The organism is Actinospongiicola halichondriae (assembly GCF_049103745.1).
In the GTDB taxonomy this organism is placed as follows: Bacteria; Actinomycetota; Acidimicrobiia; order Acidimicrobiales; family Salinilacustritrichaceae; genus Salinilacustrithrix; species Salinilacustrithrix halichondriae.
Genome location: NZ_CP171622.1, coordinates 1,845,001 through 1,901,555 on the forward strand (window position 1 = coordinate 1,845,001; position 56,555 = coordinate 1,901,555).

Consider the following 56,555-nt stretch of genomic DNA (forward strand, 5'->3'; position numbering starts at 1 on the left):
ACGGATCTCGTCCACGGGGAGCATGGTCAGTTGGAGCAGGAAGGGCTCGACATCGCGGTCGTCCACGTTCATCCAGTACTGGAAGAAGGCGTAGGGCGACGTCAGTGCGGCGTCGAGCCAGATGGCCCCACCCGCGGACTTCCCGAACTTGGCCCCGTCGGCGCGGGTCATGAGCGGCCACGTGAACGCGTGCACCGTGGCGTGCGACCGGCGGCGGACCATGTCGACGCCGGCGACGATGTTGCCCCACTGGTCGGAGCCGCCGATCTGCAGCTCGACACCGTCGGCGTCGTGCAGGTGCCAGTAGTCGTTGGCTTGCAGGAGCATGTAGCTGAACTCGGTGAACGAGATCCCGTGCTCGGACTCGACGCGGGCCTTGATCGACTCCTTGGCCAGCATCTGGTTGACGGTGACGTGCTTCCCCACGTCGCGGAGGAACTCGAGCACCCCCACGTCGGCGGTCCAGTCGCGGTTGTCGACGACGTCGGCGACCGACCCCACCACCGCCTCGACCTGGGCACGGATCCCGGCGACATTGGCCGCCAGGGTCTCGTCGTCGAGGAGGTTCCGCTCCTCCGATCGTCCGCCGGGGTCACCGACCATGCCGGTGGCGCCCCCGACGAGTGCGACCGGTTCGTGGCCGGCATCGGCGAAACGCCGCAACACGAGGAGCCCGATGAGATTGCCGACGTGGAGGCTCGGTGCCGTCGGGTCGCAGCCGTAGTAGAGGCGGAGCGGCCCGGCGTCGAGTCGTTCGGCGAGGGCGTCGAGGTCGGTGCTGTCGTGCACCAGACCCCGCGCCCGGAGGTCGTCGAGGAGCTCGCTCATGGCTGGCATTCTGGCGCGGCGACGACGCCATGGACGACCATCGCGTGGTGACCGATCTGGCTGATCCATCCGCAGACGGCTCCGGGGGCCAGCGCTCGCCCCGCCGCCGGTTCAGTCCCCGACGCTTCGGCGTCCTGGTCGTGATCCTCTCGTTCGTCGGCATCTGGGGCTACGTCATGTACCTCACGATCTTCGAGGGTCGTGCCGAACCGCGAGATCGCCTCGACGACACCGCCTGGGCGGCGACCGCCGAAGCCGTGTGCGCGAGGTCGACCCCGGTCTTCGAGGCGCTCCCCTTCGCCAGCGAGGTCGGTTCACCCGAGGAGCGCGCCGACATCCTCGATGCCGGCACCGAGGAACTCGAGACCATGATCGCCCGGCTCGAGTCGCTCGAGCCGCCCGCGACGCAGGACGAGGCCGCCGCGGTCGAGGCATGGCTCGCCGACTACCGGACGTTCGTCTCCGACCGACAGGCGTACGCGATCGCACAGCGAGATGCGTCGGACCCGCGTTACGACCAGGCCTTCAGCGTCACCGATCGCGAGGGCTACCAGATCGACGTCCTCATCGATGACTTCGCGCACGTCAATTACATGGACAGCTGCGAGACCCCCGACGACGTCGGGTAGCGGCGGTCGCCTATCGGCGACGGCGACGCTCGTGATCCGGCATCTGGGCCCATTCGGCCTCAGCGTGCATCGCTCCGTAGGCCTCGAGCCGGTCGGCGGCGAGGTCACCGGCGGCCACGGCGCCGACGACTGCGCACCCTGGCTCCTGGTCGTGTGAGCAGTCACTGAACCGACACTGGCTCGCGAGGTCGACGACGTCGGGGAACGCAGCGTCGACCGCGTCGGGATCGGCGTAGAGCCCCACGGCCCGGACGCCAGGGGTGTCGACCACCAGTCCCCCACCCTCGAGCAGGTGGAGTTCGCGTCGAGTCGTGGTGTGGCGACCCTTGGAGTCGGTCTCCCGCACGTCGCCGATCGCGGCGACCGAACCGTCGGCCAGCGCGTTGAGGAGACTGGACTTGCCGGCACCGGACTCCCCCAACAGGACCACCAACTGCCCACCGACACGGTGGCGCAACGAGTCGATCCCCGTCCCACGGTGCGACGAGACCACCACCACGTCGACGCCAGGGTTCTCGGCCGCGACCCGAGCCCGCTCGGCCTCGGGGTCGTCGTGCAGGTCGGCCTTGGTGAGGACGACGATGGGTTCCGCGTCGGCATCCCATGCCTGGATCACGGCCCGTTGGATGCGACCGGACTTCACCGGACGATCGAGACCGAGCACCACCAGGACGTGGTCGAGGTTCGCCGCCAGCACCTGCTCGCCCTCACCGACGGGATCGGCGCGACGGAGCGCGTTCCGGCGATCGAGCACCGCCGCAACCTCGTCGTCGACGGTGGTCACCCAGTCCCCCACAACCGGCGTGCCGACGCGGTCGGCGCGGGTCCGGAACGACTCGACCTCGGTCGACGATCGTGCGACCTGGACCCAGCCACGGTCCTGGCGGACGACGCGACCGGGCTGCCCGTCCGCCGCGCGGGCGAGATCCGCCCAGTCGGCGTCCCACCCGAGCACCGTCAGGTCGGTCATGCAGAGATCGAGGCGTGCAGCGCCAGTCCGTGGCGCACCATGCGGACGGTGCCCTCGTCGATGTCGTAGCCGTCGAGATCTCCGGGCGCGACCCAGCGGATCCCCTGCGACTCGTGGTTGCCCTCGGGGACGGCGCCCGGTGGAGCGACCACCAGGAACCGTGCGTCGAGATGCAGGTGAGGCCCGTCCGCAGGCGGGTCGACCTCGTGCACGTCGAGGTCGATCGCCACCGGGTGGATGCGCAGGCCGTCGATGCCCGTCTCCTCGGTGGCCTCCCGGAGCGCGACGGCAGCCAGGTTGGCATCGCCGTCGCAGTGGCCGCCGGGCTGGAGCCATCGCTGAAGCTTGGTGTGGAAGAGCAGGAGGACGTGCTCGCCGGCGGTGTCGACCACCAGGGCGGAGCCCGTGAGGTGCCCCTGCCGACACGATCGGTGGAGGGAGTCGTCGTGGGCTGCGACGAAGTCGAGGATCGCTTCGCGATGCCGCTCGGCGTCCGGATCGACGTCGGCCGAGCGGATGGCCTCGACCGCATCGGCCAGTGCGACGGACGACTCGAGATCCGGGTGGTCTGCTTCCTTCACTGCGCCGACCCTACGCCGCTCGCGGATACCCGTTTCGCCGCCCACTCGCCGGTGAGTAGACACACCGAGGTGGAGACCGCCGTCGACCTGGACTCCGAGCGCGCCGCGCTCGAGCGTTCGCGCGGCGCGGTCGAAGCCAAGCTCGAACGGCTGGCCGGGATCTCGGGCGGCGGCGCCGACGAACTGGCGGACGAGTACATCGACGCCGTCGTACGGGGCACGGTCGAGAAACTCCAGCAGGAGCTGGTCGTGTTCGGCCGTATCGACGACGACCACGTCTGGCGCGTCGGGCTCTACGGGATCGACGAGGGTGGCGAGCAACTCGTCGTCGACTGGCGTGCGCCGTTCGCCGGTGGCTTCTACCGGGCGCGGCTCGACGACCCGATGGGGCTGGAGCGACGCGTCACCTATGTGGGGTCGATCACCGACCTCTTCGTCGAGGACTTCGCCTCCGGCGAGATCCGCGGGACGTCTCCGCTGCTCGGAGAGCTCGCCCGGTCCCGTGGCACCGAGATGCGGACCGCCGTGGCGACGCTCCAGTCCGAACAGGACGAACTCGTCCGCCTGGACCCTGCGGCCCGCCTGGTGCTCCGCGGTGGACCGGGCACCGGCAAGACGGTCGTGGCGCTGCACCGGGCGGCGTGGCTGGTCTACAACGACAACCGGCTCACCGCCGGCAACATCCTGGTCGTCGGCCCCAGTGACAAGTTCCTCCGCTTCGTCTCGGCGGTGCTCCCGACCCTCGGCGAGGCCCGCATCACCCAGACGACGTTCGACCGTCTGCTCGGACCGTCGAACGCCGCCGGGAGCGACGAGCGTTGGCTCGACGTCCTCGATCGGCTCGAGCTGAGGCTGGTGTCGCCGGCGGCGATCCGGGTCGAGGGCGCGCCGATGGCTGCGGCGGACATCGCCGAACTGGCCGAGCGCATCCTTGCCAGGACCCTGCCCTGGCGCGACAAGCGCAAGGTCTTCGTCGACGTCCTGGCCAACCGCCTCGACCGCAAGCCTGCCGCCATCCGGGAGGCGATCAAGGACATCTGGCCTGCATGGACCACCACGCAGGTGTTGAAGAAGCTCCGGAGTCGGACCTTCCTCGCCGACCTGGGCACGCCGCCGGATCTGATCGAGGCCTGGCTCGCGGCCGACGTCGACGGTGCGCTGGCCGACGAGGTTCGGTCGCGCGTCGAGGGGATCCCGGTGTCGTACGGCCACGTCATCGTCGACGAGGCCCAGGACCTGACGATGCTCCAACTCCGGGCGGTGCAGCGACGGAGCACGGGGCTCACGTTCGTGGGCGACGACGCCCAGCGCTCGAACCCGCTCGGCATCGGCCTCCGGGGCATCGCCGAGCGACTGGAGGTCGACACGGCGGTGATGGCCACCGCCTACCGGATGTCGGCCGAGATCGCCGACTGGCTGAACGCCCACGCCCGGGCCAGCGGGATCGATGCCGTCGAGTTGATCGGCATCCGACCCACCGGTGTCGACGTGATCGAGGTCGACCGCCGTGACCGGTCGATCGCCGACATCGCGCGGGAGCAGGCGAGTCGACTCGAGAACACCGCCGTGATCACCGCCGACGACACCTGGATCCACAAAGGCGTCGAGTACGACGGGGTCGTGGTCGACACCGAGGGGATGACGGGGGCAGAGGTCTACCTGGCCGCCTCGCGAGCGGCGCACGAACTCGTCGTCGTGCGCTGAACCACGGCGTCAGCGTCGCGAGACGTTGGGGTCACCGTCGAGATACCAACGCCAGGGCTCATCGACCGCCACGCTGATGCCGACACGCGTGGTCTGCACGATCGATCCGACGGGCGCTTCGTCGTCGACGACGTACAGGTGCTCGTCGGCCGTCAGGTCGACCCCGTCGTGCGCTCCGTCGATGGCCATCGCCTGCGTGAGCTTTCCGGGCCCGGAGCAGAGATCGCGGTCGCGGCGAGCTGGGGCGCCACGTGACACGTACATGGCGTCCACCCCCTCGATCGGCGCGAGCGCCCGGATCAGTACCGCCACCCCGTGGCCCTCGGCGCCGCAGACGACGTTGGCGCACCAGTGGACGCCGTAGCTGAAGTACACGTAGAGGAGACCGCCCGGGCCGAACATGGTCTCGTTGCGAGGCGTGCGTCCGCGGAATGTGTGGGCCGCGGCATCCTGGTCGCCGCAGTAGGCCTCGACCTCGACGATGCGGCCGACGCGCCGGTCCCCCGGACGATCGTGGACGAGGGACATCCCGAGCAGGTCGGGTCCGACGTCCCGCGGATCGCGGGCGAAGAACGTCCGGTCGAGACGCCCGCTCACACGCCTTCGACGGCGGATCGGAACTCGTCGGGGACCCGGACCGTCTGCGTGGTCCCGGTGGTGACCGCGACGTAGGTGATCGTGGCCGAGAAGACCGGTTCGCCGTCGCGAGACCCGTCGAAGGTCACGTCGAACGACGTGTTGCCCCATCGGGACACCGACGGCTCGATGGTCACCTCGTCGCCGACGGTGGCCGACGTCGTCCAGGTGACGGTCGCGGTCTTCACCATCACGTCCCAGTCGCCCGCGCCCATCCCGGCCAGACGGAAGTACCGGTCGGCGACCTCGTCACACCAGGCCAGGTACACCGAGTTGTGCACGACACGTTGCATGTCGCACTCGTAGTACCGGACGCGGATGATCTCCCGCATCAGCCGGACAGATCCGCGATCCGCTGCTCGTCATGGGCGAGCTGTCCGCGGAACCGACCCAGCTGGTGCGTGACCGCGTCGGGACCAGCACCGCCCCGCGTGGTGCGTTGGGTCACCGGCACCCCGGGTGCGAGGAGCTTCGCCGCGTCGGGACCGAGTTGGTCGTGCGCGGTGACCAGCTCCTCGAGCGACTCCGGGCCAGCCAGCGCGTCGCGTACCAGTCCCCCGACGATGGCGTGTGCGTCGCGGAAGGGCGTACCGGCCCGTACCAGGAACTCGGCCAGGTCGGTGGCCGCTGCACCGGGCGCGTCGGCAGCCGCAGCCATCGCATCGGCGTTCACGGCCATCGTGGCGTACATCCCGGCTGTCGCCCGAAGCGCGAGGCGGACCTGGTCGACCGCGTCGAACAGCGGCTCCTTGTCCTCCTGGAGGTCGCGGTTGTAGGCGAGCGGGAGGCTCTTCAGGGTGGCCAGCAACCCGGTGAGGTTGCCGATGACCCGGCCCGCCTTGCCCCGCGCCAGTTCGGCGATGTCCGGGTTCTTCTTCTGCGGGAGCATCGACGAACCGGTCGAGTAGGCGTCGTCGAGTCGGACGAAGCCGAACTCGTCGCTGCTCCACAGGACGATCTCCTCGCCCATACGCGAGAGATGGATGCCGATCATGGTGACGGCGAAGAGCGACTCGGCAACGAAGTCACGGTCACTGACCGCGTCGAGGCTGTTGTCGAAGGCGCGGGCGAACCCGAGGTCGAGGGCGACCGATTCGGGATCGAGCGGCAGGCTGCTTCCCGCCAGTGCACCGGCGCCGAGCGGCGACACGTCGAGACGACGGTGCGCGTCGAGGAGACGGTCGACGTCGCGGGCCAACGACCAGGCATGCGCCAGGAAATGATGGCTGAGCAAGACCGGCTGTGCCCGCTGGAGATGGGTGTACCCCGGCAGGTAGGTGTCGCCGGCGGCTTCGGCTCGCTCGAGCAACACGTGCTGGAACGCCACGACGTCGAGTGCGGTCGCGACGAGTTCCCGCTTGCACCACAGGCGGAGGTCGGTCGCGACCTGGTCGTTGCGACTGCGGCCGGTGTGGATCTTCGCGCCGGCCGATCCGGCGAGTTCGGTGACCCGCCGCTCGACTGCCGTGTGGATGTCCTCGTCGGACTCGAGGAACCGGAACGTCCCGTCGACCAGTTCGGTCTCGACCGCATCGAGGGCTGCCAGCACGGCCGTGACCTCGTCGTCAGCGAGGATGCCCACGCGGCCGAGGCCGCGGACATGGGCACGGCTGCCGGCGATGTCGTCAGGGAACAGTCGCTGATCGAACCCGAGGCTGACCGTGTAGGCGAGGAGGTCCTCGGCCGGTCCGGATTCGAACCGGCCGTGCCACAGGGTCGAGCCCGACGGCTCGTCCTCGTTGCTCACGAGCGCGACCCGGGGCCCTGGCGTTGCGACCAGGTCTCGAGACCGAGTCCCCACAGCCGGACGAATCCGGCGGAGTCCTCGTGACGGAAGCTGTCCTCGGCGTCGTAGGTGGCCAGGCCGTAGTCGTAGAGGCTCGTATCGGAGCGCCGACCCTCGACCTCACACTTGTTGGGCTCGAGGTGGAGCCGGACGTCGCCGGTCACGTGCTTCTGCGACTCGGCGATGAAGGCATCGAGTGCCTCGCGCAGCGGCGAGAACCACAGGCCGTCGTAGACCAACTCGGCGTAGCGGGACTCGAGGCGGTACTTCTCACGCTGGAGGTCGCGCTCGAGGCAGATCGACTCGAGGTCGATGTGTGCCTTGATGAGCGCCAGGCTCGCTGGGCATTCGTAGGTCTCGCGGCTCTTGATGCCGACGCGCCGGTTCTCGACCATGTCGATCCGACCCCAGCCGTACGAGCCCACGATGGTGTTGACCTCGTCGATGACCTCGGCCGGCGTCTTGGCGACTCCGTCGATGCTGACGGGCATGCCTTCCTCGAACCCGATCTCGAGATCCCGCGGCTCGGTCGCCGTCTGCTTCGTGAGCAACCACACGCCCTGCGGCGGCGTGGCCCAGGGATCCTCCATCTCGCCACACTCGATCGCACGACCCATCAGGTTGTCGTCGATCGAGTACACCTTCTCCTTGGTCGCCTGGATCGGGATGTCGTGGTCGTAGGCGTAGAGGATCGACTCCTCGCGGGTCATTCCCCAGTGACGGACCGGCGCCAGGATGTCGAGATCCGGCGCGAGCGCCCTGGTCGACACCTCGAAGCGGACCTGGTCGTTGCCCTTGCCCGTGCAGCCGTGACCGACCGCGTCGGCACCGTGCTCACGAGCGGCTTCGACCAGATGCTTGACGATCACCGGCCGACTCAGGGCCGAGACCAGCGGGTAGCGGTTCTCGTACATGGCGTTGGCGCGCAACGCAGGCATGCAGAAGTCCCGGGCGAACTCCTCACGGGCATCGACGACGATCGCCTCGACGGCACCGGCCGCCAGCGCGCGCTCCTTGACGACGTTCCAGTCGTCGGAGGCCTGGCCGACGTCGACCGCCAGGGCGATGACCTCGACTCCTTCGTTCTCGATCAGCCATCGGACGGCGACCGACGTGTCGAGACCGCCGCTGTAGGCGAGGACGACTCGCTTGGCCATGGTGGGGAACTCCTTGCAATCTGGTTCTGGTGAACGAATGAGGCGCTCTGGTGACGTGTTTGTTCACCAGAACGAGGGATTGTGGTCTACAGGCCGGCCAAGTCGGAGATGCGGTGGGCGACGGACTGGCCGGTGGTGGACTCGGCGGCGACGAGCATGAGGGTGTCGTCGCCGGCGACGGTACCGAGGACCTCGGGGAGACCGGCGCGATCGAGCGCGGACCCGACGACATGAGCCGAGCCCGGCGGGGTGCGGAGCACGACGATGTTGTGCGAGTGCGAGACCTCGACCACCCACTCGGAACAGACGCGGCGAAGGTGCTCCTCGGGAGCGACCGCGTCCTTGGGCAGCGCCGGAACGGCGTAGACCGTCTCGCCGCCGGGAACCCGGACCTTGACGGCTCCGAGATCCTCGAGGTCACGCGACACGGTCGCCTGGGTGGCGACCACGCCGTCGGCGGCCAGGAGCTCGACCAGGCGTTCCTGCGTCGGGACGACGTTGTCCTCGAGGATGCGTTGGATCCGGTGTTGCCGCTGAGGCTTGGTGAGCCGACTCACAGCGAGCCGACCTCGTGCAGCCAACGGAACAACCCGATCTTGGCGTACATCCGGTTGTGCGCCTGGGCGATCATCCGCGACTGGGCGCCATCGGCCACCGATGCCGAGACCTCTTCACCACGATGGGCCGGGAGGCAGTGCATGAAGATCGCCGTTTCGGGCGCCGCGGCCATCACGTCGTCGTCGACCTGGAAGCCCTCGAACGCCTGATGCCTCGCCTGCGCCTCGGCCTCCTGCCCCATGGACGCCCACACGTCGGTGTGCACCGCATCGGAACCCTCGGCGGCCTCGGCCGCTCGATCGGAGACGAACACGTGGTCGAGGCCGGCGAGGCGGAGTCGGTCGAGGTCTTCCTCCGTCGGCCCGTACCCGTTGGGGCAACCCAAGCGCACCGACATCCCGCTCATCGCCGCGCCGAGGGCGAGGCTGCGGGCGACGTTGTTGTAGTCACCGATCCAGGTGACCGTCCGACCCGACAGGCTCCCCCACTCCTGCTGCATGGTGCGCAGGTCGGCGAGCGCCTGGCACGGGTGGCCGAGGTCGGAGAGGAGGTTCACGACCGGGACCGTCGCGACCGATGCCAGCTCTTCGAGGAGCGCGTGGTCGAAGACCCGGGCGCCGAGGAGGGAGTGGTAGCCCGAGAGCACCTTGGCCACGTCGAGCGCGGGCTCACGAGTCCCGATGCTGACCTCGTCGGCGCTGAAGGTCACCGGATGTCCGCCGAGCCTGACGGTGGCCGCCTCGGCCGAGTGCCGGGTCCGAAGGCTGGGCTTCTCGAAGTAGAACGCGACCGTCCGGTGATCGAGGATGTCGGGACCGTCGTCGCCGGTCGCCATCGATGTCGAGAGTTCGAGCACCCGAGCCAACTCGCCGGGCGAGAGGTCGTCGATCTCGAGGAAGTGCCGCAGCGTCTGCATCACGACACCGCCGCCGTGATCATGGCGACCGCTTCGTCGATCTCGGCATCGGACACGTTGAGCGGCGGGGCGAGGCGGAGCGCCGTGGGCGTCACGGCGTTGACCACCAACCCGTCGTCGAGCAGACGAGCGGCCACAGCCTTGGCGTCGCGGTCGACGAGCTCGACGCCGAGCAGGAGACCGAGCCCGCGGATGGCGCCGACGGCGTCGAGCGGCTCGAGGCCCGTCCGGATCCGTTCGCCGGCGGCGACGGCGAGCGCGGGGGCGTCGATGCGCCGCATCTCGGCGAGGACGGCCCGGGCAGCGGCGGTGACCAGCGGCTGTCCACCGAAGGTCGTTGCGTGGTCGCCGGGCTCGAAGGCGCCAGCGACCTCTCGCTTCGCCACGCAGGCACCGATCGGCACGCCGTTGCCGAGCGCCTTCGCCATGGTGACGACATCGGGCTGTACGCCGAAGTGCTGGAACCCGAACCACTCCCCCGTCCGGCCGAGACCGGTCTGGACCTCGTCGACCATGAACAGGATCCCCCGCTCGGCGCACAGCGCCTCGACCCCGCGGAAGAACTCGGCGGTCGCCGGGTTGACGCCGCCCTCGCCCTGGACCGGTTCGAGGAGCACCGCGGCCACCGTGGCGTCGAGCGCCGACTCCAGTTCGGTGAGGTCGGCCCACGGCACGTGCCGGAACCCCTCGGGCAGCGGTTGGAACGCCTCCCACTTCTGGGGTTGGCCGGTGGCGTGCAGCGTCGACAGGGTGCGGCCGTGGAAGCTGGCGTAGGCCGAGACGACGGTGTGGCGGCCACGGCCGCCGAACTTCCGAGCCAGCTTGATCGCAGCCTCGTTGGCCTCGGCGCCCGAGTTGCAGAAGAAGGTCTGATAGGTCGACGACTGCGGATTACCGGTCCGCATCAGCTCGTCGAGGCTGACGGCGACCTCCCACCCGGGCTCGGTGCCGAACAGATTCGAGACGTGCAGCAGCGTGTTCGCCTGCGCCGACAGCGCCTCGGCGACGGCGGGATGGGCATGTCCCAGCGAGGTCACGGCCAGCCCGGAGAGGAAGTCGAGGTAGCGCTTCCCGTCGCCGTCCCAGAGCTCACTCCCCGACCCGCGGACAAATCGGACCGCGGGCGGCCCGTACGTCGGCATCAGTGGACAGACGTCGAGCGCAGCAGGTGCGCCCATCGCCGTTGCGTGCGTGCTCATGTCGCCCCCGTGTTCGCGAACCTGGTGATCATCGTGCCGACGCCCTCGTCGGAGAAGAGTTCGAGCAGTACGACGTGCTCGACCCGGCCGTCGACCAGGTGGGCCGAAGGCACGCCCTGTTCGACGGCGGCGACGGCCGCGTCGATCTTCGGGATCATGCCGCCGGCGAGCTCGCCGGTGCTGACCTTGGTGCGCAGCTCGGCCGCAGTCGTCTCGCTGACCAGGGTCGACGGATCGTCGACGTTCTCCAACAGGCCCGGCACATCGGTCAGGTAGATGACCTTCTCGGCCTCGAGCGCCACGGCGAGCGCGCCGGCCACCGTGTCGGCGTTGATGTTGTACGCCTGACCGTCGGCCGAACCGCCGATGGTCGACACCACCGGGATGAGGTCCTCGGCCAGGAGTTGGTGGAGGATCGTCGGGTTCACCGACTCGACGTCGCCGACGAATCCCAGGTCGGGGTTGCGGGCGACCGACGTGATCAACCCACCGTCCTCGCCTGACAGGCCCACGGCCAGTGGCCCGTGGGTGTTGATGGCACCGACGATGTCGCGGTTGACCTTCCCGACGAGGACCATGCGTGCGACGTCGAGCGTGTCGGCATCGGTGACGCGCAGCCCGTCCTTGAAGTGCGACTCGATCCCCAGGCGCCCGAGCAGATCACCGATCTGCGGACCACCGCCGTGCACGACGACCGGTCGGATGCCGACCGCTCGCAGGAGCACCATGTCGTCGGCGAACGACGACGCCAGTGCCGGGTCGACCATCGCGTTGCCGCCGTACTTGACGACCACGACCTTCTGCCGGAACCGCTGGATGTAGGGCAGCGCCTCGAGGAGCATCTCCGCCCGGTGGGAGCTTGCGGTGTTCGAGGTCATGGCATGAGCCCCACGAGCGGGAGTCCGGTCGTCTCCGGGATCCCGGCGAGGATGTTGGCGCACTGGATGGCCTGGCCCGACGTGCCCTTCACGAGGTTGTCGATGGCCGACAGCAGGAGGACGAAGCCGGTCCGCTCGTCGAAGCGCGCCGTGAGGTGCGCCGTGTTCGATCCCTGAGCAGCCTTGGTCGACGGGATCCGTTCGTCGACGACCATGAACGGCTCGCCGGCATAGGTGTCGTGGAGACAGGCCAGCAGCGCCTCGGTCGACGTGTCGCCCACGGGCCGGGCGTATGCCGTGGTGAAGATCCCGCGGTTCATGGGTGCGAGATGCGGCGTGAACAGCACCTCGGCTCCCGTCGCCTGCTCGATCTCCGGCGTGTGCCGGTGGTTGAGCAACCCGTAGGCGGTGTAGTTCTCGTCGGCCGCACAGAACGTGGTGTGTTCCTTCGGTGGCCGCCCGGCACCGCTGAGACCCGTCGCCGAGTTCACGATGACGTTGGTCGTGTCGATGAGGCCGGCGCGGACGAATGGGGCGATGGCCAGCGCAGCGCCGGTCGGATAGCAGCCCGCCACGGCGACGAGGTCGGTCGCGGCGATCTGTTCGCGGAACAGCTCGGGGATGCCGTACGCCGCGTCGACGAGCAGTTCGGGGGCAGGGTGCTCCGAGCCGTACCACTGCGGGTACAGCGACGGATCCTTCAGTCGGAAGTCGGACGCCGCATCGACGATCCACTTCACCTGACCACGCAACTCGGGCACGATCGACTGGCTCAGACCGTGCGGCAGTCCGAGGAAGACCAGATCGAGGCCGGCGCAGTCCGCGGCCCCGGCGGCGGTGAATCGGAGATCGGGATACGCGGCGGCGAGGCCCGGATACAGGTCGGCCACCGCCGTGCCGGCCTGGCTGTCGGCACCAGCCAGACGGACCTCGAAGTCCGGGTGGACCGCGAGGAGCCGTAGGAGTTCGGAGCCAGCGAACCCCGAGGCTCCGAGGATGCCGACGCTGATGGTGTTGGCCATGGCGGGGCAGCCTACCGCACGTCCTGCATGACTATGCAATGCATTGGATATGGGCGGGCGACGACGCCCACCGTACCCGCCAGCCCGGGGGCGGACGACCGCGCGGGAGGCCGGAAGACCCGTCGCCGAGATCTGACACCGCGTCAGGGATAGCGTGAGCCGCCGATGGGGGAAGATCGATCGGCGCCGCTGCACACGCCCGAACCGCTGAGTGGGTACGACACCACCTACTTCCACTTCGGCGACGAGTCGCCCATGCACACGTTGAAGTGCCTCGTGCTCGACCCCACGCGACGCGGAAGGGCGATCACCCTCGACGACGTCCGCACGGCGATGGCGCCCCGCCTCGCACTCCACCCTCGAGCCCGCCAGCGAGCGGTGCGCTCGGCGAGCCTCCCTGGCCGGTACGCCTGGTACGACGATCCGGACTTCGAACTCGACCGCCACCTGGGCGAGGCGACCATCGACGGCACCGCCGCGCTCGACGGTCTCTGCGGCCACCTGGCGACCGAACAACTCCCCCTCGACTGCCCGCTCTGGCACGCGACGCTCGTCCACGGACTCGACGATGGCCGGCAAGCCCTCGTCTTCCGGATCCACCACGCCGTCATGGACGGGGTCGGGGCCGCGAACACGCTGCGCTTCTTCACGACCGAGAAGCCGGGCGAGCCCATCCCGACCGTCGACGTCGACGAGTGGCGCCCACCGCCCATCCCGGACGAACGGGCCCTCCGCCGCAAGGCGCTGGCCGCGATCCCGGGATGGGGGCGCGGACTCGCCACCTATGTCTCGGAGACCGTCGCGAGCCGTGAGGAGCGTCGCAACGACGCCAGGTTGATCCGCAGCCGAGACGATCTGATCGGACTGAAGTCCGAGGCCACCTACGGATGGACCGGGGCTCGCTTCGGCGGCGGGCGTCTGTGTGCGCGGGGTTCGCTCGCGTTCGATCGATTCCGAGTGGTCAAGGAGAAGCACGGCGTCACCGTCAACGACGTCCTCGTCGCCGTGGTCGGCGAGGCGGTGGCTGCCGAGGCCGTCGATCGCGGTCAGGAACGGGACGACGACGAACTCGCGATGTTCTCGATCGCGCTCGACACCGATCCCGATCGGCTGTGCGGGAACGAGATCATGGCGATCTCGGTTCCGATGCACACCAAGGGCGACGACGTCGCCGAGCGACTCGCGCGGATCGCCCGCACGAACCGCGACCAGATCGACCTCACCCGCCGTCAGCAGGACCGACGGTCGGTGCGGATCACCGACCTGTGGGCCCGCAGCTTCGCCCTCGGCGCCCGCATGTTCGCCTATCGCATCCCGACGATGGTCGCGAACGTCGTCATGGCCAACGTCCCCGGATCACCGACCACTCGTTGGATCGGCGACGTCGAGGTCGTCGACTTCGTGTCGTACGCGGTCCTCGTGCAGCCGATCGGCGTCAACGTCACCGTCTACAGCTACGACGGACGGATGAATATCGGGCTCCTGACGGCACCCGAGGTCATCGACGACCCCCACCGACTGCTCCGGCGGATGGACGAGGCCCTCGATCGCTTCGCCAACTCCTGACCGCCACCACCACCCACATCTCGTTCTGGGTGCGCGAACTGCCACTGGAGATCCCGATCGTGCACCCAGAAGCGGAGGGGGTCAGGAGGGGGTCAGGTGGGGGTGAACCGGACCGGAAGCGACTCGAAGCCACTGATGAAGCTCGATGCTCGTCGCGGGGTCGGGCCGTCACCGAGCTCGACGTCGGGCAGGCGGTCGAGGAGACGGTCGAAGAAGACCGACAGTTCGAGTCGGGCCAGGGCGTTGCCCAGGCAGAAGTGATGCCCGAAGCCGAACGCGATGTGGTGGTTCGGATCGCGACGGATGTCGAAGCGGAACGGGTCATCGAAGTGCGCGGCGTCGCGGTTCGCCGACGGGTAGTAGAGGAGGACGTCGTCGCCCTCGCGCAGCGACTGTCCACCGAAGTCGGTGTCGGCCACCACGCGGCGGCTCATGGTCTTGATCGGCGACACCCACCGCAGCATCTCCTCGACCGCGCCCGGGAGCAACGAACGATCCGCCGCCAGTGCGTCGCGCTGCGACACATCGGACAGGAGCGCATGGAGGCCCCCACTCAGGACGTGACGGGTCGTCTCGTCGCCCCCGATGAGGATGAGGAGCGACTCCCAGATCAGCGACTCCTCGTCGAGCATCGTGGGCCCCGAACCGTCGTCGATCTCGGCATCGACGAGGACCGACACCAGATCGTCGCCCCGGACCCGTCGCCGCTCCTCGATCACCGCCGACTGATACGCCCAGTACTGGCCGAAGGCATCACCCGCGCGGTCGAGGGCATCGAGGTCGCCCGACGTCCCCTCCAACAGGATCTCGCTCCACTCCAGGAGTTGCATCCGGTCGGCCGGCGCCACACCCAACATGTCGCCGATCACGATGAGCGGCAGGTGTCGGGCCACGTCGTTGACGAAGTCGCACTCACCCTTCGCCGCCACGGCGTCGATCAGCGCATCGCAGATCTCGACCAGGTCATCGCTCTTGTCGCGGACCCGCTTGGGGGTGAATCCCTTCGACACCAGCATCCGCCGACGCTTGTGCTCGGGGTCGTCCATCGAGATCATCATCGGCACGCCGAAGCCACCGGGGCGGATGTTGAAGGCGTTCGAGAAACGCGTGGAGTCCTTGGACACCGCCATGACGTCGTCGTAGGTGGTGATGGCCCAACAGTCCGACCACGGGTCGTGATACACGGGTGCGTTCTCGCGCATCCACGTCAGGCCTTCGTGCAGGTCGTCGGCGTACCACGCACCGTCGAGCAGGTCGATGTCGTCGCGGAGCGGATGCGTCCCGCGGGGCTCGTGCCGCTCGCCCCGCGATCGGATCTTCTCCTCGGTGAGAGCTTGCAGACGCTCGGTGTTGCTGGTCACAGCCGCACCGTATCGCGATCTGACGGTGTGTCAGATACGGGTCACTACCCGCGCAACTCGGCCGGATGCGCCGACTGCACGGCCTCGATGATCGCCGTCCGCACCTCGCCGACCTCGCTGTCGGTGAGCGTCCGGTCGGTCGCCTGGAGCCGGATCCGGTACGTCAGCGATCGCGCCCCGTCGGCGACGCCGTCGCCCCGGTAGACGTCGAAGAGGCGGACATAGCCGAGCAGCTCCCCTGCCGAGGCACCGATGGTGTCGGCGATCGCGGTCGCCGAGGCTCCCTCGACGACCTCGAACGCGAGGTCGATGTCGGACGAGGGAAATCGACTGACGGGTTCGTAGACCGGGGCACCGTGGGGATGCGACAGGAAGCGTTCGACGTCGATCTCGATCCAGGCAGCACGGAACGAGATGTCGTAGGCAGCGAGGACGTCGGGGTCGACCTCGCCGATCGAACCGACCACCTCGCCCTCGACCCGGGCCACACCAGAACGTGTCGGATGCATGGCCGGCATCTCGGCGTTGGCCACGTCGTAGCCGGGAACGGCCAGTCCGTCGCACACCGTCCGCCAGATGGCGACCGCGTCGTTGGCGTCGGCACCGACCACGATCGCTGCGAACACCTCGCGCTCGTCGGGGAGTTCGGCATCGGGGTCGGCCGGGCGGCGGAACACGTGGCCGATCTCGAACAGTGCGATGCCCTCGTTGCGATGGCTGACGTTGTGACGGACGGCCTTCAGGAGCCCGGGCAACAGCGACGTGCGCAGGACCGACTCCTCGGCCACCAGCGGGTTGGTGATCGAGATGCCGTCCCCGGGGAGACCCGCGCGCTCGAGGTCACCGGGTGCGAGAAACGGCATGGGCGTGGCTTCGGAGCATCCCAGGCCGGTGAGGATCGCCCGGAGTGCTCGACGTTCCTTCTGGCGGGCGGTCAGGCCCCCGGACAGGGTGGAGACCGGCATCGTCTTGCCGAGGCGGCTGTAGCCGTACATGCGGCCGACCTCCTCGACGACGTCGATCTCGGTGTCCGAGTCGAGTCGGTACGACGGCAGGCTCACCCGGAGCGAGTCGCCCTCGACCTCGGTGGTGAAGCCGATCGGATCGAGCAGCGCCTTCATCTCGTCGGGCGTGAGGTCGGCGCCGAGCATCGCGTTCACTCGCTCCGGCCGCACCGCGATCGGGCTGCGATCGGGAAGCGCGCCGGTCACATCGACCATGCCGTCGGCAACGGTGCCTGCGGCATCGCCCAACAACTCGATGAACCGGTCGTGCGCCAACGCCATGTCCTCGAAGTCGCAGCCGCGCTCGAAACGGGCCGAGGCCTCCGAGCGAAGACCGAGGCGACGAGCGGTCCGGGCGACCGGCATCCGTTCGAACCACGCCATCTCGACGACGACGTCCGTGGTGGTCTCGGAGATCTCGGTGTCGGCACCACCCATGATCCCGGCCAGACCGATGGGCGAGTCGTCGCCGTCGCAGATCAACAGATCGGCGTCGCTGAGCGTCCGCTCGACGTCGTCGAGCGTGGTGAGGGTCTCCCCCTCCGCGGCCCGACGAACACGGAACGAGCGGCCGGCGAGCGTCGCCAGGTCATAGGGGTGCGACGGACGACCGAGCTCGAGCATCACGTAGTTCGAGACGTCGACGATGTTGTTGATCGGACGCATGCCGAGCAACGTCAGGCGGTTGGCGATCTTCGGGTCCGACGGACGGACCGTGACCCCTTCGAGGACCCGGGCGGTGAACCGTCCGCAGCGCTCGGGGTCGTCGATCTCCACGGAGACGAGGTCGGCCGCCTTGTGCGGCCCGGAGGGCACGGTGGGCGACGGCAAGGTGAACGGCAGGCCCAGCCGCGCCGCCAGGTCACGGGCGACGCCCGCGACCGACATGGCGTCGGGACGGTTGGGGTTGATCTCGAGGTCGTAGAGCACGTCGGCTTCGATGCCGAGTGCCTCGGTGAGGGGCACCCCGGGGGTCAGACTCTCGGGGAGGACGAGGATGCCGCTCGGTTCGCCGGGCAGGTTCAGCTCCGACGGGCTGCACAGCATGCCGTTGGACCATTCGCCGCGGAGCTTGCGGCGGCCGATCTCCATGCCGTTGGGCATGGTCGTGCCGATCGTGGCCAACGGGACCAGGTCGCCCACGGCCATGTTGAAGGCGCCACAGGCGATCTGGAGTGGCTGGCCGTCACCGGCGTCGACATCGACGAGTTGGACCCGGTCGGCATCGGGATGGACTCGTAGGTCGAGGACCCGCGCGACGACGATGCCGTCGAGGCCTTCGCCGAGGACGTCCATCTCCTCGACGGCCATACCGAGATCGCCCATGACGAGTCCGAGTTCGCTCGGATCCATCGAATCGGGGATCGGCGTGAACTCCCGCAACCAGGAGAGGAGGACCTTCATCAGAACTGCAGCTCCTAGAACTGGCGGAGGAAACGCACGTCGTTGGTGATCAGCTCGCGCAGGTCGTCGACGCCGGCCTTGGTGATCGCGAGCCGCTCGATCCCGAAGCCGAACGCGAAGCCCGAGAACTCCTCGGGGTCGATGCCGCAGTTGCGCAGGACGTTGGGGTGCACCATGCCGCAGCCGCCGAGTTCGAGGAAGGTCCCGTCAGGCCGGATGATGTCGAACTCGGCCGATGGCTCGGTGAACGGGAAGTAGGACGGGCGCAGGCGTGACGAGAACTCGCCGCCGAAGTAGGCCTTGGTGAACCGGTCGATCGTGCCGGCCAGATCGGTCAACGAGATGCCACGGTCGATCACCAGACCTTCGATCTGGTGGAAGACCGGGAGGTGGGTGGCGTCGGCGGTGTCCTGCCGGAAGGTCCGGCCCGGCATGATCGAGTAGATCGGCGGGGGCTGTTCCTGCATGACCCGGACCTGGACCGGCGACGTGTGGGTGCGCAGCAACGTCTTGCCCGGCGCACCGAAGTCGACGTAGAGCGTGTCGTACATGTCGCGGGCGGGATGCCCTTCCGGGAAGTTCAGCGCCTCGAAGTTGTAGAAGTCGGTCTCGACCTCGGGCCCCTCGGCGACGGTGAACCCCAGTCCGGTGAAGACGTCCTCGAGCTCCATCGTCGCCTGGGTGACGAGGTGGAGGTGACCGCGCTGCGACTCGGCCAGGACCTCGGTGAGGTCGAGGCGTTCGGCCTCGAGCTGGTCGGCACGAGCCGCTCGTTCGAGCGTGTGACGGCGGTCGTCGGCCACCCCCGAGAGTTCGGCGATCGCGTCGTTGACCGCCTGGCCGACGGACTTGCGTTCGTCGGGTTCGAGGCGACCCAGCTGCTTCTTGAACGCCTTGAGCGAGCCCTTCTTGCCGAGGGTCGTGCGCGACACCTCGTCGAGCTCGTCGACCGAGGTCGCGGACTCGATACGGGCTCGCGCCTGGGTCGTGATGCGGGAGAGCTCGTCGATCATGGTGCGACAAACCCTGCCCGACGACCGACCCCGAGGACCAAACGCATTCCTGGCGGGCGTCTCAGGCGCCGTGGATCGCGTCGAAGGCGTCAGCCGGGAGCGTGAAGGAGAACGTGCATCCCTCACCCACGGTCGAGGTCGCCGTCAGCTCGCCGTCGTGGGCCTCGACCAGGCCCCGACTGATCCAGAGTCCGAGGCCGGTTCCGGTCGGGCGGCCATGGTCGCGGCGGAAGAACTTGGTGAACACCCTGGGCAGGTCGTCGGCCGGGATCCCGTCGCCTCGATCGGTGACCGAGATGCGGAAGTGGTCGCCCTCGAGCCCACCGGTGATCTCCATGCCGGTGGGATCGCCGTACTTGGCGGCGTTCTCGACCAGGTTGGTGAGCACCTGCTCGATCTTGTCGGGGTCGGCGTAGGCGTCGCTGCCGGTCGTGATCGACACGCTGCAGTCGAGCGCCGGATACGACATCGCGACCTTCGCGACGACCGTCGAGGCCAACTGGCCCAGATCGACCATCTGTCGCTGGAGGACGAGGCGGCCGGTCTCGAGGCGGCTGATGTCCAGCAACTCGGTCACGAGCCGTGTGACCCGGTCGGCGTCGTGGTGCACCTGCTCGAGCATCTCGCGCTTCTTGGCGTCGTCGATGCGATCCCATCGACTCAGCATCAACGAGACGTAGCCCTTCACCGAGGTGAGGGGCGAACGGAGTTCGTGCGACACGGTCGACACGATGGCGATGCCCGACTTGTCGGACATCGGTCGCGCACAGATCGCTGCGCTGCCGTCGCCGGAGAAGGCCACGGTCACGACGGCGACGACGTCCTCGCCGTCGCTACGGCGGAACGTGATCTCGGACTCCTTGCCGATGTCGGCGATCCCGTCTCGCCAGGCAGGACGCCCGAGACCGTCGCGGAGGTCGAACTCCTCGGCGATCGGGCGGCCCATGCGGTCGTCGAGCGGACCGAGGAAGTCGACGGCGGCCCGATTGGCGCCGGTGAGGCCACCATCGGCGTCGACCAGCAGCACCATGTCCGGCAGCAGGTCGAGGTCGAGGGCCGTCATCGGACGCCGCCGGGGCCCGAGGCCAGGTCCTGCACACGGCGTTGACGTGCGGACTCGAAGGCCACGATGGCCCCGGTCATCGCCACGTTCAGCGACTCGACGGCACCCTGCATCGGGATCGAGACCACCACGTCGGCAGCGTCGTCGGCACCGTCGATGAGACCGTGGGCTTCGTTGCCCAACAGCACGGCGACGTCGCCGGTGAGGTCGGTGTCGTCGTAGGCGGCGCGAGCACCGGCATCGCAGGAGATCAGCGTCATGCCCGACCCTCGCAACAGCGCGACGCACTCGTCGACCGAGCCGGCGTCGAGCATCGGCATACGGAACAACGAGCCGGCCGACGCTCGGACGCACTTGGGGTTCCAGGGGTCCACCGCATCGGCGCAGGAGACTACCGCCGAGGCCCCGGCTGCCTCGGCGAAGCGCACGATCGTGCCGGCATTTCCGGGATCGCCGACGCCGACCAGCACAAGCACCAGACCGGTGAGCACCTCGGTCCCGGGCTCGGGTGGGATCGTGGCGAGCGCAGCCACGAGTTGTGGCGAGACCGGCGAGGTCACCTTCGCCAGCGCACCCGACGCGACGGCGCGCACGGGGACGCCGGCCGCCTCGGCGGCGGCCATCACGTCGACGGGCGCGTCGGGTTCGACGTAGACCGCCGACACGTCGACGTCGGACGCCAGCGCCTCGGCGACGAGCGTCGGACCGTCGACGACGAACTCGCCGGACTCCCGACGCGCCCTACGGCGCCCCGAGAGGCGCCGTAGGTGCTGCAGTTCTGTCGACCGGGGCCCCAGCACGTCGGTGCGGTCCCCCGATGTCGGGTTGCCGGTGTTCAGGCCGCGCCCGACGCTGCGCTCGCCGCGGCGTCGGAGGTCGCGACGAGGGCCGCGAAGGCCTGGTCGTCGGTGACGGCGAGATCGGCGAGGTGCTTGCGGTCGACCTCGATACCGGCTTCCTTGAGCCCGTTGATGAATCGCGAGTACGTCGTGCCGTGGACACGGCAGGCGGCGTTGATCCGCTGGATCCAGAGCTTGCGCATCTCGCCCTTGCGGGCCCGCCGATCGCGGAATGCGTACTGCATCGAGTGCATGACCTGCTCGTTCGCGGACCGGTACGTGCGGCTCTTGTTGCCGTAGTACCCCTTGGCCCGCGTCATCACCTGCTTGCGGCGCTTCTTGGCGTGAACGCTGCGCTTGACCCTTGCCATGACTGGTTCTCCCTTCCTTCGAGGATCGTTCTTCGATCCCGATCAGTTCTGTCCGTTGCGGTGGTGCTCGATGCGTCGGGCTAGATGCCCATCATCTTCTTGATGCGCTTCTCGTCGGCCGAGGAGACGTTTTCGTCACCCTTGAGCCGCCGGAGGCGCTTGGACGTGAACTTCTCGTTCCCGTGGTGGCGGTTGGCCTGGCGACGAGTCACCTTGCCGCTGCCGGTCACCTTGAACCGCTTCCGGGAGGTGCGGTGGGTCTTCATCTTGGGCATTGCTCTACCTCTGTGTTGCGTCGGTGGGTGTTCTTCAGCCGGAGGTGGCTTCGGGTGCTTCATCCGGCGAGGGTGCCGGCGTTTCTTCGACGGTCTCGACTGCCTCGACCGGCTCGGCCGCCTGAGCGGCTTCACGTTCGATGCGGGCGGCTTCAGCCGCTTCTTCCTTCTTGCGAGCCTTGGCCGCGGCCTGCGCCTGCTTGTCGGGGCCGAGGACCATCGTCATCTGACGGCCTTCTTGACGAGCGGTCGTCTCGACCCGGCCGACATCGGCCGTGGCCTCGACGACACGGTCGAGGATCTTGCGCCCGAGCTCCGGATGCGTGGTCTCGCGACCCCGGAACATGAGCGTGATCTTGACCTTGTGACCCTCTTCGAGGAAGTGGATGACCTTCCTGGTCTTGGTGTCGAAGTCGCCGGGACCGATCTTGGGCCGGTACTTCATCTCCTTGACCGAGGCGGAGGAGCTCTTCTTGCGAGATTCCTTCGCCCGTTGGGCCGCTTCGTACTTGTACTTCCCGTAGTCCATGATGCGGCACACCGGGGGGTTGGCCTTGTCGGCCACCTCGACCAGGTCGAGATCCTGTGCGCGTGCGATGGAGAGCGCCTCGGGAAGTGGTTTGATCCCGATCTGCTCCCCGTCCGCACCGACGAGGCGTACCTCGCGGGCGCGAATTCGATCGTTGATACGGGGCTCGTCAGCAGCTATTGCCGATCACTCCTCAGCACTCCGGTCCTCCTGTGGGCTCGGATCCATGTCGTGTCACCGCCCGGAAGGCGGCTTGGTCACGAGGGAGGAAGCGGTGCTGTTGTCCACACGCAGAAACGGACGTCCGAAGACGTCCGCCACAGAAAACCGGCCGGAGCCGGAACTGTTTCCACGACCTGGACGCACTCGGAAGTGGCCAGGTGGGGGGCGGGCCCCGCTTTCTCACTCAGTTGTGCTGCGTATGGTACCGGTGGACGGCACGTCCGAGGCAAGTGAACACGACAGGAGCACCCATGTCATCTCTGTGGACCCCCGGCGGCGAGGTGCCGGTGGAGCGGAACCCGGCCCCCTCCACGAGCCCTGGCGACGACCAGGAACCCACCGACGTCGGCCCGGACCCTGGCCAGCAGGAGCAGATCGAACAACTGCAACGGCAGTTGCTCGAAGCGCCGGCCGCCGACGTCATCGCCCAACACGTCATGGCGTTCTTCGAACTCGCCGCCATGCACCTCGGGGCCGAGGAGCCCCGCCTCGCCGACGCCCAGGTGGCCATCGACGCCATCGACGCCGTCCTGTCGGGGCTCGCCGGTCGACTCGGACCGGCCGAGGAGGCCATCAGCTCGGCACTCCCCCAGCTGAAGATGGCGTTCGTCGAGACCAAGGACCGGGTCGAGTGACCGTCCGGTCGCATGCGGTCCGCATGCGACCGACCACTCCGAGTGGCGAAACGGGGCGCTCGGTCCGGCGCGACGGGTGACCGACGATTACCCTGCCCGCAGGATCGATCGAGGGGGGGGCAACTGTGCAATCGGGCATCGACATCGACCTCGACGGCGCACATCGTCTCCTCGCCGACCACGTGTCCGACCTCGTGGCGATCTTCGACGCCGAGGGTCGGCTCCGTGCCCTCAACCGCGCGGGTCGCCGCATGTTGCGTCTCGACGCGAACTCGCTCCCGCCCCTGCGCGTCCAGGACCTCGTCGCCGCGACCGACCAGGACCGGGTGACCGAGGTCATCCAGTCCGTGCACGAGGGCGGAGCGTGGTCGGGGCCCTTGACCATGCGGTCGACGGTGACGGGCGACTTCCCCACGCGATCGACGATCTGTTCGCTTCCCGGCGACGTCCCCGGCGCCCTCGGGTGGGTCGCCAAGGACACCACCACCGACCGCGACGTGATCAAGTCGCTGCGTGAACGGGCGTTCTACGACCCACTCACCGGTCTGTCCCATCGTTCGCTGTTCCTCGACCGCCTCGATCTCCTCCTGCGCCGGGTCAACGACGAGCCGTCCACCGTGGGCGTGCTCTTCGTGACGCCGGATCGCTTCAAGGAGAAGGTCAACCGCTTCGAGCAGGGGGCCTCGAGCCTGCTGTTGAAGGCCATCGCCAAACGCATCCCCGAGCACCTCCGCGACGGCCAGAGCCTGCACCGGTGGGGCGACGAGGACTTCGTCGTGCTCTGCGAGTCGGTCGACGGTGACGACGACGCCCTGGAGATCGCCACGGCGATCGCCGACGCGTTCGTGCTGCCGTTCCGGGTCGGACGCCGCGAGGTCTTCCTCACCGCGTCATCCGGCGTCGCCCTCGGCCAGCCCGGCGAGATGACGACCGACGAGCTCATCCGTCACGCCGACGCCGCAGCCCAGCTGGCCAGGAGCGCCGGCGGCGGCGCCATCCGCATGTTCGACGAGGAGCTGCGTGCCCGGGCCGTTCGTCGTGCCGAACTCGAGGACGCGCTGCACGGTGCCGGCGAACGGGGCGAGTTGGTCCTCTTCTACCAACCAGAGGTGCGCCTCCGGACCAACCAGATCGTCGCGTGTGAGGCGCTGCTGCGGTGGCGTCACCCGACCTGGGGCGTCGTCTCGCCATCCGAGTTCATCCCGGTGGCCGAGTCGTCCAACCTGATCCTCGACATCGGCGCCTGGGTGCTGCACGAGGCATTGACGCAGTGCGCGACGTGGGCCAAGCAGTTCCCCGAACGGGCGCCGCTGACCGTCGCCGTCAACATCTCGGCCCGTCAGTTCGCACTGGACGACTTCGAACACCAGATCGCCGACGTCCTCGACACGACCGGTGCCTCGCCGTCGAGCGTGTGCCTCGAGATCACCGAGAGCGTGCTGCTCGACGATGCCGAGGAGACCATCGCCAAGCTCAACGCACTCAAGGACCTCGGCGTGCAGCTCGCCATCGACGACTTCGGAACCGGCTACTCGTCGCTGTCGTACCTGCGGCGGTTCCCGGTCGACATCCTCAAGGTCGACCAGGCCTTCGTGAGCGGACTCGGCCACGACCCCGAGGATTCGGCGATCGTGCAGGCGGTCGTCCACATGGGCCAGGCGCTGCAGATGACGACGTTGGCCGAGGGCGTCGAGACCGCCCACCACGTGATCGAACTGCGCGAACTCGACTGCGACATCGCGCAGGGCTTCCACTTCGCCCGGCCGCTCCCGGTCGAGGCGTTCACCGCGATGCTCGCCGCTGGCGACGACTGGCTCGACCAGTCGATGGGGTAGCCGAGAAGATCAGGGCTGTGGCGTGGCCAGCGAGCGAGCACCGGGCTCGACGCTGACCCATTCGGTCAGGTCGCGTGACGACCGCCCGACCCACAGCGTGTGTGTCCCGGCGTCGACCTGCCACGTGGAGGCCGACGGGTCCCAGTAGGCCAGCGCTCTCGCCGGGAGCCGGATCGACGCCGACACCGACTCCCCTGCGTCGAGGTGCACCTTGGTGAACCCTGCGAGCTGACGGATGGGTCGGGCGACGGGTCCCGCAGGCGGTTCGACGTACACCTGCACGACCTCGGAGCCACTGCGCTCCGAGACGTTGGTGACGACCACGTCGACGGTCACCGAGCCGTCGTCGGCCACCGATGCACTCGCATCGCCGATCTCGAACGTCGCGTACGACAGTCCGTGGCCGAAGGGGAACAGGGGCTCGATCGCACGGGCGTCGTACCAGCGATGACCCACGTGGATCCCCTCGGCGTAGCGGACCGCACCGAACTCACCCGGGTAGCTCGTGTAGGCGGGCGTGTCCTCGAGCCGTCGAGCGAAGGTCGTGGGCAGCCGACCACCGGGGTCTCGTTCGCCGATGATGACGTCGGCGAGCGCGTTGCCGAACTCCTGGCCCGGGTACCAGACCCACAGGACGGCCCGGACCGCGTCGATCCACGGCATCGGGATCGGGCTGCCGGCGTTGACGACGACGACGGTGTCCGGGTTGGCCGCGGCGACGCGGGCGATGAGTTCGTCCTGCCCGGCCGGGAGCGAGAACGACGATCGGTCCTCACCCTCGGTCTCGAAGTCGGAGCTGGTCCCGACGACGACCACGGCGACGTCGGCCGCGCCGGCGGCAGCGACCGCCCGCTCGAGCTCGGCACCAGCGTCGGGGGCTTCGGCCGCGAAGCGGAGATGCGGGAGCACGCCCCGCTCGTCGGCCCGGAGCTCGACCACCAGGTCGTAGGTCGTGCCGGCGACGAGGTCGGCGGTGCCGGACACCGGCTCGAGCGACTGGACCCAGATCGCCATCTTCGGCCCCGCAGTCGTGTCCTCGACCACGAGGGCGTCGTCGATCGTCACCCGAGCGCGTCCGGCGCCGGCCACGGTGAACGTCCACGAACCCGACTGATCCGGCGTGAAACGCGTCGACCACCGAGCAGAGAACGAACCGAGACCGAGATCCGGGACCGCGGCCCCGAAGAACGACATCGCAGCCTCCGTCGAGCGGGCCGTCCGGTACGGGTCGCCTCCGAGGTCGGGCGTCGAGAAGAACTCCTCCACGAACGAGCCCTCGTCGAGGAGCGCGGGGTCGAGGGGCGAACCGAACAGACCCACGCCGACACCGCGTGCGTAGGTCACCGAGTCGAATCGCTCGCGGAGACCGTCGAGCGGCGACACCGCGTAGTGGGGCGTCACCTCGCTCGACCCGCCGCCCTGGATACGGCCGGGGGTCGCGTTGGGCCCGATCACGGCGATCGATCGAGCGGTATCGAGCGGGAGGACCCCGTCGTTGCGCAGGAGCACCGCAGATGCGGCCCCGGCACGACGGGCCAGGGCACGCCGTTCAGGGGTGTCGATCGACGTCTCGTCGGTCTCCTCGGGATGGTCGAGCTTCCCGGTCCGCGCGTACAGCCGCAGGACGCGCCGCGCCTTGTCCTCGAGCTCTCCCTCGTCGACGTCGCCCGATCGGACGGCGGCCGCCAGGGCCGGACCGAACTGGTCGGCGGGACCCGGCATCTGGAGGTCGAGGCCGCCGTTGCCGGACGCGACGGTGTCGTGGGTGGCATACCAGTCGGAGACGATCATCCCCGGCCATCCCCACTCCTGCTTGAGGAGCTCGACCTGGAGCCAGCGGTGCTCCGAGGCATGGGTGCCGTTGAGCTTGTTGTAGGCCGCCATGATCGTCCACGGGTCGGCCTCGGCGACCGCCGCCTCGAACGGGCGCAGGTAGACCTCGCGGAGCGTCCGTTCGTCGACCTCGGAGCTGATGCTGTGGCGTTCGAACTCCGAGTCGTTGCAGACGAAGTGCTTGAGCGACGCCCCCACTCCCCCGGCCTGCAGGTTGGCGATGAACGACACGCAGAGACGAGCGGTGAGCTCGGGGTCCTCGGAGTAGCACTCGAAGTTGCGACCGGCGAGCGGGTGCCGATGGATGTTGACCGTGGGGCCGAGGAGCACCTGCGCGCCCTTGCTCGTGGCCTCCTCCGCGAGGACCGTCGCGATCTCGCCGACGAGTTCAGTGTCCCAGGTCGACCCGATCGCCGAACCGACGGGGAAGCACACGGCCCGAGCGCCGGTGGTCAGGTCGCCGCGGGCGCCCGTCGGCCCGTCGGTGACCTTGAGATCGCCGATGCCGAGTCGGGCGACGCCGGCGATGCGCCAGCTGTCCTTGCCCGCCGTGAGCGTCGCCCGCTCGTCGAGGTCGAGTCGGTCGAGCAGCTCCTCGACACGCGTCTCGAGGTCGTCGGCGCCGCTCATCGGGTCTCGATCCCCCAGGCTTCCCAACGCCCGAGTCGGCCGGCGATCACGTCGAAACGCACGTCCGTCCCGACGGCGATCGTCCGGCTGCCGTCGGCGATGCCGGTGCAGTGGAAGTGGAAGGTCGTCCCGTCGGCACCGGCGATGGTGCCCAACCCCCGATGTTCATGGAAGTCGGAGACGGACCCGGTCGAGGTCCCGAGAGATGCGATCGCCATAGATCGGCGACGCTACCCGTTGGTCAGTGGACGATCTTGGAGAGCGGGAGCTCGATGATGTCGCTGGCGCCGGCGTCGACGAGTGCCGGGATCAGCACGTTGATCTGGTTCTTCGGGACCACGGTCTCGACGGCGTAGCCGCCGCCCCCGTAGAGCTCGTTGACGGTCGGCGACTTCATCGACGGGATGATCTCGATCACCTTGTCGAGGTCCGCGCCCATCACGTTCAGCTTCACCAGGACCTTGCCGCGGGCCTCGAGCGTGCCGTTGAGCAGCGTGAGGATCTGACCCATGGCGTGGGCCTTCTCGGGGTCGGCGTGGCTCGCAGGGTTGGCGAGGAGCTCGGTGTAGCTGGTGAGGATCGTGTCGATGATCTTGAGGCCGGCGGCACGCAGCGCCCGGCCGGTCTCGGTGATGTCGACCACGCAGTCGACGATGTCGGGGACCTTGGCCTCGGTGGCGCCGTACGACAAGCGGATGTCGGCGCTGATTCCCTGCTCGGCGAAGAACTTCTTCGTGAGCTCGGGGTACTCGCTCGACACCCGGACGCCCTGGGGCAGGTCCTTCACCGACTGAACCGGCGAGTCCTGGGGCACGGCCACGACGATGCGGACCGGCTTGCTGGTGGCCTTGGAGTACTGGAGTTCACCCAACGACACGACGTCGCTCGAGGTCTCCTCCACCCAGTCACGCCCGGCGATGCCGAGGTCGAAGAGCCCCTCGGAGACGTACTGCGGGATCTCCTGTGGGCGGAGGATGCGGACCTCGTCGATGCGAGGGTCGTCGACCGTCGCCTTGTAGTCGACACTGCTCGAGCGGTTGACCTGGAGGTCCGCCGCGGCGAACAACTCCATGGTCGCCTTCTCGAGCGATCCCTTTGGCAGCACGATCTTCAGCACGTCACCACGCTACGGCCCCACCCTCAGCCCACCGAATCCGTTCTGGGTGCGCGATCGGGACGCGAGACGTCCCGATCGCGCACCCAGAATCGATCTCAGGCGGGATGGTGGCGGTGTTTCTGGGCGAGGCGGGCCATCTCGACGGCGACGAGCGCCGCCTCCTCGCCGACGTTGTGCCCACCGGGCCCTTCGGAGCGGGCGAGGGCCTGCTCACGGTTCTCGACCGTCACGAGGCCGAAGGCGATGGGTACGCCCGTGTCGAGCTGGACCTGCTGGACGCCGTTGGCCGCACCCTCGGAGACCAGTTCGTAGTGCGTGGTCTCGCCGCGGATGACCGCACCGAGCGTGATGATGGCGTCGACGTTGCCCGATCGAGCCAGGATCGAACAGGCCATGGGGATCTCGAAACTCCCGGGCACGGTCTCGACGACGATGTCGCTCGCGGGGACACCGAGATGCAGGAGTCCCCGGTCGACGCCGGCCTCGAGCCGGTCGACGATCTCCGAGTTCCAGCGCGCTTTCACCAACCCGACGCGGAGACCGGTCCCGTCGAGTCCGAGGGGCCGGACGGCCCGGTCGTCACCGCTCGCCATCAGCCCGAAAACCCCGTTGCTGGCGCACACCAGGTGTGAGCGGGCGACGAGATTTTGGGGTCAGAGGACATCGTCGAGGCCCTCGAGCAGGTGGCCCATGCGCTCGCGCTTGGTGCGGAGGTACTTGATGTTCTCGGGGTTCGGGACCGACTCGAGCGGCACGCGATCGGTGATCTCGAGACCGAAGCCAGCGAGACCGCCCTTCTTGGCGGGGTTGTTGGTGAGCAGCCGCATGGTCGTGATGCCCAGGTCGACGAGGATCTGCGCGCCGATGCCGTACTCGCGGGAGTCGACCGGCAGGCCGAGGGAGATGTTGGCGTCGACGGTGTCCTGGCCCTGGTCCTGGAGTGAGTACGCCTGGAGCTTGTGGCCGATGCCGATACCTCGGCCCTCGTGACCTCGCAGGTACACGACCACGCCCTCGTCGGCTTCGGCCACCCGCGCCATGGCCGCCTGCAGCTGGGGGCCGCAGTCACAGCGCAGCGAACCGAACACGTCGCCGGTCAGGCACTCGCTGTGCACTCGCACGAGGATGTCGGGCTGCCCCTGCACGTTGCCGCGGGTGAACGCCAGGTGCTCCTCGCCGTCGAGGAGCGACTCGTAGGCGTAACAGGTGAACTCGCCCCACTCGGTCGGGATACGCGCCTCGGCCACGCGCTTGACCAGCTTCTCGTTCTTGCGCCGGTACCGGATCATGTCGGCGATCGAGATGAGCAGCAGGTCGTGCTCCTCGGCGAAGCGCTCGAGCTCGGGCACCCGTGCCATGTCCATCTTGTCGGCATCGACGATCTCGCACAGCACGCCCGCCGGGTACAGCCCGGCCATACGGGCCAGGTCGACGGCAGCCTCGGTGTGACCGGCCCGCTTGAGCACGCCACCCTCACGAGCGATGAGCGGGTTGATGTGACCAGGCCGGGCCAGATCAGCGGGGCGGGTCGAGGGATCGACCAGCGCCTTGATGGTGGCCGCGCGGTCGTGGGCCGAGATCCCCGTGCTCGTCCCGGCGCGCACGTCGACCGAGACCGTGAAGGCGGTGCGCATCGACTCGGTGTTCTCCCGCACCATCAGGTCGAGCCCGAGCTCGTGAGCACGTGACTCGGTCACCGGGGCGCAGATGTAGCCCGAGGTGTGATGGAGGAAGAACGCGATGGCCTCCGGGGTGGCGTATTCGGCCGCCATGATGAGGTCGCCCTCGTTCTCGCGGTCCTCGTCGTCGACGACGACGACGATCTCACCACGCCCGATTGCGGCGACGGCATCTTCGATCTTGGCGAAGGGCATCTAGGAATCCTTCCAGGTCAGGAGCCGTTCGACGTATTTCACGGTCACGTCGACCTCCAGGTTGACGGGATCGCCCGGCCCCTTCGACCCCAGGGTCGTGACCTCGGCGGTGTGCGGGATGACGGCGACGGTGAAGCCGTCGTCGAGGACGTCGACGATCGTCAGGCTCACGCCGTCGACGGTGATGGAGCCCTTGACGACGACGTATTTGAGCAGGTCGGGCGGCATGCGCACCCGGAGATCGGGTACCGACTCGACGATCTCGCCGACGGCGTCGACGTGGCCCTGGACGATGTGCCCGCCAAGACGATCCTGGGCCCGCACCGGGCGTTCGAGGTTGACCGGCGCCTCGGTCGTCAGGTCACCGAGGTTGGTGCGCCGGAGGGTCTCGTGGGAGACGTCGGCCTCCCACCAACCGGGCGTTCCGCTGCCGGTGTCGCCGACCTCGAAGCCGATCACGGTGAGGCAGCAGCCGTTCACGGCGATGGACGCGCCGAGCTCGGCGTCGTCGAGCACGGTGGTCGCAGCGATCCGCAACACGTTCTGCTCGAACGACACGACGGTGCCGAGTTCCTCGACGATTCCGGTGAACATGTCTGCTGGCCTCCTGGGTTCGTGGTCACAAACTAGAACGTGTTCTAGTTTTCTGCCACATCGGGGTCGGTGAGCTCGATCCGCAGATCGGCGCCGAGTTGCTCGATCGCGTCGATGCGACCGCGCCACACGTCGTCGATGCGGTGAGCGCCGGGCCCGGTGAAGAGCCCGAGCGCATCGTCGCCACCGAAGAGCACCGGTGCCAGGTACAGGACGTAGCGGTCGACCAGGCCCGCTCGATGGAACGCCCCGACCACGGACGCACCACCCTCGATCATCACCTGCACCATGCCCTCGCGACCGAGCTCGTCCAGGATGTCGGCGGGCTCGCCGGTCATCTCACGACACGGACGGACCGCAGCACCGGCAGGCGCGGAACCGAGGACGATCCGCTCGGGGTCCGGCCCCTCGACATGGCGAACGGTCAGCGCCGGATCGTCGGCCCGCACGGTCCCGGCACCGACGATGACGGCGTCGCTCTCGGCCCGGAGACGGTGGGCGTCGGCCCGTGCCTCGCGTCCGGTGATCCAGCGGCTCGAGCCGTCGGGGGCGGCGGTACGCCCGTCGGCGCTCGACGCCAGCTTCGCGATCACGTAGGGCCGCCCGGTCCTGCGCTGTCGCAGGTACGGCGCCAGTTGACGTTCGACGGCGTCGGCGAGGACGCCGACTTCGACCTCGACGCCGGCCTCGCGCAGGCGACGGACTCCCTCGCCGTCGACCCGCTCGTCGGGATCCTGGATCGCGATGACGACCCGGCGGACGCCGGCGTCGATCAGGGCGTCGCTGCACGCAGGCGTCCGACCATGGAAGCTGCAGGGCTCGAGCGTCACGATCGCCGTCGCACCGTGGGCGTCGGGCCCAGCGGCGGCCAGTGCGGCCGCTTCGGCGTGAGGTCCGCCCGGGGCATGTGTCGCACCGGTGACGACTCGTCCGCTCGGCGTCAGCAGCACGCATCCGACCCATGGATTGGGATGCGCGACGGTCCGAGCACCCTCGGCGACCTCCAGGGCAAGCCGCATCGCGTCTTCGTCAAGCACCAGAAGCACCCTATCTTTGGGCCGAATGGACCCCTCCCCGGAGAGGTCGTACGGCGGTACGATTCGTCCGGAGAGCACGATGCCGGAGGTATCGGGACGGGAGGGCCAGATGCAGAGTTCGGTGGACTCCATCGGCCGCGCCGTGATCTGTGACGACGATGCCCTGATCCGCAGCGTGATCCGCAAGGTCCTCGCGGAGTCGTCGGTCGACATCGTCGGCGAAGCCGACTCCCCCGATCAGGCCGTCGCGTCGCTCCGTGAGACCGGTGCCAACATCTTGGTCCTCGACCTCGCACTCCGCGGAGGCAGCGGCGAGCACCTCCTCCAGTGGGTGCGCGAGCAGGATGCCGACATCCACGTCGTCGTCTACTCGGCGTATGCAGCCGATCCCAAGCAACTCCTCGCCGCAGGCGCGTGCGCGGTCATCGAGAAGCCCGACTTCAGCCGACTGCAGGGAGCGATCGAACAGATCGCCACTGCCATCGGCGTGCGGGTCGAGCGGCGCCGGTGCGACGACCACGACCTCATCGGCCGCCTGCCTCCGGCGACGTCGATCTCGATCAGCGGATTCGAGCCGTGGGACTCGTTCCTCGCCGCCGCGGATGCCACCCGTGCGGGTGACGCGATCATGTGGGCCGACGTGATGCCCGGACCGCTCACGGTGAACGGGTGGGACGCCGTCTTCCTGACCGACCACCGCATCGCCGTCGGTCGTGTGATGGCCACCGGCAGACGGATCCACGACCGCGTCAGTGTGGGACCGAACGGACGGCCCGTGCTCCTGCTGGTCGGTGGACGGCCAGAGGCGCCGACGATCGTCTTCCGGCGGATCTGCGAGCGCTGGTCGCGCGAGGTCGACAGGGGAACACCCGTCGGCGCGTTCGGCCTCATCCACGACGGCGACGACCCGCTCGACCGCCTGTTCGCGATCGAGGCGTCGGTCACGATGGATCGCACCACGCCTCTACGGATGGCCTGACCGATCCACCTCCTCAGTGCGGGCGCCCGCCCCGGAGCAGCTCCAACGCGTGGGGAACCACGTCGCTCACGGCGTCGAAGCACTCGATCGATCCGGTGGTGGAGCCCGGCAGGTTGAGGATCAAGCAGGAGCCGATCGTGCCCGCTCGCTGGCGTGAGAGCCGACCCAGTGGATTGACCAGGCGCATGGCCTCGGCCAGGCCGGGTGCCTCGCGTTCGAGGACTGCCCGCGTCCCCTCCGGGGTCAGGTCTCGCGGCCCGAAGCCCGTCCCTCCCGTCGTCACGACCAGCCCGGCGAATTCGTCGGCCATCTCACGCAGTGCCCGCGCCACCGATTCGATGCCGTCGGCGACCACACGCCGTTCGATCACGTCGAAGCCACCCTCGGTCAGGTGCTCCTCGAGTGCCGCACCCGACTTGTCGTCGCGGGTCCCGGCGACCACACCGTCGGACACCGTCAGGATCTTCGCGTCGCTCATGGCGCCCGACCCTAGGCAGCCGTCAGGTCAACGACGACGCCAGGTCGCGAGGAACATCCCGTCGCGCTGCGCGTCCGGCGACAGGACCGAGCGGTCGCCGAAGACGTAGCCGCTCGGGAGGTCGACGGCTGCGATGACGCCGTCGGTCTCGGCCTCGGTCAACGTGCAGACCGAGTACACCAAGAGTCCACCGGGAGCGACCAGGTCGGCCGCCGCCTCGAGGATCTGGACCTGCAGGGACGCCAGGCGATCGGGGGCGCCTGCGTCGATGCGCCAACGAGCGTCCGGGCGGCGCCGGAGGACTCCCAGGCCCGAGCAGGGTGCGTCGACGAGGACGCGGTCGAAAGACCCCGGCGCGAACGGCGGATGCACGCCGTCGGCGGCCACGACCGGCAGTCGGGCGCCGACCTTCTGGGCGTTGTCGACCACGAGCGCCAGTCGGCCGGGAGAGAGATCGGCGGCGATGACCTCGGCACCGAGTGCGGTCAGTCCGGTCGCCTTCCCGCCGGGCGCCGCACACAGGTCGAGCACGCGCTCACCGGGCACGGCACCGACCGCCTCGACCACCTCCTGCGATGCCAGGTCCTGCACATAGCCGTCGAGACGCGTGTGGGTGGTGGCCGGCGTGTTCATCGCCTCGAGGGCGAGGTGAGCCTGCTCGACACCGAGGAACTGCTGGTACGACCGGACGATCCAGTCGGGATACGACAGCTGGACGCCCTCGCTCGGCCAGGCGATCCCGTCGCGCACGTCGCGCGACACCCGACGCAGCACGGCGTTCACAAGACCGCGTGCTGGACGAGGCGACGCTCCCACCGTGGCGTCGACCGATGCATGCGCGGCGACGCCGGCGAACGCGAGTTGGTAGGTCCCGAGCCGGAGCGCGGCCTGGACGCGGGCGCTCACGTCGCCACGTCGATGGCGGTCGATGAGATGGTCGCAGGCCCGCGTCATCCGGCACGTGCCGTAGACCAGTTCGGTGACGAACCGTCGATCGCGCGGCTCGAGCGGTGACCGGTCGAGGATGGCGTTCGTCGCGAGGTTCGCGTACGCGCCGTCGGTCTCGATCCGCACCAGCGCGTCGATCGCGGTCCGTCGGGTGAGGACACCCACGTCGTCGCTCACGAGCCCAACCGATCGTCCGACGTCCAGCGCGCACCGTTCGCCCACGCCGCAGCGTCGAGTCGTGGTTTTCCGGCCGGTTGGACCTCGAGCAACTCGATGTCGCCGTCGCCCGTCGGGTGGACGATTCCTGCGCCGGTCGGCGTCGTCGACGTACGCCACACCTTGAATCGCTCGCCGTCGCGCGTGGTCCATGCCCCGCCGACGCGGACCTGACGGTGGATCTGCGCAGTCGAGGCATCCCAGTCGATGCAGAGGTCGTCGGGCGTGATCTTGTGGGCGTACACGGCCTCGCCCTCCTGCGGTCGCGGTGCAGGCAGGCCGTCGCGGAGCGACCGGACGAGCAGCGATGCGCCGGCGTCGACCAGTCGGGTCCGGAGGTCGTCCGCCGTCTCGTCGGGTCCGATGTCGAGTTCGACCCGAGCACGGATCGCGCCCGTGTCGAGGCCCTCGGCGACATCCATCAGGTCGACGCCCGTCCTCGTGTCACCGGCGAGGATCGCTCGCTCGACCGGCGCTGCACCCCGCCAACGGGGCAGCAAGGAGAAGTGGAGGTTGACCATCGGCAGTGCACCGAGCACGTGGGGGCGGATGATCTGACCGAACGCGACGACAACACCGAGATCGGCCCCGACGTCGAGGACCGCGTCGATCTCGTGGGTCACGGGGATGCCGAGTTCGACGGCTGCGGCCTTGACCGGCGTCGGGGCAGTCCCGCTCCCCCGTCCGCGACGACGATCGGGGTTGGTGACCACGGTCGCGACGTCGAACCCTGCGTCGTGCAGGGCGCGGAGCGGTGGGACCGAGAGCGCTGGGGATCCGAGATAGACCAGACGGGGACCGGCCGTCGTGTCGGGCGAGGTCATCGACTCAGCCGAAGCGGAGGCCTCGCGAGGTGGTGGCCTCCGGCGGATCGAGGCGGTCCCGCATGGCACGGATCTCGCGCAGTGCGATCTTCTTGGTGTCGGCGTCCATGCGTTCGGTCATCAACACGCCGTCGAGGTGGTCGAGTTCGTGCTGGAACAGCCGGGCCGTCAGCTCGTCGGCTTCGACGGACACCTCGTTGCCGTGGAGGTCGAGGCCCACCAGATGGACCTCCTTGGGCCGGATGATCTCGAAGGAGAGTCCGGGGATCGAGAGGCAGCCCTCCTCGTAGGCCCATTCGCCCCGCGACTCGACGATCTGGGGGTTGACCAGGACCTTCGGGTCGTCACGGTGCTCGGGGTCGAGGTCGTAGACGAAGAGTCGTTTGCCGACGCCGACCTGCGGAGCGGCCAGGCCGAGGCCCGGCGCCTCGTACATGGTCTCGAGCATGTCCTCGGCCAGCTTCACGAGCCGGCCGTCGATGTCGGTGATCTCCGCCGCTGCCGCCCGCAGAACGGGATCGCCGACGACTCGGATGGTGTAGGGGGCACGCACGCATCCGAGGCTACCGTCGACGTCCGTGGCTGCCCCCTCCGACGCTGCCGGCGAGCAGTACTTCACCGCCTCGCCCAACAGCACCTCGCGCCCCAAGACCGTGCACCTGAAGGCGCGTGGGATCGACGTGACGCTGACGTCCGATCGTGGGACGTTCAGCCCGAATCGCATCGACCCCGGTACGGCGCTCCTGCTCGATCGGGCTCCAGAACCGCCTTCCACCGGACGCTTCCTCGACCTCGGCTGCGGCTATGGGCCGATGGCGATGGTCCTCGCGCTGTCCGCACCCGGCGCCGACGTCGTGGCGATCGACGTGAACGAGCGGAGCCGGGACCTGACGGCGGCGAATGCCAAGACGCTGGAACTGGACAACGTGACGACAGCGGCCCCCGACGACGTCGAAGGAGGGTTCGACCTCATCTGGTCGAATCCGCCGATCCGGATCGGGAAGGACGCTCTCCACGACCTCCTGCTGCGCTGGCTCGGTCGACTGAACGACGACGGCACGGCGGTGTTGGTCGTCAATCGACACCTCGGCGCCGACTCGCTCCAACGATGGCTCGGGTCGAAGGGCCACGAGACCGAACGGCTCGCGTCCCGAGCCGGGTACCGACTGCTGCGTGCGTCAGCTGCGGGTGGGGTCGACGGCGAGCCGTAGCCGGCCCGACGGACGTTCGACCCGGTCGAGCGCGTCGCAGAGCACGACGTGGTCGGGGGCCGAGATCCGCCAGGTCCCCTCGAACGGACCGACCACGTCGACGTCGACGAGATCCAGGGCAGAGAGCGATTCGACGAAGGTCGGTGCCGCCGCACCACTCACCTCGGCCATCGCCACCTCGGGCGGGAAGCGGAAATCCCGACGCCGCGTGCGTTCGGCCTCGGATACCAAGCTGGGATCGCCGTGCAGCGCTGCCTGCACCACCTCGTGGTCGGGGCTCCTCGTCTGGAGGAGGAGCCGGCCACCACCGTGTCGACCGCCGACCAGCCGAGCGGCGCGCACCAGCAGAGCCAGCGCCTGTTCCGAGGCTCGATACCGAGCGGCCAGGAGTTCTTGATCGAGGTCCAGGAACGCCACCACGTCGGCGTGGTCGATCCGGTGCAGGGCGGCCTCCGTGCCGACGAAGAGGCGTGCGTCGGTCGGGATCTGGTCGTCGTCGTCGGCGGTGATCGCGATCACCGGCTCGCCTGCCAGCGCTGCGAGATCGTCCCGGACGCGACCCACACCCATGCGAACCGTCTTGAGTTGCGTGCTCCCGCACGAGGCGCACACCACCGGTCTCGTTGCACCGCAACGCCGACACACCAGTTCGTCGTCGCCCGGGCGGTGGACGGCAGCGTCGCACTCGGCACACCGGGCCAGGTCACGGCACGTCGCGCACGCCAGCAGGACGGCACGACCCTTCTGGTTCAGGATGCACACCAGGCGCGCATCCGATCGAGCGATCTCGACCAGAGCCGGCGAGAAGAGCGCATTGCGGGCTGTGTCCTCGTCCCGCCGATCGGCCACGACGACCTTCGGCCAGCCCTCACGCTCGTCGGCGCGGTCGGCGGTCACGAGGCGTGCTCGATCGAGCGCCTCGAGCGACGGCATCGGCGAGGTCAGCACGCACGGGACCCCGAGGCGGCGAGCGCGCTCGATCGCCACGTCGCGTACGTGCCACGTCGGTGTCCGCTCCTCCTGGTGGACTTCGTCGTGCTCGTCGAACACCACGATCGCCGCCGGCGATCGCATCGTCGCCCACACGGCGGCGCGTGTGCCGACGACCGCGACCCCGCCGGCGGCGGCTCGGGCCCAGCCATCGGGATGCAGCGCCGTCGGGACACCGGCACGCTCCAGCCGGCGAGCGACGCGCTCGGCATGGTCCCGGGTAGCACACAGGATCAACGGGTCGCCGAGTGAGGCGGCGGCCTGGACGACCGGCACGAGATCGGCGGCCGGTGCCAGGCGCAGGATCGTGGGGCCGTCGGCGAACGCTCCCTGCACGATGTCGTCGCTGGACGGGGGGACCTCATGGCGTCGTACGCCCGGTCCAGGCAACGCCGCGACCATCCGCTCCGACGATGCCGTGCGAAGGAAGGGCACCGGAGTCCGTGCGGCCCAGCGCCATCGAGCCCACCGGGCCAGGTCGATGACCTCGCCACTCGGCCCGACGCCACTGATCTTGGCGAGCGGCTTCAGATCCACGTCGGCCGGCGGGTGGACGTCGACGTCGACCACCCAGCCACCGACACGTCGCGGTCCGAGGACGATGCGGACCCTGGTCCCGAGCGCGACCCGTCCCGCCCATTCGGGCGGGACGAGGTAGTCGAAGGTCTTGGTGATGCCTGTCTGGTCCGGCAGGACCCGCACGACGAGGTGCGCCCTGCGGGCACGTGAACCCTCCGGGTTCATGACGAATGCTCCGCATTCGTCTGACTCATCGCTGCGGCTTCGAGCGTCTCAGAGACCGAGGGCCGACTTCACATCGTCGACACGGTTGGTGTTCTCCCACGGGAACTCGCCCGGCTCGCCGGTCCGACCGAAGTGACCGTAGGCCGCGGTCTTGCGGTAGATCGGCCGACGCAGGTCGAGGTCGCGCAGGATCGCTCCGGGGCGGAGGTCGAAGACCTGGTGGACCGCAGCGTTGATCTTCTCCGGATCGACGTTCTCGGTGCCGAAGGTCTCGACCATGATCGAGACCGGGTGGGCGACACCGATCGCGTAGGCGACCTGGACCTCACAGCGGCTGGCAGCGCCGGCGGCGACGAGGTTCTTGGCGACCCAACGAGTGGCGTACGCAGCGGAACGGTCGACCTTGGACGGGTCCTTGCCGGAGAACGCACCGCCACCGTGACGGGCCCAGCCGCCGTAGGTGTCGACGATGATCTTGCGGCCGGTGAGGCCACAGTCGGCGTGCGGGCCGCCGAGCTCGAACACGCCGGTCGGGTTGACGAGGACCTTGAAGTCGTCGTCGGCGAACTGCTCGGGCAGCGTCGGGCGGATGACCTCCTGGATGAGGTCGGGCTTGATCAGGCTCTCTGCGTCGTGGCCGGGTGCGTGCTGGGTGGAGATGAGCACGGTCGTGAGCTTGTCGGGCTTGCCGTCGACGTAGTCGATGGTGACCTGGGTCTTGGAGTCGGGACGCAGGTACGGGAGGATCCCGGCCTTGCGCACCTCGGCCAGACGCTCGGCCAGACGGTGGGCCAGATGGATCGGCGTCGGCATCATCGCGTCGTTCTCGTCGCACGCGTAGCCGAACATCATGCCCTGGTCGCCGGCACCCTGATCGTCGATCTCGTCGACGCGCTCGCCACTGCGGGTCTCGAACGCCTTGTCGACGCCCTGGGCGATGTCGGGGCTCTGCGGGTCGATCGAGGTCATCACGCCGCACGTGTTGCCGTCGAAGCCCATCGACTCGCGGTCGTAGCCGATCTCCTTGATCGTGCGGCGCACGATGTCGGCGATCTCGACGTAGGCCGTGGTCGTGATCTCACCCGAGACGATGGCCATGCCCGTGGTGACCATGGTCTCGCAGGCCACGCGGGCCATCGGATCACTGGTCAGGATCTCGTCGAGGATCGCGTCCGAGATCTGGTCGGCCATCTTGTCGGGATGGCCCTCCGAGACCGACTCGGACGTGAAGGTGAAGTTCTTCATTTGGTGCTCCTGATCAATGTTCCTGAGAGGGGTTTCTGAGAGAGACGACGGCGTCGAGCACCGCTCGGGCGATGATCCGTTTGTCGGCCTGCGGCACTTCGGTACTGCCGGTGGCGGACAGGATGACCACTTCGTTGGTGTCGTGTTCGAATCCTGCTCCGGGAGCCGACACGTCGTTGGCGATGATGAGGTCGGCGCCCTTGGCCCGGAGTTTGTCCTCGGCATTCTGGCGCACCGAATGGGTCTCGGCCGCGAACCCCACGAGCGTCTGCCCGGCCGGCTTCGACTGACCCAGCGCGGCGAGGATGTCGACGGTCGGCACGAGCCGCACCTCGGGGACACCACCGGCCTTCTTGATCTTGGCGTCGGCGACCGAGGTCGGGCGGAAGTCAGCGACGGCGGCAGCCATCACGACCACGTCGCTGGCGGCGGCCCTGGACACCACGGCGTCGTGCATCTCGTCGGCGGTCTCGACCGCGACGACCTCGATGCCGGCCGACACGGGACGGTGCACGGTGGCCACGACGGTCACCTCGGCGCCTCGGGCGGCGGCTTCCTCGGCCAGGGCGAAGCCCTGCTTGCCCGACGAGCGGTTCCCGATGAAGCGAACCGGATCGATCGGCTCGCGTGTCCCACCGGCGGTGATCAGCACACGGAGCCCGACGAGATCGCGCGACGAACCCCGAGCACCCAGGATCTGCTCGGCACGAGCGACGACGGTGGCGGGGTCGGCCAGGCGACCGGCGCCGACATCACCCCCGGCGAGTCGCCCTTCCTCGGGCGGCACGACGTGAACGCCACGCGACCGGAGCACGTCGAGGTTGTCGGACACCGAAGGGTGTTCCCACATCTCGGTGTGCATGGCCGGGGCCACCAGCACCGGCGCCCGTGTGGCGAGCAGGGTCGCGGTCAGCAGGTCGTCGGAGCGTCCGGTGCGGTAGTCCGAGAGCAGCCGTGCCGTCGCCGGAGCGACGATGATCAGATCAGCGTTCTGGCCCAGGCGCGTGTGCGGGATGGGGCTGGCCTCGTCGAACAGCGACGTCTGGACCGGCTCGCTCGCCAAGGCCGAGAACGTGGTCTCCCCGACGAATCGGAGCGCACCCGCGGTCATGATCGGCGAGACGTGCGCGCCGGCATCGACCAGTCGGCGGCAGATCTCGACCGCTTTGTATGCCGCGATGCCTCCGGTGACACCGAGGACGATGCGCTTCCCAGCGAGCATCGCGTGCGGGCCGGCGGTTGCGGCCTAGTCCTCTTCGTTGCCGGCCGTGGCGGCGGCGAGACGCTCGGCCGCTGCTGCGGCCTCTGCCTCACGCTTGGCCACGAGGGCCTCGCCGTAGACCGGGAGGATCTTGTCGGCTGCGATCTCCTCGAAGCCGATCGAGAGCGGCTTGCGCGCCACCGACGGGACCTGCGGCGGGACCTGCGAACCCAGACCGCCGCTGCCGACGGCGTTGAAGTAGGCGTTGATCTGGCGTGCCCGGGTCGACGCGAGCGTCACGAGACGGAACTTGGAGTCAGCGCGTTCGAGGAGCCCCTCGATCGGCGGGTTCATCATCGTGTCGTGGCGGCCGGCCATGGCGTTCTCCGAAAGGGTTGCCCAGGAATGCGGAACGCTTCACCGTAGCAGCGGTCCGGGTGGTTCCCGTAACCCCCGCCCTCGTTCAGACGTCGGCGCGGGCCTTCTCGATCAAGCGCTCGATCTCGCGCACCGTCTCGTCGACGACGTCGTTGACGACGTGATGCATGCCGAGTGCCTTCGCTGCCTGACGTTCCTCGTCACCCTTGCGCATCCTGGCCTCGATCACGTCGGGCGCATCGCCCCGTTGCTCGAGGCGGACCCGTTGGGCCGCGATGTCGGGCGTGTCGAGGAAGATGAGCAGGGTCGTCGGATCGACCGCGCACAGTGCCCGTGCGCCGGCGACGTCGATCTCGAAGAGCACATCGGTCCCGTCGGGGGCATCCGGGATCGGTGTCCCCTGCCGGTAGTCGAGGAAGTCGACCCACTCGAGGAATCCACCGGCCTCGATGTTGGCGTCGAAGGTCGCACGGTCGGTGAAGACGTAGGCGTCCTCGGCCTCGCCCGGGCGGCGGGGACGGGTCGTCCACGACCGGCTCAACCAGATGTCGTCGCGACGGTCGAGGAGCGCGTCGACGACGGTTCCCTTGCCGGCTCCTCCCGGGCCCGAGATGACGATGTTCATGCGGGGAGGTTCAACCGAATTCCTCGAGCAGCTTGCGCTTCTGCTGGTCGCCGAGACCGCGGACCCGGCGGGTGTCGGAGATCTCGAACGTCTCCATCGTGCGGCGAGCCTTGACCTTGCCGACGCCAGGGAGCGACTCGAGAACGGCGAGCACCTTCATCTTGCCGGCCATGTCGTCGTTCTCGGCCTGGGCGAGCAGTTCGGGGAGGGAGAGCGAGCCCATCTTGAGCCGCTCCTTCAGCTCCGCACGAGCACGGCGAGCCTCGGCGGCCTTCTTGAGGGCGGCCTGGCGCTGCTCCGGTGTCAACTGGGGGGGCTGCGGCATGGCCGCGACCCTAGACGCGATCGATCACGACAGCGCACTGTCGACGAGGGCCGCCGCCGTGGCTTCCGGGTCGTCGGCCTCGGAGATCGTGCGGCCGAGGACGAGGAGGTCGGCACCGGCGGCGAAGGCGGCACCGGCGGTCGCGATCCGTCGCTGGTCGTGCGACGGCTCTCCGTCGGCACGGATGCCCGTCGCCGCGATGAACAGCGTGGCGAGCATCTCGCGGGCCGGGGCGACGTCGGCCACGGCGCACACGAGCCCGGCACAACCGCCGGCGATGGCCGAGTCGACGTGCTTGGCGAGGATGTGGTCGGGGGCGGTGTCGTCCGACGTGAGCACGGTGACGGCCAGCGTCGTGGGGGCATGCACCAACGCCGCCTCGGCTCCCTCACGTGCGCCTTCGACGCCGGCGCGGAGCATCTCGACGCCGCCGTGGGCGTGCAGCGTCACGAAGTCGATGCCCAGCGAGCCCAGGACCCGTGCGGTCCGGTTGACCGTCGACGGGATGTCGTGGAGCTTGAGGTCGACGAAGACCCGCAGACCCAGGTCCTGCATCGCCGTCACCGCCTTGGGGCCGGTCGATGCGAACAGTTCGGGGCCGATCTTCACCGTCCCGATCCACGGGGCGAGGTCGCGCGCCTGTCGGCGTGCGGCGACGACGTCGTCGGTGTCGAGCGCGAGACACAGTCGATCGCGCACCTCGTCCGGCGCTTCGGTCTCGATCACGGTCATCGGTGAAACCCTCCCTCTCGGCCGACAGCCTGCCATCTCCGCCGACGGCGATGACGCCCCGAGGGGCACACTGGGTCATGGTCGTCCGCCTGTCCGCACTCGCCGAGCGGCTCCGCAGCAGTCTCTTCTTCGTCCCCATGGCCTTCGTGGTGTTCGGGCTGCTGCTCGGCCTCGCCGGCCTCGAGGTCGACACCCGGATCACCGAAGGCGGAACCGAGCTCCCCGACGAGATGACCTCGACGGTCGACAGCGCCCGAGCGGTCCTCACGACGGTGGCGGGTGCGACGATCACGTTCGCCGGCATCGCGTTCTCGGTGTCGCTGCTCCTGATCCAACAGGCCTCGAGCCAGTACTCGCCCCGGGTGATCCACGGGTTCTTCCGAGATCCCTTCAACAAGCGGGTGATGGGTGTGGTGGTCGGGACGTTCACGTTCTGCCTGGTGGTCCTCCGCTCGGTGCGGAGCGCCTTGGAGCAGGACGGCTCGCCGGTGATTCCGAACCTGTCGGTGGCGCTGGCGGTGGCCCTCGGCGTGGTGTCGATCCTGTCGATCATCGCGTTCATCAGCCACAGCGCACACGCCATGGACGTGTCGAAGATCCTCCAGGACGTGAGCGACGACGCCACGGTGCGTGTCGAACGGCTGTGGAACGAGCCGGCAGACGGCTCCGCCGACGAGACCGAGCCGACACGACCAGACATCGACGATGACGACGTGCTCGACGTCGACGTCGCCACGAGCGGCTGGATCCAACAGATCGACTTCGAGCGCATCGCGTCGGCCGCCGGATCGGGCCATGCCCGACTCCATGTCGCTGTCGGTCGCTACGCCGTGCCCGGGACGCCGCTCTGCACCATCTCCCCGAGCCCGGAGGATGCCGACGAAGCCCGTGACATCGTGCGAGGAGCGCTCGTGGTCGGCGATGCCCGGACCGCGCAGCAAGACGTCACCTACGGTGTCCGCCAACTCGCCGATGTCGCGCTGAAGGCGCTGTCCCCCGGGGTCAACGACCCGACGACCGCACAGGACGCAATCTTCCACCTGGGCGGCGTCGTCCGTGAGCTCCTCCGTCGCGACCCACCCCCGGCCATGCGAAAGGTCGGCGACTGCCACATCGAGGTCTCCGAGGACGCGACGCATGCCGATGTCGTGGCGCTCGCGTTCGACGAGATCCGTCTGGCGGCGAACGGCCTGCCGACCGTGTGCATCTATCTCCTCGAGGTCCTCGACCTGCTCGACGAGGCGCTCCGCGACCGACCGTCCGAGGTCACCCAGGGGCTCCGTGATCAGGCATCACTCGTGCGCGACGGCGCAGCGATCGCCACGCTGCTCGACCACGACCGCCGACGGATCGAGGACGCCTACGACGCTCGGTTCGGCTGAGCGCCACCGACGGCACCGACCAGCTCGCCGATCGAGTCAGCGCCGACCCGACCGACGAGGTCTCGGAGTTCGTCGAGCACGCGTGTCGTCGACCGCGGATCGTCGAAGTTGGCCGTGCCCACCTGGACGGCACTGGCTCCGGCCCGGATCATCTCGAGCGCGTCGGCGCCGGAGGCGATTCCCCCGACCCCGATGATGGGCAGGTCCGGAAGGGCGCGATGGACGTCGTGGACGATGCGGACGGCGATGGGATGGATGGCCGGGCCCGAGAGCCCGCCACCGCGTTCCTGTGAGCCGATGCGATAGGCGCCGGTGACCGGGTCGATGGCCATGCCGAGCACCGTGTTCGCCAGCGTCACCGCCTCCGCTCCGGCCGCTCGTGCTGCGGCTGCGACCTCGGCCACGCGGTCGGTGTTCGGGCTGAGCTTGGCCCAACGTGGACGTCCACACGCCTCGGTGGCCGCGATGGCCGTGGCGCTGGCTCCGGGATCGTGGGCGATGAGCGCACCACCGGCCTCGGTGTTGGGGCACGACAGGTTGACCTCGACCGCGATCACCTCGTCGCCACAATCGGCGAGGAGGTCGGCGGCGAGTCGGTAGTCGTCGATCGACCGTCCCCAGATCGACACGACGACCCGAGCGCCTGCCTCGGCCAGCGCCGGCAACTGCTCACGCTTCCACGCCGCGATGCCCGGCCCTTGCAGGCCGACCGAGTTGATCATCCCGCCGCGGGTGGCGTGCGTGCGCAGTGGCGGGTTGCCGTCCCATGCGAAGTGGGCGAGGGACTTGGTCACGAACGCGCCGAGCGTCGACAGGTCGACGTAGGCCCCGAGTTCGGTCCCGTAGCCCGCGGTGCCGGACGCCGGCATGACCGGATTCGGCAACACGACCGACCCGATCGCCGTCCTCAACCCAACCCCGTTCTGGTGAACATCCGCGCCATCTGGTGGTGTCATCCGTTCACCAGAACGGTCATTTGAGGTAGTCCTGGAGCGAGCGGACCCGGCGGTCCAACTTCCCGCGATCGAGGATGCCCTCGGCGGCGGCGACCGCGGCGGCCGCGGTGGTGAGCAGCGGGATGCGGTTCGCCGCCGCTGCGGCGCGGATGTAGTCGCCGTCGGCTCGGGAACCACGCCCACGCGGGCAGTTGATGACGAGGTCGATGCCGCCCTCGCCGATGAGGTCGACCGCGGTCTTCCCCTCGCCCTCACTGAGCTTGGCGACCCGGGTGGCCACGGGGATGCCTGCCGACTCGAAGTCGGCCGCGGTCCCGGCGGTGGCCACGATCTCGAACCCCTGGTCGACGAAGCTCCGGGCGGCGATGCGACCCTGGGGCTTGTCGCGGTCGGCGAGGCTGAAGAACACCGCGCCCTTCTCGGGGAGTCGCTCCCCCGCCGCAACCTGCGACTTGGCGAACGCCAGACCGAAGGTGCGGTCGATGCCCATGACCTCGCCCGTCGAGCGCATCTCGGGGCCGAGCACCTGGTCGGCGTCGGGGAACCGGTTGAACGGCAGGACCGCTTCCTTCACGGCGATGTGGCGGCCCTGGCCGGTGCGGAACGGGAGGACCGATTCGGTCAGCAGTCCCTCTTCGCGGAGTTCGGCCAGCGTCGCGCCGACCATCACCCGGGCGGCGACCTTCACCAGCGGCACGCCCGTCGCCTTGGCCACGAACGGCACGGTACGGCTCGCCCGGGGGTTCGCCTCGATGACGAAGACCTGATCGTCCTTCACGGCGAACTGCACGTTGAGCAGGCCCTGGACGTCGAGGGCGTCGGCGATGCGACGGGCGTAGTCCTCGATGACCTCGACGGTCGCGTCGGCCAACGAGTGCGGCGGGATCGAGCAGGCCGAGTCACCGGAGTGCACCCCGGCCTCCTCGACGTGTTCCATGACGCCGCCGATGACGATCTCACCGGTCTTGTCACGGATGGCGTCGACGTCGACCTCGGTGGCCTCCTCGAGGAACCGGTCCACGAGCACGGGGCGCTCGGACGAGAGCCCACCCTCGCGGCCGAGACTCCCGAACCCGGCGAGTTCCTTCATGGCGGCGACGAGTCCGTCGTCGTCGTAGACGATCTCCATCGCCCGGCCACCGAGGACATAGCTCGGACGGAGCAGCGCCGGGTACCCGATGCGTTCGACGATCTCGCGGGCGCCGTCGAGGTCGGTCGCCGTGCCACCGGCCGGCTGCGGGATCTCCAGACGATCACACAGTTGGTTCCAGAGATCGCGGTCCTCGGCCAGGTCGATCGAGGCGGGGCTGGTGCCGAGGACCGTGCCCTCGGGCAGGTCGTTCGCCAACTTCAGTGGTGTCTGTCCGCCGAGGCTGACGATCACGCCGACGAGATTGCCGGTGGCCTGTTCGGCCTCGACGACGCTGAGCGCGTCCTCGTAGGTGAGCGGCTCGAAATAGAGGCGATCCGAGGTGTCGTAGTCGGTCGACACGGTCTCGGGGTTGCAGTTGACCATGACGGTCTCGAAGCCGGCGTCGGACAGCGCGAAGCTCGCATGCACGCAGCAGTAGTCGAACTCGATGCCCTGGCCGATGCGGTTCGGACCCGAGCCGAGGATGATGACGCGAGGCCGTCCGGTGTCGACGACCTCGTCCGTGTCCTCCCATGTGGAGTAGTGGTACGGCGTGGTCGCGTCGAACTCCGCTGCACAGGTGTCGACGGTCTTGTAGGTCGGAACCAGGCCGGCGTCGATGCGACGACGGCGCACGTCGACCTCCGGAACGCCCCACAGGTAGGCGAGCTGAGCGTCGCCGAAACCGAGGCGCTTGGCCCGACGGAGGTCGCGGGTCGTGACCGCCTCGAAGCCGACCTCGGCGAGGTGGGCACGCTCCTCGATGATGAGCGAGAACTGGTCGAGGAACCACGGATCGACCTTCGTCGCGTCGGCCACGGTCTCGATGCTCATCCCCCGCCGGAGGCATGCCTCGAGCTGGAACGGACGGTCGGGCGTGCCGATGCACGCCTGGGCGAGGAGCTCCTCGTCGGTGAGGTCGTCGAGTTGCGTCTCGCCCGGGTCGCAGTTGAGGCCCAGTCGTCCCTGCTCGAGCGAGCGCATCGCCTTCTGCATCGACTCGGGGAAGGTCCGGCCGATGGCCATCGCCTCGCCCACCGACTGCATCGACGTGCCGAGCACGTCACCCTGGCCGGGGAACTTCTCGAACGCCCATCGCGGGACCTTGGTCACGACGTAGTCGATGACCGGTTCGAAGCTGGCCGGCGTCATCTTCGTGATGTCGTTCGGGATCTCGTCGAGCGTGTAGCCGACGGCCAGCTTGGCGGCCATCTTCGCGATCGGGAAGCCGGTGGCCTTCGAGGCGAGCGCGCTCGAACGCGAGACCCGGGGGTTCATCTCGATGACGACCATGTCGCCGTTCTCGGGGTTGATGGCGAACTGCACGTTCGAGCCACCGGTCTCGACACCGACGCGGCGGATGCAGGCGAACGCCGCGTCTCGCATCGCCTGGTACTCGACGTCGGAGAGGGTCTGGATCGGCGCCACCGTGATGGAGTCGCCGGTGTGGACGCCCATCGGATCGAGGTTCTCGATCCCGCAGATGATCACGCAGTTGTCGTCGCGGTCACGCATGACCTCGAGCTCGTACTCCTTCCAACCCTTGATCGACGTCTCGATCAGGATCTCGGAGATGGGGCTCGACTCGAGGCCGAACTTGGCCATCTTCTCGAACTCCTCGGGCGTCGACGCGATGCCGGTGCCCTTGCCGCCGAGGATGTAGGCCGGCCGGATGACCACGGGGAGGCCGATCGTCTCGACGACCTCGCGGCACTCCTCCATGGTGTGAGCCGTGGCCGACGACGGGACGTCGAGGCCGATGCCGACCATGGCGACCTTGAACTGCTCGCGGTCCTCCGCGGTGGCGATGGCCTCGGCGTTCGCCCCGATCATCTCGGGGGTCCCGGGCACACCGATCACGCCGGCCTCGAACAACTCCATCGCCAGGTTCAGACCGGTCTGGCCGCCGAGCGTCGGCAGGACCGCGTCGGGCTTCTCCTGCTCGATGATCTTGCGGGCGTGCTCGAGATCGAGCGGCTCGACGTAGGTGGCGTCGGCGAACTCGGGGTCGGTCATGATCGTGGCCGGGTTCGAGTTCATCAGGATGACGCGGTAGCCCTCCTCTCGGAGGACCTTGCACGCCTGGGTGCCCGAGTAGTCGAACTCACAGGCCTGTCCGATGACGATCGGGCCGGAGCCGATGATCATGATCGATTCGATGTCGGTGCGCTTGGGCACTACTTCTCCATCTCGGACTTGAAGTGGTCGAACAGGTGGCGGGCGTCGTGGGGGCCGGGTCCGGCCTCGGGGTGGTGCTGGACCGACCAGGCGTTGGCCTCGGTGAGGCGCATGCCCTCGCAGACGCCGTCGTTGAGGTTCACGTGGGTCATCTCGCCGATGCCGGCGAGCGAGTCGGGGTCGACGGCGAAGTTGTGGTTCTGGCTGGTGATGTCGATGCGACCCGAGTTGACGTCGCGGACCGGATGGTTGCCGCCGTGGTGCCCGAACGGGAGCTTCACGGTGGAGGCGCCTGCAGCGAGCGACAGGACCTGGTGGCCCAGGCAGATGCCGAAGATCGGCACGTCCTTGCGTGTTCCCGTGTCGTCCAGGAGCGAACGGATCTCCGCTGCGGCGTAGTCGAGGACCTCGGGATCGCCGGGGCCGTTCGACAAGAAGATGCCGTCGGGGTCGACCGATCGGATCGCGTCGGCCGTGGCCGAGGCCGGGAAGACCTCGACGGTGGCGAACGCCCCGAGCTGGGTGAGGATCGACGTCTTGATGCCGAAGTCGTAGGCCGCGACCCGCAGCGATCCCGTGCCGTACGTGTAGCGCTCCGGCGTGGTGACGTCGGCGACGAGGTCGACACCGGTCGTGCCGGGCTCGTCGGCCGCAGCCTGCTTCAGCGTGGCTTCGTCGACCAGGTCGAGGGGCCCGAACGCTCCGGGAAGGGCGCCGGTGTCCCGGATGAGGCGAGTGAGGCGGCGGGTGTCGATGCCGCCGATGCCAGGCACGCCCAGATCGGTGAGGTACGTCGAGAGGTCGCCCTCGCTGCGCCAGTTGCTCCGACGCCGAGCCAGGTCGCGGACGATGACGCCCCGGCAGAACGCCGACCGACTCTCGTCGTCGATGCTCGTCACGCCGTAGTTCCCGATGTGGGGGTAGGTGAACGAGATGATCTGACCGGCGTACGACGGGTCGGTGATGATCTCCTGGTACCCCGTCAGCGCGGTGTTGAAGACGACCTCACCCGAGGCGAATCCCGCCGGATCGGCGGGATCGGCCCCGAACCACTCGCCTTCGAAGGTCGAGCCGTCGGCCAGGACCAAGGCTGCTTCGCGGATGGTGCTCATCGGGTCGGCTCTCCGTTTCGGACGACTGGTTCACCCTCGAGCACGGTGTGGCGGACACGACCACGTACCCGGCGGCCGGCGTAGGGCGTGTTGCGGCTCTTGGACTGCATGGCGTTGCCGTCGATGGTCCACTCCTCCTCGGGATCGAACACACAGAGATTGGCGGGGTTCCCCTCGGCGACCGGGAGCCCGTGTCGGTCGTCGGCGCCGATGATCGCCGCGGGCTGCCACGAGAGCAGCCCGACCACGGCCTCGACCTCGATGTCGAGTTCGGTCAGGGCGAGGGCGAGCGCCGTCTCGAGTCCCAGCATCCCGGGAGGCGCCTCGTCGAACGGGGCCAGCTTGGTGTCGGGGGCGTGGGGTGCGTGGTCGGTGGCGATGCAGTCGACAGTGCCAGACGCGATCGCCGCCTTCACCGCGGCCACGTCCTCGTCGGTGCGAAGCGGAGGGTTGACCTTGAACACCGGGTCGTACGACGCGCAGTTCGCGTGGGTGAGGGTGAAGTGATGCGTGGTCGCCTCGCACGTGATGGACAGACCGGCGGCCTTGGCGCCGGCGATCATCGCCATCGAACCCGCAGTCGACATGTGCTGGAAGTGGAGCTTGGCACCGGTGAGTCGGGCGAGCGCGATGTCGCGCATCACCATGAGTTCCTCGGCCTCGGCCGGCTGGCCGGGGATGCCGAGGCGGCTCGACCACTCGCCCTCGTGCATGTGGCCACCGCCGCAGAGCGCGTCGTCCTCACAGTGCTGCGCGAGGGTCACGCCGAGCCCCGTGGCGTACTCCATCGCCCGGCGCATCAGTCGGTTGTCCTGTACGCCGGCGCCGTCGTCGGTGAACAGCGTCACGCCGAGCTCTGCGAGTTCGGCCATCGGTGCGAGTTGCGTTCCCGCCCGCCCGACGGTGATCGCTCCCGACGTCCGGACGTCGCACGGAGCGCTGCGTCCGAGTTCGAGAACCTCACGGGCGACCGAGGCAGAGTCGATCGCGGGGATCGTGTTCGGCATGGCGAGGATGCAGGTGTAGCCACCCACGGCGGCGCCGCGAGCGCCGGTCTCGATCGTCTCGGCCTCTTCCTGCCCCGGTTGGCGTAGGTGCGAGTGGATGTCGACGAAGCCGGGACTGACGATGCATCCCGAGGCATCGAGGGTCTCGGGGGCGTCGAGGTCGGAGCCCACGGCGACGATCGTCCCGTCGACGCCGACGACGACATCGGCGTCCCGTGTGCCGGTCGAGTCGACGACACGACCGCCCTTGATCACGAACGCAGGTGCTGCAGGACTCATCGATGGCTCGCTTCAGGATCGGCGGCGGGAATGGCGTTGTGGAGATCCGAACCGGATCCGAGGAGGAGGAACAGCACGGCCATGCGCACGGACACGCCGTTGCGGACCTGGTCGATGATCACCGAACGATCGAAGTCGGCGATGTCGCCGTCGACCTCGACGCCACGGTTCATCGGACCGGGGTGCATGACGATCGCGTCGTCCTGGAGCAACTCGGCCCGGGCGACCGTCAGGCCGTAGGTCGACGTGTACTCGCGCAGGCTCGGGAGCAGGGCCTCGGTCATGCGCTCACGCTGCATGCGCAGCAGGTAGACCGCGTCGACGGTCGGGAGCACCGCGTCGATGTCGTGACTCACCCGGACGGGATAGGTCTCGATCGCCGGCGGCAACAGCGTCGGTGGCGCCACCAAGGTCACCTCGGCGCCCAGCTTGGTGAAGGCCGCGATGTCGGATCGAGCGACCCGGCTGTGCTTGATGTCGCCGACGATGGCGATGTGCATGCCGTCGAGCGAGCCGCGCTTCTGGCGCAGCGTGTAGCAGTCGAGCAACGCCTGGGTGGGGTGCTCGTGCCATCCGTCGCCGGCGTTGACGACCGCAGCATCGACCCAGTGGGTCAGCTGCCAGGGCACGCCGGCCGACTTGTGGCGCACGACGATGCAGTCGATGCCCATGGCCTCGATGGTGAGTGCGGTGTCGCGCAGCGACTCGCCCTTCTTCACCGACGAGGTCGACACCGAGAAGTTCATCGTGTCGGCCGACAACCGCTTTGCCGCGGTCTCGAAGCTCAGGCGGGTCCGGGTCGAGTCCTCGTAGAACAGGCTCACCACGGTCTTGCCACGGAGCGCAGGAACCTTGGGGATGGGTCGGGCCGACACCTCGACGAAGTGGTCGGTGAGATCGAGCAACTGCTCGACGTCGGCGCGCTCGAGGTCGGAGATCGACAGGAGGTCGGTCACTCGATCGCTCCGAGGTCGACGCCGTCGGCAGTCACGTCGACCGATTCGTCGTGTCGGGTGGGGAGGTTCTTGCCGACGTAGTCGGGCCGGATCGGCAGCTCCCGATGTCCACGGTCGACCATGACGGCCAGCTGAACCGCTCGGGGTCGACCGAACGAGGTGAGGGCGTCGAGGGCGGCGCGGATCGTGCGTCCGGTGTAGAGCACGTCGTCGACGAGGACCACGACCTTGCCGTCGAGGTGGAACGGCACGTCGGTGATCGCTTCGGGCATCGTCGGCCGCAGACCGATGTCATCGCGGTGGAACGCCACGTCGAGACGGCCGAAGGGGACGTCGTCGCCACCGTCGGGGTGCTCGATCGCAGCGATCGCCTCGGCCAGCTGGCGAGCCAGCGGCACGCCGCCGGTCTGGAGCCCGATGAGACACACGTCGTCGGCTCCTGCGTTGGCCTCGATGATCTCGTGGGCCATGCGCCGGGTCGCTCGGGCGATGTCGTCGGCATCCATGACCCGACTGCGGGCGACGAAAACGCCGCCTGCCGGGCGCGTCATGCGTCGTTCGCGTTCCGCCATCGGCGTTCCTTCCTGTCCGTCTGGGCCTCACAGGACCCGCTTCACGGTCAGGGCGAGAACCTAGCAGGCCCGGGCAGGGCCTCCGACCAGACGATCCGGCCACCGGACTCGCCGAGACGCTGCCAACCCAGCGACGAGAACAACGCCGCAGCGGGTTCGTTGTCGGCGGCGGAGCGGCACCACACCTGATCGAGGTCGAGGTGTTCGTGCGCCCACGACGTCACTGCCGACACCGAGGACCCGGCCAGACCGTCACGGCGGCACTCGCTGGCCACCCACACCCCGAGCTCGGCCCGGGACGGGTCGTCGGTGAAGTTGCGGAGTCCGACCTCGCCCGCCACGGCACCACCGACGTCGATCACGAAGTCGACGGAGAGTCCGAGCGACCAGCGCTCCTCACATCGCATGATCCACGACGTCGCGTCGGCGTCGTCCGGCGGGGGGTTCCAGAGGCGGATCGACGGGTCGGCCCAGGCGGCAGCCAGGGCCGGAGCGTCGGCCAGACGCCAGTGACGGAGACCGTCAGGCGGGGTCGGGAGCACCCGGGATTCCCAGACGTCGGAGCACGCCTCCGAGTCGGTACGCAGAACGCATCTGGACAGCATGCCAACCTGCGTCGACTGCCCCGCCCACGTTCTCGGGACGGTCGTCGACGAACAGGAGCGATGCCGGGTCGGCGTCGAGCATCGACGCCACGTGCTCGAACGCGGGGACATCGGGCTTCGCCATGCCGATCCTGGACGAGTTCGCCACGACGGGGAACACGTCGGCGATGCCCATCTCCTCCATGTCGGCCTCCAGCTTCGTCGAGGCATTGGAGAACAGCGCGGTCTTGGTTCCGGCGGCCTTCAGCCCACCGACGATGGTGACGACGTCGTCGTCGATCCGCCAGTTCGAGCGCAACCACAGCGATGCCACGTCGTCGGCGGAGACGCCCTCGTGCTCGGCGGCGAGGGTGGCGCCGATGGCGGCGGCCCAGGCCTCTGCCGTGATCGCGCCGTGCGTCACCTCACGGAAGCCCGGATCGGCGAAGGCGGCAGCGTGGACCGACCCGGCCGGGAGGCCGAGCTCCTGCTCTGCTTCGACGACCTGGTCGTCGAGCCAATGACGGATCACACCGTCCATGTCGAACACCACGACGTCGATCGGGCGCCACGGGCGCGACCCGCGTACCTCGTCGGCGACGGCGGCGAGGATGCCGTTCACGAAGCGCGACGTGTCGTCGGTGCTGCCGTACTGGCCGCCCAACTCGACCGCCTCGGAGAGCGCAGCACCCGTCGGGACGTCGGGCTTGGTCGCGAGTTCGAACGCTCCGATCCGCAGCACACTGCGGTCGGTGACCGCCATGCGGTCCACCGGCCAGCGGCGAGCGTGGCGCGTCAGGATCCGGTCGAGCTCGATCTGGTGATCGGCCACGCCACGAGCGAGCTCGAGCGCGTAGGCGTCCGGGGTGAGGGGCAGCGCCGTGACGATCTCGTCGACGTCGATGCCCTTGGCATGCGATTCGTAGAGCAGTTCGACGGCGCGCTCGCGGGCATCGCGCCGCGTCGCCGCGGTGACGGTGCCGTCCTTGGAGTCCGAACCTTCAGGCACGGGACATGTAATCGCCGGTGCGGGTGTCGATCCTGAGCTTCTCGCCGATCTCGATGAACAGCGGGACCTGGACGAGGTACCCGGTCTCGAGCGTGGCCGGCTTGGTGCCGCCCGACGAACGGTCGCCCTGGAGGCCCGGCTCGGTCTCGGCCACGGTGAGCTCGACCGACGGCGGGAGTTCCACGCCCACGATCTCGTCGCCGTAGAGCATCAGCGTCGCCGTCGAGTTCTCGATGAGGTACTTGGTGGCGTCGCCGAGCGACTCGGGCGCGACGTTCATCTGCTCGAACGTCTCCTGGTCCATGAAGACGTAGTCGGTGCCGTCGCGGTAGAGGTACTGGTACTCGCTGCGGTCGATCTTGGCCTGTTCGACCTTCTCGGCGGCCCGGAACGTCTTGTCGATCACCTGGCCGGTCCGGACGTTCTTGAGGGTCGTGCGCACGAAGGCGCCGCCCTTGCCCGGCTTGACGTGCTGGAACTCGACCACCTGCATCAACCCCTCGGAGAGGTTGAGACACATGCCGTTCTTCAGGTCGTTGGTCGAAGCCATCCCGACATGGTGAAGGCGTCAGGTGGCCAGTTGCAACTCTGCTCAGGCGTACGGGGCGTTGGTGAGCATCCGACAGCCCGTCGCAGTGACCACGACCGAGTCCTCGATGCGCACCCCGCCGTGCTCCGGGAGGTAGACGCCGGGCTCGACGGTGACACAGTGCCCCGGCGCGAGCACCTCGACCGATGTCGACGCCAGCCGCGGCGATTCGTGGATGACGAGACCGATGCCGTGTCCCGTGCCGTGGGCGAAGGCGTCGCCCCAGCCGGCGTCCACGACGACTTCGCGACACGTCTCGTCGATGGTGCGACAACGGATGCCCGCAGCGACCTTCTCGACACCGGCGGCCTGCGAAGCCCGCACGACCTCGTACATCCGCTCCTGGGTGGGGCTCAGGTCCCCGACCGGAAGCGTCCGAGTCATGTCGGAGTGGTAACCGTCGACCGTGGCGCCGAAGTCGACGACCACGAACTCCCCCGCCCCCGACGAGCCGATGACCCGGTCGGTCGGACGTGCATGCGGTTTGGCGCCGTTCGGGCCGCTGGCGATGATCGTGTCGAACGACGGCCCATCGGAGCCGTGATCGGTCATCGCGTCCTCCAACTCCCGCCGGAACGCACGCTCGGTGAGCCCGTCGTGGACGCGGGATGCGACGTCGGCCAGGGCCGCGTCGGCGATGGCGCTGGCGGCGAGGAGTCGGTCGACCTCCCCCTCGTCCTTCACGGCCCGCTGGGTGAGCACGACGGCCTGTGTCGGGACGAGGTGCGCCCACGAGAAGGTGTCGGTCGCCCAGCGCCGCTGCGTGGCCCAGGAGACGTCGTCGGCTTCGAGGCCGATCCGCGTGATCCCCCGCGCCGCGGCAGCGAGCTCACGCTCGGGGTCGTTGGCGATGGCGATCGACGCGACGACCCCGGCGGCCTCGAGTTGCTCGGCTGACTGGGTCCGGTAGCGCCCGTCGGTCACGAGGGTCACGTCGTCCGTGGTCACCAGGAGCACGGCGTTGGAGCCGGTGAACCCCGTGAGATAGCGGATGTTGACCAGGTCGGTGACGACCAGGGCGTCGCACGCCTCGTCGGCGAACCGCTCGCGCAGCCGGCCGATGCGCTGTGCCGTCTCCAACGGCGCCAGCTCATCCACGGTTGATCAGCTCACTCGCCCGTTCGATCGCCACGCGGTAACCGTCGCCCCCGAGGCCGGCGACGACTGCGTCGGCGACCGGTTCGATCACCGACAGGTGCCGCCACGGTTCACGGGTCTTCGGGTCGGACAGGTGGAGTTCGATCACCGGCCCGTCGAACGCTGCGAGGGCATCGTGGATGGCCCAGGCGTAGTGCGTGAACGCCCCGGCGTTGATGACGATCGCTGCGCATCGCTTCCGAGCGTGGTGGATCGCCTCGATCAGGACGCCCTCGTGGTTCGACTGCAGGTGCTCGACGTGCAGGTGATGGGCGACGGCGGCCGACGTGGCGGTCGCCACGTGGTCGTCGAGCGTCGCGCTCCCGTAGATCTCCGGCTGACGCTCGCCGAGGAGGTCGAGGTTGGGGCCGCTGAGCAGCAGGACGGTACCGGTCATCGCACGTCGGCCAGTGCGGCTCGAGCGACGTCGACGTCGACGTCGTTGACGACCTCGACCCCATCGGGGCCGTCGAGTGCGAACGTCAGCCCGTCGACCGCCTTCTTGTCGCGCCCCATGAGCGAGAGGAGTTCGTCGTCGCCGAGACCCTCGGGGAGGTGGATCGGCAGGTCGTAGTGGCCCAGGACCTCGCGATGTTCTCGGACCCGTTCGTCGTCGATGCGTCCGAGCCGAGCAGCGAGGTGTGCCGCGTAGTGCAGCCCGACCGCGACCGCCTCACCGTGTCGGAGGTCGTACGTGCCA

General features: G+C 68.9%; 58 protein-coding genes (2 of these 58 only partly in view). 8 read left to right on the top strand and 50 right to left on the bottom strand.

Annotated features, from left to right (window positions below; translation table 11 throughout):
• Positions 1–828, bottom strand: the 5' portion of a protein-coding gene (gene tyrS, locus AB8619_RS09080) for a tyrosine--tRNA ligase (protein WP_436796143.1). 447 nt of this gene lie to the left of the window's left edge; 828 of the gene's 1,275 nt are visible here — the first part of the coding sequence; the start codon lies at positions 826–828; its stop codon lies beyond the left edge, outside the window.
• Positions 829–875: 47 nt separating this feature from the next.
• Here tyrS and AB8619_RS09085 point away from each other — a divergent pair, with 47 nt between their 5' ends.
• Positions 876–1,457, top strand: coding sequence for a hypothetical protein (locus tag AB8619_RS09085; RefSeq protein WP_436796144.1), 582 nt, complete (start codon positions 876–878; stop codon positions 1,455–1,457).
• 10 nt (positions 1,458–1,467) lie between these two features.
• Here the strand turns inward: AB8619_RS09085 and rsgA are convergent, their stop codons facing one another.
• Together rsgA and AB8619_RS09095 are read right to left on the bottom strand one after the other, a co-directional pair.
• Positions 1,468–2,427, bottom strand: coding sequence for a ribosome small subunit-dependent GTPase A (rsgA, locus tag AB8619_RS09090; protein ID WP_436796145.1), 960 nt, complete (start codon positions 2,425–2,427; stop codon positions 1,468–1,470).
• On the bottom strand, positions 2,424–3,008 hold the full coding sequence (locus AB8619_RS09095) for an NUDIX hydrolase (RefSeq protein ID WP_436796146.1): 585 nt from the start codon (positions 3,006–3,008) through the stop codon (positions 2,424–2,426). Before AB8619_RS09095 ends, rsgA begins: the two co-directional genes overlap by 4 nt.
• A gap of 69 nt (positions 3,009–3,077) precedes the next feature.
• Between AB8619_RS09095 and AB8619_RS09100 the strand changes: the two genes are divergently transcribed.
• Positions 3,078–4,712, top strand: a complete 1,635-nt coding sequence (locus tag AB8619_RS09100; protein WP_436796147.1) for an AAA family ATPase — start codon at positions 3,078–3,080, stop codon at positions 4,710–4,712.
• A gap of 9 nt (positions 4,713–4,721) precedes the next feature.
• On the opposite strand, the gene AB8619_RS09105 is transcribed toward AB8619_RS09100, so the two are convergent.
• The 9 genes from AB8619_RS09105 to argC all read right to left on the bottom strand — a co-directional run bounded on the left by AB8619_RS09105 (position 4,722) and on the right by argC (position 12,864).
• Positions 4,722–5,309, bottom strand: coding sequence for a DNA-3-methyladenine glycosylase (locus AB8619_RS09105; RefSeq protein ID WP_436796148.1), 588 nt, complete (start codon positions 5,307–5,309; stop codon positions 4,722–4,724).
• A complete protein-coding gene (locus AB8619_RS09110) occupies positions 5,306–5,680 on the bottom strand; it encodes an acyl-CoA thioesterase (RefSeq protein WP_436796149.1) in 375 nt (124 codons plus the stop codon). The genes AB8619_RS09105 and AB8619_RS09110 overlap by 4 nt, the downstream gene beginning before the upstream one ends.
• Positions 5,680–7,095 carry an argininosuccinate lyase gene (argH, locus tag AB8619_RS09115; RefSeq protein WP_436796150.1) on the bottom strand — a complete coding sequence of 472 codons (1,416 nt, stop codon included), beginning with the start codon at positions 7,093–7,095 and terminating at the stop codon, positions 5,680–5,682. Before argH ends, AB8619_RS09110 begins: the two co-directional genes overlap by 1 nt.
• A complete protein-coding gene (locus AB8619_RS09120) occupies positions 7,092–8,291 on the bottom strand; it encodes an argininosuccinate synthase (RefSeq protein ID WP_436796151.1) in 1,200 nt (399 codons plus the stop codon). The genes argH and AB8619_RS09120 overlap by 4 nt, the downstream gene beginning before the upstream one ends.
• Positions 8,292–8,377: 86 nt before the next feature.
• Positions 8,378–8,848 (bottom strand): arginine repressor, encoded by a 471-nt coding sequence (gene argR, locus AB8619_RS09125; RefSeq protein WP_436796152.1) that lies wholly within the window; start codon positions 8,846–8,848, stop codon positions 8,378–8,380.
• On the bottom strand, positions 8,845–9,765 hold the full coding sequence (gene argF / locus AB8619_RS09130; RefSeq protein WP_436796153.1) for an ornithine carbamoyltransferase: 921 nt from the start codon (positions 9,763–9,765) through the stop codon (positions 8,845–8,847). Before argF ends, argR begins: the two co-directional genes overlap by 4 nt.
• Positions 9,765–10,964, bottom strand: a complete 1,200-nt coding sequence (locus tag AB8619_RS09135; protein WP_436796154.1) for an acetylornithine/succinylornithine family transaminase — start codon at positions 10,962–10,964, stop codon at positions 9,765–9,767. The genes argF and AB8619_RS09135 overlap by 1 nt, the downstream gene beginning before the upstream one ends.
• On the bottom strand, positions 10,961–11,842 hold the full coding sequence (gene argB, locus AB8619_RS09140; protein WP_436796155.1) for an acetylglutamate kinase: 882 nt from the start codon (positions 11,840–11,842) through the stop codon (positions 10,961–10,963). Before argB ends, AB8619_RS09135 begins: the two co-directional genes overlap by 4 nt.
• Complete coding sequence (argC, locus tag AB8619_RS09145; RefSeq protein WP_436796156.1) at positions 11,839–12,864, bottom strand: N-acetyl-gamma-glutamyl-phosphate reductase; 1,026 nt, start codon at positions 12,862–12,864, stop codon at positions 11,839–11,841. Before argC ends, argB begins: the two co-directional genes overlap by 4 nt.
• 165 nt (positions 12,865–13,029) lie before the next feature.
• Between argC and AB8619_RS09150 the strand changes: the two genes are divergently transcribed.
• A complete protein-coding gene (locus AB8619_RS09150; RefSeq protein ID WP_436796157.1) occupies positions 13,030–14,430 on the top strand; it encodes a wax ester/triacylglycerol synthase domain-containing protein in 1,401 nt (466 codons plus the stop codon).
• A gap of 92 nt (positions 14,431–14,522) precedes the next feature.
• Here the strand turns inward: AB8619_RS09150 and AB8619_RS09155 are convergent, their stop codons facing one another.
• From AB8619_RS09155 to infC, 8 genes are all read right to left on the bottom strand, one after another.
• On the bottom strand, positions 14,523–15,746 hold the full coding sequence (locus AB8619_RS09155; protein ID WP_436796364.1) for a cytochrome P450: 1,224 nt from the start codon (positions 15,744–15,746) through the stop codon (positions 14,523–14,525).
• 89 nt (positions 15,747–15,835) lie between these two features.
• Positions 15,836–18,199 carry a phenylalanine--tRNA ligase subunit beta gene (gene pheT / locus AB8619_RS09160; RefSeq protein ID WP_436796158.1) on the bottom strand — a complete coding sequence of 788 codons (2,364 nt, stop codon included), beginning with the start codon at positions 18,197–18,199 and terminating at the stop codon, positions 15,836–15,838.
• Between the two features lie 14 nt (positions 18,200–18,213).
• Positions 18,214–19,209, bottom strand: a complete 996-nt coding sequence (gene pheS, locus AB8619_RS09165) for a phenylalanine--tRNA ligase subunit alpha (RefSeq protein ID WP_436796365.1) — start codon at positions 19,207–19,209, stop codon at positions 18,214–18,216.
• A 64-nt stretch (positions 19,210–19,273) separates the two neighbouring features.
• A complete protein-coding gene (locus AB8619_RS09170; protein WP_436796159.1) occupies positions 19,274–20,275 on the bottom strand; it encodes an ATP-binding protein in 1,002 nt (333 codons plus the stop codon).
• The gene (locus tag AB8619_RS09175) at positions 20,272–21,075 is read right to left on the bottom strand and encodes a TrmH family RNA methyltransferase (RefSeq protein WP_436796160.1); all 804 of its coding nucleotides are present in this window, start codon (positions 21,073–21,075) and stop codon (positions 20,272–20,274) included. The genes AB8619_RS09170 and AB8619_RS09175 overlap by 4 nt, the downstream gene beginning before the upstream one ends.
• A gap of 35 nt (positions 21,076–21,110) precedes the next feature.
• The gene (gene rplT / locus AB8619_RS09180; protein ID WP_436796161.1) at positions 21,111–21,485 is read right to left on the bottom strand and encodes a 50S ribosomal protein L20; all 375 of its coding nucleotides are present in this window, start codon (positions 21,483–21,485) and stop codon (positions 21,111–21,113) included.
• An 80-nt stretch (positions 21,486–21,565) separates the two neighbouring features.
• A complete protein-coding gene (gene rpmI / locus AB8619_RS09185) occupies positions 21,566–21,760 on the bottom strand; it encodes a 50S ribosomal protein L35 (protein ID WP_436796162.1) in 195 nt (64 codons plus the stop codon).
• 34 nt (positions 21,761–21,794) lie between these two features.
• On the bottom strand, positions 21,795–22,469 hold the full coding sequence (gene infC / locus AB8619_RS09190; RefSeq protein ID WP_436796366.1) for a translation initiation factor IF-3: 675 nt from the start codon (positions 22,467–22,469) through the stop codon (positions 21,795–21,797).
• A 293-nt stretch (positions 22,470–22,762) separates the two neighbouring features.
• Between infC and AB8619_RS09195 the strand changes: the two genes are divergently transcribed.
• On the top strand, positions 22,763–23,146 hold the full coding sequence (locus AB8619_RS09195) for a hypothetical protein (RefSeq protein WP_436796163.1): 384 nt from the start codon (positions 22,763–22,765) through the stop codon (positions 23,144–23,146).
• Positions 23,147–23,271: 125 nt separating this feature from the next.
• On the top strand, positions 23,272–24,981 hold the full coding sequence (locus AB8619_RS09200; RefSeq protein ID WP_436796164.1) for a putative bifunctional diguanylate cyclase/phosphodiesterase: 1,710 nt from the start codon (positions 23,272–23,274) through the stop codon (positions 24,979–24,981).
• Positions 24,982–24,990: 9 nt separating this feature from the next.
• Here the strand turns inward: AB8619_RS09200 and AB8619_RS09205 are convergent, their stop codons facing one another.
• From AB8619_RS09205 to ribD, 7 genes are all read right to left on the bottom strand, one after another.
• On the bottom strand, positions 24,991–27,444 hold the full coding sequence (locus tag AB8619_RS09205) for a beta-glucosidase H (RefSeq protein WP_436796165.1): 2,454 nt from the start codon (positions 27,442–27,444) through the stop codon (positions 24,991–24,993).
• The gene (locus AB8619_RS09210) at positions 27,441–27,662 is read right to left on the bottom strand and encodes a hypothetical protein (protein WP_436796166.1); all 222 of its coding nucleotides are present in this window, start codon (positions 27,660–27,662) and stop codon (positions 27,441–27,443) included. The genes AB8619_RS09205 and AB8619_RS09210 overlap by 4 nt, the downstream gene beginning before the upstream one ends.
• A gap of 23 nt (positions 27,663–27,685) precedes the next feature.
• Positions 27,686–28,561: an ATP phosphoribosyltransferase gene (gene hisG / locus AB8619_RS09215; RefSeq protein ID WP_436796167.1), complete on the bottom strand. Its 876-nt coding sequence runs from the start codon at positions 28,559–28,561 to the stop codon at positions 27,686–27,688.
• Positions 28,562–28,656: 95 nt separating this feature from the next.
• A complete protein-coding gene (gene ribH / locus AB8619_RS09220; RefSeq protein ID WP_436796168.1) occupies positions 28,657–29,154 on the bottom strand; it encodes a 6,7-dimethyl-8-ribityllumazine synthase in 498 nt (165 codons plus the stop codon).
• A 60-nt stretch (positions 29,155–29,214) separates the two neighbouring features.
• Entirely contained in the window at positions 29,215–30,435 is a 1,221-nt protein-coding gene (locus AB8619_RS09225; protein WP_436796169.1) for a bifunctional 3,4-dihydroxy-2-butanone-4-phosphate synthase/GTP cyclohydrolase II, read from the bottom strand.
• Positions 30,436–31,029: a riboflavin synthase gene (locus tag AB8619_RS09230; RefSeq protein WP_436796170.1), complete on the bottom strand. Its 594-nt coding sequence runs from the start codon at positions 31,027–31,029 to the stop codon at positions 30,436–30,438.
• Positions 31,030–31,073: 44 nt separating this feature from the next.
• Positions 31,074–32,066, bottom strand: a complete 993-nt coding sequence (ribD, locus tag AB8619_RS09235) for a bifunctional diaminohydroxyphosphoribosylaminopyrimidine deaminase/5-amino-6-(5-phosphoribosylamino)uracil reductase RibD (protein ID WP_436796171.1) — start codon at positions 32,064–32,066, stop codon at positions 31,074–31,076.
• Between the two features lie 109 nt (positions 32,067–32,175).
• Between ribD and AB8619_RS09240 the strand changes: the two genes are divergently transcribed.
• Positions 32,176–33,045: a response regulator gene (locus AB8619_RS09240; RefSeq protein WP_436796172.1), complete on the top strand. Its 870-nt coding sequence runs from the start codon at positions 32,176–32,178 to the stop codon at positions 33,043–33,045.
• Positions 33,046–33,058: 13 nt separating this feature from the next.
• On the opposite strand, the gene AB8619_RS09245 is transcribed toward AB8619_RS09240, so the two are convergent.
• The 4 genes from AB8619_RS09245 to def are packed head-to-tail and all read right to left on the bottom strand — an operon-like array spanning position 33,059 to position 36,064.
• On the bottom strand, positions 33,059–33,523 hold the full coding sequence (locus AB8619_RS09245; protein WP_436796173.1) for a MogA/MoaB family molybdenum cofactor biosynthesis protein: 465 nt from the start codon (positions 33,521–33,523) through the stop codon (positions 33,059–33,061).
• A 27-nt stretch (positions 33,524–33,550) separates the two neighbouring features.
• Positions 33,551–34,648, bottom strand: a complete 1,098-nt coding sequence (locus tag AB8619_RS09250; RefSeq protein WP_436796174.1) for a transcription antitermination factor NusB — start codon at positions 34,646–34,648, stop codon at positions 33,551–33,553.
• Positions 34,645–35,511 (bottom strand): methionyl-tRNA formyltransferase, encoded by an 867-nt coding sequence (locus AB8619_RS09255; RefSeq protein WP_436796175.1) that lies wholly within the window; start codon positions 35,509–35,511, stop codon positions 34,645–34,647. The genes AB8619_RS09250 and AB8619_RS09255 overlap by 4 nt, the downstream gene beginning before the upstream one ends.
• Before the next feature lie 4 nt (positions 35,512–35,515).
• A complete protein-coding gene (gene def / locus AB8619_RS09260) occupies positions 35,516–36,064 on the bottom strand; it encodes a peptide deformylase (protein ID WP_436796176.1) in 549 nt (182 codons plus the stop codon).
• Positions 36,065–36,089: 25 nt separating this feature from the next.
• On the opposite strand from def, the gene AB8619_RS09265 reads away from it, so the two are divergent.
• Complete coding sequence (locus AB8619_RS09265) at positions 36,090–36,722, top strand: class I SAM-dependent methyltransferase (RefSeq protein ID WP_436796177.1); 633 nt, start codon at positions 36,090–36,092, stop codon at positions 36,720–36,722.
• Here AB8619_RS09265 and AB8619_RS09270 read toward each other — a convergent pair.
• The 7 genes from AB8619_RS09270 to pyrF all read right to left on the bottom strand — a co-directional run bounded on the left by AB8619_RS09270 (position 36,690) and on the right by pyrF (position 42,962).
• On the bottom strand, positions 36,690–38,456 hold the full coding sequence (locus AB8619_RS09270; protein WP_436796178.1) for a hypothetical protein: 1,767 nt from the start codon (positions 38,454–38,456) through the stop codon (positions 36,690–36,692). The genes AB8619_RS09265 and AB8619_RS09270 overlap by 33 nt on opposite strands.
• Before the next feature lie 48 nt (positions 38,457–38,504).
• The gene (metK, locus tag AB8619_RS09275) at positions 38,505–39,701 is read right to left on the bottom strand and encodes a methionine adenosyltransferase (protein WP_436796179.1); all 1,197 of its coding nucleotides are present in this window, start codon (positions 39,699–39,701) and stop codon (positions 38,505–38,507) included.
• Between the two features lie 13 nt (positions 39,702–39,714).
• Complete coding sequence (coaBC, locus tag AB8619_RS09280) at positions 39,715–40,923, bottom strand: bifunctional phosphopantothenoylcysteine decarboxylase/phosphopantothenate--cysteine ligase CoaBC (RefSeq protein ID WP_436796180.1); 1,209 nt, start codon at positions 40,921–40,923, stop codon at positions 39,715–39,717.
• A 24-nt stretch (positions 40,924–40,947) separates the two neighbouring features.
• Positions 40,948–41,280 carry a DNA-directed RNA polymerase subunit omega gene (gene rpoZ, locus AB8619_RS09285; RefSeq protein ID WP_436796181.1) on the bottom strand — a complete coding sequence of 111 codons (333 nt, stop codon included), beginning with the start codon at positions 41,278–41,280 and terminating at the stop codon, positions 40,948–40,950.
• Between the two features lie 85 nt (positions 41,281–41,365).
• Positions 41,366–41,905: a guanylate kinase gene (locus AB8619_RS09290; protein WP_436796182.1), complete on the bottom strand. Its 540-nt coding sequence runs from the start codon at positions 41,903–41,905 to the stop codon at positions 41,366–41,368.
• Between the two features lie 10 nt (positions 41,906–41,915).
• Positions 41,916–42,230 carry an integration host factor, actinobacterial type gene (mihF, locus tag AB8619_RS09295; RefSeq protein WP_436796183.1) on the bottom strand — a complete coding sequence of 105 codons (315 nt, stop codon included), beginning with the start codon at positions 42,228–42,230 and terminating at the stop codon, positions 41,916–41,918.
• Positions 42,231–42,254: 24 nt separating this feature from the next.
• On the bottom strand, positions 42,255–42,962 hold the full coding sequence (gene pyrF, locus AB8619_RS09300) for an orotidine-5'-phosphate decarboxylase (RefSeq protein ID WP_436796184.1): 708 nt from the start codon (positions 42,960–42,962) through the stop codon (positions 42,255–42,257).
• 2 nt (positions 42,963–42,964) lie between these two features.
• Here pyrF and AB8619_RS09305 point away from each other — a divergent pair, with 2 nt between their 5' ends.
• The gene (locus AB8619_RS09305; RefSeq protein WP_436796185.1) at positions 42,965–44,344 is read left to right on the top strand and encodes a DUF2254 domain-containing protein; all 1,380 of its coding nucleotides are present in this window, start codon (positions 42,965–42,967) and stop codon (positions 44,342–44,344) included.
• On the opposite strand, the gene AB8619_RS09310 is transcribed toward AB8619_RS09305, so the two are convergent.
• From AB8619_RS09310 to AB8619_RS09365, 12 genes are all read right to left on the bottom strand, one after another.
• A complete protein-coding gene (locus AB8619_RS09310) occupies positions 44,323–45,300 on the bottom strand; it encodes a dihydroorotate dehydrogenase (protein WP_436796186.1) in 978 nt (325 codons plus the stop codon). The two genes, AB8619_RS09305 and AB8619_RS09310, sit on opposite strands and share 22 nt — an antisense overlap.
• A 16-nt stretch (positions 45,301–45,316) precedes the next feature.
• Positions 45,317–48,610, bottom strand: coding sequence for a carbamoyl-phosphate synthase large subunit (gene carB, locus AB8619_RS09315; RefSeq protein ID WP_436796187.1), 3,294 nt, complete (start codon positions 48,608–48,610; stop codon positions 45,317–45,319).
• A complete protein-coding gene (gene carA / locus AB8619_RS09320; protein WP_436796188.1) occupies positions 48,610–49,722 on the bottom strand; it encodes a glutamine-hydrolyzing carbamoyl-phosphate synthase small subunit in 1,113 nt (370 codons plus the stop codon). Before carA ends, carB begins: the two co-directional genes overlap by 1 nt.
• Positions 49,719–51,008 carry a dihydroorotase gene (locus AB8619_RS09325; protein ID WP_436796189.1) on the bottom strand — a complete coding sequence of 430 codons (1,290 nt, stop codon included), beginning with the start codon at positions 51,006–51,008 and terminating at the stop codon, positions 49,719–49,721. The genes carA and AB8619_RS09325 overlap by 4 nt, the downstream gene beginning before the upstream one ends.
• Positions 51,005–51,964 (bottom strand): aspartate carbamoyltransferase catalytic subunit, encoded by a 960-nt coding sequence (locus AB8619_RS09330; protein WP_436796190.1) that lies wholly within the window; start codon positions 51,962–51,964, stop codon positions 51,005–51,007. Before AB8619_RS09330 ends, AB8619_RS09325 begins: the two co-directional genes overlap by 4 nt.
• Positions 51,961–52,515 (bottom strand): bifunctional pyr operon transcriptional regulator/uracil phosphoribosyltransferase PyrR, encoded by a 555-nt coding sequence (gene pyrR / locus AB8619_RS09335; RefSeq protein ID WP_436796191.1) that lies wholly within the window; start codon positions 52,513–52,515, stop codon positions 51,961–51,963. Before pyrR ends, AB8619_RS09330 begins: the two co-directional genes overlap by 4 nt.
• Before the next feature lie 68 nt (positions 52,516–52,583).
• Positions 52,584–53,078, bottom strand: coding sequence for a GNAT family N-acetyltransferase (locus AB8619_RS09340; protein WP_436796192.1), 495 nt, complete (start codon positions 53,076–53,078; stop codon positions 52,584–52,586).
• Positions 53,059–54,129 (bottom strand): transcription antitermination factor NusB, encoded by a 1,071-nt coding sequence (nusB, locus tag AB8619_RS09345; RefSeq protein ID WP_436796193.1) that lies wholly within the window; start codon positions 54,127–54,129, stop codon positions 53,059–53,061. The genes AB8619_RS09340 and nusB overlap by 20 nt, the downstream gene beginning before the upstream one ends.
• Positions 54,122–54,679 carry an elongation factor P gene (efp, locus tag AB8619_RS09350; protein ID WP_436796194.1) on the bottom strand — a complete coding sequence of 186 codons (558 nt, stop codon included), beginning with the start codon at positions 54,677–54,679 and terminating at the stop codon, positions 54,122–54,124. Before efp ends, nusB begins: the two co-directional genes overlap by 8 nt.
• A gap of 42 nt (positions 54,680–54,721) precedes the next feature.
• On the bottom strand, positions 54,722–55,816 hold the full coding sequence (locus tag AB8619_RS09355) for a M24 family metallopeptidase (protein WP_436796195.1): 1,095 nt from the start codon (positions 55,814–55,816) through the stop codon (positions 54,722–54,724).
• On the bottom strand, positions 55,809–56,252 hold the full coding sequence (locus tag AB8619_RS09360; protein WP_436796196.1) for a type II 3-dehydroquinate dehydratase: 444 nt from the start codon (positions 56,250–56,252) through the stop codon (positions 55,809–55,811). Before AB8619_RS09360 ends, AB8619_RS09355 begins: the two co-directional genes overlap by 8 nt.
• On the bottom strand, positions 56,249–56,555 hold the end of the coding sequence (locus AB8619_RS09365) for a 3-dehydroquinate synthase family protein (protein WP_436796197.1). The gene runs 698 nt beyond the window's last position; only the last 307 of its 1,005 coding nucleotides appear in the window; its start codon lies beyond the right edge, outside the window — the gene reads right to left on this strand; it ends in the stop codon at positions 56,249–56,251. The genes AB8619_RS09360 and AB8619_RS09365 overlap by 4 nt, the downstream gene beginning before the upstream one ends.

What these genes read in the sequence shown, in the direction of transcription:
- rsgA (WP_436796145.1), bottom strand. Translation starts at nt 2,427, where the DNA reads ATGACCGACCTGACGGTGCTCGGGTGGGACGCCGACTGGGCGGATCTC.
- AB8619_RS09110 (WP_436796149.1), bottom strand. Translation starts at nt 5,680, where the DNA reads ATGCGGGAGATCATCCGCGTCCGGTACTACGAGTGCGACATGCAACGT.
- AB8619_RS09120 (WP_436796151.1), bottom strand. Translation starts at nt 8,291, where the DNA reads ATGGCCAAGCGAGTCGTCCTCGCCTACAGCGGCGGTCTCGACACGTCG.
- argF (WP_436796153.1), bottom strand. Translation starts at nt 9,765, where the DNA reads ATGCAGACGCTGCGGCACTTCCTCGAGATCGACGACCTCTCGCCCGGC.
- AB8619_RS09135 (WP_436796154.1), bottom strand. Translation starts at nt 10,964, where the DNA reads ATGAGCACGCACGCAACGGCGATGGGCGCACCTGCTGCGCTCGACGTC.
- argB (WP_436796155.1), bottom strand. Translation starts at nt 11,842, where the DNA reads ATGACCTCGAACACCGCAAGCTCCCACCGGGCGGAGATGCTCCTCGAG.
- argC (WP_436796156.1), bottom strand. Translation starts at nt 12,864, where the DNA reads ATGGCCAACACCATCAGCGTCGGCATCCTCGGAGCCTCGGGGTTCGCT.
- AB8619_RS09150 (WP_436796157.1), top strand. Translation starts at nt 13,030, where the DNA reads ATGGGGGAAGATCGATCGGCGCCGCTGCACACGCCCGAACCGCTGAGT.
- pheT (WP_436796158.1), bottom strand. Translation starts at nt 18,199, where the DNA reads ATGAAGGTCCTCCTCTCCTGGTTGCGGGAGTTCACGCCGATCCCCGAT.
- AB8619_RS09170 (WP_436796159.1), bottom strand. Translation starts at nt 20,275, where the DNA reads ATGACGGCCCTCGACCTCGACCTGCTGCCGGACATGGTGCTGCTGGTC.
- rplT (WP_436796161.1), bottom strand. Translation starts at nt 21,485, where the DNA reads ATGGCAAGGGTCAAGCGCAGCGTTCACGCCAAGAAGCGCCGCAAGCAG.
- rpmI (WP_436796162.1), bottom strand. Translation starts at nt 21,760, where the DNA reads ATGCCCAAGATGAAGACCCACCGCACCTCCCGGAAGCGGTTCAAGGTG.
- AB8619_RS09195 (WP_436796163.1), top strand. Translation starts at nt 22,763, where the DNA reads ATGTCATCTCTGTGGACCCCCGGCGGCGAGGTGCCGGTGGAGCGGAAC.
- AB8619_RS09205 (WP_436796165.1), bottom strand. Translation starts at nt 27,444, where the DNA reads ATGAGCGGCGCCGACGACCTCGAGACGCGTGTCGAGGAGCTGCTCGAC.
- AB8619_RS09210 (WP_436796166.1), bottom strand. Translation starts at nt 27,662, where the DNA reads ATGGCGATCGCATCTCTCGGGACCTCGACCGGGTCCGTCTCCGACTTC.
- ribH (WP_436796168.1), bottom strand. Translation starts at nt 29,154, where the DNA reads ATGGCGAGCGGTGACGACCGGGCCGTCCGGCCCCTCGGACTCGACGGG.
- AB8619_RS09225 (WP_436796169.1), bottom strand. Translation starts at nt 30,435, where the DNA reads ATGCCCTTCGCCAAGATCGAAGATGCCGTCGCCGCAATCGGGCGTGGT.
- AB8619_RS09230 (WP_436796170.1), bottom strand. Translation starts at nt 31,029, where the DNA reads ATGTTCACCGGAATCGTCGAGGAACTCGGCACCGTCGTGTCGTTCGAG.
- AB8619_RS09240 (WP_436796172.1), top strand. Translation starts at nt 32,176, where the DNA reads ATGCAGAGTTCGGTGGACTCCATCGGCCGCGCCGTGATCTGTGACGAC.
- AB8619_RS09245 (WP_436796173.1), bottom strand. Translation starts at nt 33,523, where the DNA reads ATGAGCGACGCGAAGATCCTGACGGTGTCCGACGGTGTGGTCGCCGGG.
- AB8619_RS09255 (WP_436796175.1), bottom strand. Translation starts at nt 35,511, where the DNA reads ATGACCTCGCCCGACACGACGGCCGGTCCCCGTCTGGTCTATCTCGGA.
- AB8619_RS09270 (WP_436796178.1), bottom strand. Translation starts at nt 38,456, where the DNA reads ATGAACCCGGAGGGTTCACGTGCCCGCAGGGCGCACCTCGTCGTGCGG.
- metK (WP_436796179.1), bottom strand. Translation starts at nt 39,701, where the DNA reads ATGAAGAACTTCACCTTCACGTCCGAGTCGGTCTCGGAGGGCCATCCC.
- coaBC (WP_436796180.1), bottom strand. Translation starts at nt 40,923, where the DNA reads ATGCTCGCTGGGAAGCGCATCGTCCTCGGTGTCACCGGAGGCATCGCG.
- rpoZ (WP_436796181.1), bottom strand. Translation starts at nt 41,280, where the DNA reads ATGGCCGGCCGCCACGACACGATGATGAACCCGCCGATCGAGGGGCTC.
- AB8619_RS09290 (WP_436796182.1), bottom strand. Translation starts at nt 41,905, where the DNA reads ATGAACATCGTCATCTCGGGCCCGGGAGGAGCCGGCAAGGGAACCGTC.
- mihF (WP_436796183.1), bottom strand. Translation starts at nt 42,230, where the DNA reads ATGCCGCAGCCCCCCCAGTTGACACCGGAGCAGCGCCAGGCCGCCCTC.
- pyrF (WP_436796184.1), bottom strand. Translation starts at nt 42,962, where the DNA reads ATGACCGTGATCGAGACCGAAGCGCCGGACGAGGTGCGCGATCGACTG.
- AB8619_RS09310 (WP_436796186.1), bottom strand. Translation starts at nt 45,300, where the DNA reads ATGACACCACCAGATGGCGCGGATGTTCACCAGAACGGGGTTGGGTTG.
- carA (WP_436796188.1), bottom strand. Translation starts at nt 49,722, where the DNA reads ATGAGCACCATCCGCGAAGCAGCCTTGGTCCTGGCCGACGGCTCGACC.
- AB8619_RS09325 (WP_436796189.1), bottom strand. Translation starts at nt 51,008, where the DNA reads ATGAGTCCTGCAGCACCTGCGTTCGTGATCAAGGGCGGTCGTGTCGTC.
- pyrR (WP_436796191.1), bottom strand. Translation starts at nt 52,515, where the DNA reads ATGACGCGCCCGGCAGGCGGCGTTTTCGTCGCCCGCAGTCGGGTCATG.
- efp (WP_436796194.1), bottom strand. Translation starts at nt 54,679, where the DNA reads ATGGCTTCGACCAACGACCTGAAGAACGGCATGTGTCTCAACCTCTCC.
- AB8619_RS09360 (WP_436796196.1), bottom strand. Translation starts at nt 56,252, where the DNA reads ATGACCGGTACCGTCCTGCTGCTCAGCGGCCCCAACCTCGACCTCCTC.